The sequence below is a fragment of the Bradyrhizobium sp. HKCCYLRH1034 genome (genome assembly GCF_051168375.1).
Lineage (GTDB): Bacteria > Pseudomonadota > Alphaproteobacteria > Rhizobiales > Xanthobacteraceae > Bradyrhizobium.
Window position 1 is genome coordinate 390,677 of record NZ_JBNPUW010000004.1, and the last position, 56,740, is coordinate 447,416.

The window sequence follows — 56,740 nt, forward strand, 5'->3', positions numbered from 1 at the left end:
GGCGGGAGCACCGGTCGATTCGGCTGGGCGCGTCTGCCGGGCGGCCGCGTGGCCAAGCGGGTCGTCATCACGCTGGCATCGCTCATGCTGCTCGTCGGGCTCGGCTTCGCCGGCCTGTGGCTGCGGCTCGGTGCGGGCCCGATCAGCCTCGATCTGGCGACGCCGTGGCTCGCGGCGGCGATCGAGGACAATATCGGCCACGGCAACACCGTCGAGGTCGGCGGCACCCAGATCGAGCGTGCCGGCCGGATCAGGATCGCGGTCCGGATCCGCGACATCATCGTGCGCGATCAGGATCACGCCATCGTCGCCAGCGCGCCCAAGGCCGAGGTGCGGCTGTCCGGCGCCGCGCTGCTGATGGGCCAGCTGCGTGCCGAGAGCCTCAAGCTGGTCGACGCCGAGCTCGCGATTCGCATCACCCCGGACGGCACCGTCACGGTGTCGACGGGGGAGACCACCAAGCCGCTGGCAACGGGCGTCGCCTCCAAGCGCGATGCCGGCCTGCCGCCGACATTCCCGCGACCGGGACAGGCCGCGCCACCGCCCAACGCACCGGGACCGCAGGCCGGCTCGCAGCCAGCACCGCCGGCCATGTCGACTGTGCCCGCGACCGCTGCGCCGAACGGCCTGCTTGCCGGCCTGGACTGGCTCGACAGCCTCAGCCTCACCGGGCTCGATGGCCAGAACCTGAACGAGATCGGGTTGAAGAACGGCGTGCTGATCGTCGACGACCAGCAGCGCGGCAACAAATGGACGTTCGAGAACATCAGCCTCAGCCTGCGCCGGCCGTCCGGCGGCGGGGTGGCGCTGAGCCTCGGCGAAGAGGGCGCCAAGCCGTGGCAGCTGCGCATCCTGGTCGGGCCCCAGGCCAACGGCGTGCGCACGGTGGACATCAAGGCCGACAAGGTCTCCACCAGCAACATCCTGCTGGCGATGCGGCTCAAGGATCTCACCTACATGGCGGACCTGCCCATGACCGGCGAGATCAAGGGCGAGCTCGCGCGCGACGGGCTGCCGACCTATCTGCGCGGCAAGATCAACATCGGCGCCGGCAAGATCATCGACACCGATACGCCCGACTATCCGATGGCGATCGACTCCGCCGAGATCAGCATGGAATGGGACGCCGGGCGCCGCGTGCTGATCGCGCCGTTGAAGGTGATCTCGGGCGCCAACCGCATCACGCTCAACGCCAATCTCGAGCCTCCGAACGACACCGCAAACGACTGGCGGCTGGGTCTCAACGGCGGCACCATTCTGCTCGGCGCCATCGAAAACGAGCCACCGCTGATCTTCAACCGCATCTCGATCAACTTCCGCTTCGACACCGAGGGCAAGCGCGTGCTGCTGACGCAGGCGGAGGTCTCCAATGGCGAGATCGGCGTCGCCGGCACCGGCAGCGTCGACTATGCCGGCGAGCCGCGGCTGAAGCTCGGCTTCGCGGCGACGCCGATGCCCGCGCTGGCGATGAAACGGATCTGGCCGGCGCTGATCGTGCCGGAGGTGCGGGCCTGGATCATCGAGCGCATCGAGCGCGGCTCGGTGCAGCGGATCGACGTCGCCGTCAATTCGCCGACGCGCAACCTGCCGCGCAAGGGGCCGCCGATTCCCGACGATGGTCTCGACGTCAACATCGTCGCCACCAATGTCACCGTGCATCCGGTCGACGGCCTGCCGTCGGTGCGCGATGCCGACGTGAAGGCGCATGTCACCGGCCGCACCGCGACGGTGACGATCGGGCAGGGCGTCGCGGATACGCCGGCCGGGCGCAAGCTCAACTTCTCCGACGTCGTGTTCGAAGTACCGGACATGGCGCCGAAGCCGTCGCCGTCGCGGGTACGCATGCGCGTCGAAGGGCAGGTCGCCGCTGCCGCCGAGATCCTCGCCTCCGACCGGCTCAACGATCTGTCGTCGATGCCGATCGATCCCAACCAGACCAAGGGAACGTTCCAGGCCAGCGTCAATCTCGCGATGCCGGTCAAGGGCGAACTGACCAAGGCCGACACCAGCTACGCCGTCACGGCCGATCTCAATGGCTTTGCCGCCGACAAACTGGTGATGAACCAGAAGCTCGAGGCCAACACGCTCAAGATCGTGGCCAACACCGCCGGCTATCAGGTGAAGGGCGACGTCAAGATCAACGGCCAGCCGGCCACGCTCGACTATCGCAAGCCGACGGAAGGCGACGCCGACATCAAGATGCAGGCGATCCTCGACGATGCCAGCCGGGCCCGGCTCGGCATGGATCTGGGCACCGCGATCACCGGCAACGTGCCGCTCAAGCTCAATGGCAAGATCGCCGGCTCCAGCGATCGCGACAGCCGCATCGGCGTCGAGGCCGATCTGACCCAGCTCAAGCTCGACAACCTGCTGCCGGGCTGGGTGAAGAATCCGGGCAAATCCGGCAAGGCCACCTTCAACGTTGTCGCCAAGCAGCAATCGACACGCTTCGAGGACATCAACATCGAAGGCGGCGGCGTCTCCATCAAGGGCTCGCTGGAAGTCGACCAGAACGGCGACCTGATGAACGCCAACTTCCCGACCTATTCGCCGTCGGAAGGCGACAAGACGCAGCTCAAGGCCGAGCGCGGCCAGGACGGCGTGCTGAAGCTGTCGATGCGCGGCGACGTGTTCGACGGCCGCGGCTTCCTGAAGTCGGCGATCTCGGGCACCAACAAGGATGCCGACAAGAACAAGGCACGCTCCAACCTCGACTTCGACGCCGAGGTCAAGCTCGGCGCCGTCGCCGGCTTCAACGGCGAGGCGCTGCGCAGCGTCGACCTCAAGTTCTCCAGGCGCGGCGGCGCCTTCAAGAGCTTCAATTTGACCGGCAAGGTCGGCCGCGACACGCCCGTCACCGCCGACATCCGCGTCGGCCGCGAGGCGCCGAGCGCCGATCCTCGCGCGCGTCGCCAGGGCCGCGAGGTGATCTATCTCGTAACCAACGATGCCGGCGCGCTGCTGCGCTTTGCCGACACCTATTCCAAGATGGCTGGCGGCGAGCTGGAACTGGCGATGGAGCCGCCGACGGCCGACTCCAGCCCCAAGGAAGGCCTGGCGATCGTTCGCAACTTCACCGTCAGGGGTGAGCAGGCGCTGGACCGCGCCGCCTCCGGCGCAGCACAGGGCGCCTCGCAAGGCATCGCCTTCACCATGCTGCGCGCGGAGTTCACGCGGCAGAACGGGCTGCTCTCGATCCGCGACGGCGTCGTCAAGGGACCGACGCTTGGCCTGACCATCGAGGGCAGCATCGACTACAACGTCAACCAGGTCCGGGCTTCGGGCACGATCGTGCCGCTGTACGGGCTGAACAACATGTTCAACCAGATCCCGATCGTCGGGCTGTTCCTCGGCGGCAGCAATGAAGGTCTGTTCGGCGTGACCTATGAAGTTGTGGGCACGCCAAGCCAGCCTGTGGTGCGCATCAACCCGATCTCGGCCATGCTGCCGGGCGTGACGCGCAAGATCATGGACTTCAACACCGGCAAGCAGCCATACCCGCCGGCGGAGCTGCCGCCGAACAATTGACGCTGCCGGCCGCCGGCGTTCGGCGACGTCAACGAACCGATCGATGCGGTTCAGGCCGCTCTGACGCCAGCAAGGAAGGTGTCGACCTCGCTGGAGAGCTGCTCGGCCTGCTTGGAGAGGTTGCCGGCCGCGATCAGCAGGTGGCCGGCGGCGCTCCAGGTCTCATTGGCCGCCGTCGAGACGCCGCCGATGTTGGCGGTGACCTCGCGGGTGGCCTGCGCGGTCTGGGTGACGTTGCGCGCGATCTCCGCGGTGGCCGGTCCCTGTTCCTCGATCGCCGATCCGATCGTGGCCGCGATCGCGGACACCTCCTCGATGGTCAGGGTGATGCCGTCGAGCGCGCCGACCGCTTCCCGCGTCGCGTTCTGGATCCGGGCGATGCGGTCGCCGATCTCCTGCGTGGCCTGTGCCGGTCTGGCTGGCCAGGCTCTTCACCTCCGCCGCGACCACGGCAAAGCCGCGCCCGGCTTCGCCGGCGCGCGCGGCCTCGATCGTGGCGTTGAGCGCCAGCAGGTTGGTCTGGCCCGCGATGCTCGAGATCAGCTCGGCGACGTGCTCGATCTGCTTGGCGCCATCGGCCAGGGCGCGGACGATCCCGTCGGTATGGCGCGCGCTTTCGACGGCGCGTCCTTGCCGAAACAACTATCATCAAGCAGCCTACTAATCATGAACGCGTGGTTGTTGTGCGCCGTCCACTATGTGGACGGGCGGCTGTCGGAGCGCGCAAGCACATCGTGCTTGGACCGCGGGCCAACTACGTGCGAAGGGCCGGAACGACCAGGAACGGGATCATGCCGATGACGACGCTCACGAGCGCGAGCAGAATGACGGCATCATAGCCGTGGGTGAGATCGTGGATGACGCCGCCGCTCCATGATCCCAGTGCCGATCCGAGCCCGCTGCCGATCGTGATCGTACCGTAGATGGTGCCAAGCCGCCTGCCGCGGAAGATCTTCATCGCGGTCGCCGACAGGAGCGGCCCGCGCGAGCCGATCATGCTGCCGAAGCAGACGACGAAGCCGGTGAGCAGGAAGATGTTCGGCGAGAATTGCAGCGCCCACAGCATCAGGATTCCTGCGATCGATACGGCGTAGGAGAACAGCACCGACGGCCGCCGGCCGATCAGCCCGTCGAGGGCCGAGACGCCGAGCATGCCGAACAGCAGCACCACGCCCGAGAAGCCCCAGGCGGTGGCGGCCTGCAGCGGCGCAAAGCCGGCATCGATCAGATAGGCGACGACCTGCGGCGCGATCGCATACATGCCAACGGCGGTGAAGAAGAAGGTCGAGAACAACGCCCAGAAGGCGTGATGGCGCAGCGCCCGCGACAAGGTCCAGGCATCGCCGGCGAGTTCGTCGGCGATGGGCCTGGTGATGTGGGGCGCGCCGGCGGCAAACAGCCGCCAGGGCAGCAGCGCCAGCGGCACCAGCAGGATGAAGGTGGCGGCGCCGAACGCCTGATATGTGCTGCGCCACCCGATCGCGTCGATCAGCAGTTGCGAGCCCGGCAGCAGGATCAGCACGCCGGCGCCGGTGGCGGAATAGATCACTGCCATCGCGGTCGGCAGCTTCTTGCCGAACCAGCGGCCCAGCAGGATCGAGTTGGGGACGTTGCCGATCAGCGCGATGCCGATGCCGACGCACAGGCCGATGCTGATCTGGAACTGCCACAGCGCCTGCGCGTGCGCCGCGGCCGTGAAGGCGGAACCAAGCAGCAGGAGGCCGAGCGCATACACGGCGCGTGGTCCGGAGTGATCGAACAGCCGCCCGATCAGCGGTGCGGCGAGGCCGCCGGCGAGCGCCGTCAGTGAATAGATCGAGACGACTTCGGAACGGTCCCAGCCGAAGCTGTCGGAGATCGGCTTGAGAAAGACGGTGAAGCTTTCTCCCAGCCCGCGGCCAATCACCGATAGCGCAAAGCAGAGACCCAGCACCACGAACGCCATGCGCACTCGTGGTGGAGCTGTCGGAATTTCCTCGGCTTGCGCAGGCTCTCGCGGCGCGCTGATCGTCATGCCCTGAGGGAGCGCCTTTCGGCCTTCCCTGACAAGCAGGCAAAAGCGAATGCGGCTATGCAGGCCTGACCAGCACGTGGCGCTTCTTGCCCAGCGACAGCTTGATCACGCCCTCGCTGGTCAGTGCAGCCGGCGTCAGCGCCATCTTCTCGTCGGTGACCGCAATGTCGTTGACGCGCAGGCCACCGCCCTTGATCTGCCGCCGCGCCTCGCCGTTGGAGCCGACGAGGCCGGCCTTGACGAAGGCGTTGAGCACGCCAAGGCCCGCGTCGAGCTCGGCCTGCGGCACCTCGACCGTCGGCAGGTTCTCGGCGATGGCGCCTTCCTCGAAGGTGCGGCGGGCGGTCTCGGCAGCGGTGCGTGCCGCCTCTTCGCCATGCAGCAAGGTGGTGGCCGCATCGGCCAGTGCCTTCTTGGCCTCGTTGATCTCGGCGCCCTGCAGTGCACCGAGCTTCTCGATCTCGGACAGCGGCAGCGTCGTGAACAGCTTGAGGAACTTGACGACGTCGGCGTCCTCGGTGTTGCGCCAGTACTGCCAGAAGTCATACGGGCTGCACTGGTCGGCGTTGAGCCAGATCGCGCCCTGCGCGGTCTTGCCCATCTTGGCGCCGGATGCGGTGGTCAAGAGCGGCGTGGTCAGCGCGAAGAGCTGCTCGGTGCCCATGCGGCGTCCGAGCTCGACGCCGTTGACGATGTTGCCCCACTGGTCGGAGCCGCCCATCTGCAACCGGCAGCCGGTGCGGCGCGCCAGCTCGACGAAGTCGTAGGCCTGGCAGACCATGTAGTTGAACTCGATGAAGCTCATCTCCTGCTCGCGCTCGAGCCGCAGCTTGACGGAGTCCATGGTCAGCATGCGGTTGACCGAGAAATGCCGGCCAATGTCGCGCAGCATCTCGATCCAGTTCAGCTTCGTCAGCCATTCGGCATTGTCGAGCATGATGGCATCGGTGGCGCCATTGCCGTAGCGCAGCACCTTGGCGAACACGCCGCGGATCGACGCCTTGTTGGACTCGATCTCCTCGACCGTGCGCATCGCGCGGGTCTCGTCCTTGCCGGAGGGATCGCCGACCATCGTCGTGCCGCCGCCCATCAGGGTGATCGGCTTGTTCCCGGTCTGCTGCAGCCAATACAGCATCATCATGGTCAGGAAGTTGCCGATGTGCAGCGAGCGTGCGGTGCAGTCGTAGCCGACATAGGCGGTCGCCTGGCCCTTGGCGGCGAGGGCATCCAGCCCCTCGAAATCCGAGCACTGATGAATGAACCCGCGGCTCTGCAGCACGTTCAGGAAATCAGACTTGAAGCCAGTCATTGTCGGCGACTCTGAGCATTTGTTTACGGTATTGACCGCTTGTCGCGGGGACGTGCGGGAGGCACATGCCACGGATACGGGCGTTGTGGCATTATAAGATGCGCCGGGCTTGTACAAGCATGTGCACGGCCTGGGCGGGACCTCAAATCGGCCGTACTTGGCAAGCAGGGCAGGGTTTTCAGGTTCGACTGCAATGATTCTGACCGCACTTGGCCTCATGAGTGGCACCTCGCTCGACGGGGTGGACGTGGCCCTGATCGAGACCGATGGGCGGCAGATCAAGAGCCTCGGTCCCTCGGGCTACCGGGCCTATAGCGCCGCGGAGCGCAGCCTGCTGCGCGAGGCGCTCGCCGATGCGGTGCAGATCGAGCGGCGCGATGCGCGCCCCGGACGGGTGCGCGACGCCGAGCGCGTCGTGACGGTGGCGCATGCCGAGGCGGTCGCCGCGTTCCTGGCGCAGCACCGGCTCAAGCCCGAGGACATCGACATCATCGGCTTCCACGGCCAGACCGTGCTGCACCGCCCCGAGCGCCGCCTGACCGTGCAGATCGGCGACGCGGCCGTGCTTGCCAAGTCCGTCCACATCCCGGTGATGCACGATTTCCGCGCCGCCGACGTCGATTTCGGCGGGCAGGGCGCGCCGTTCGTACCCGTCTATCACCGCGCCCTGGCGCAGTCGCTGTCGCGCGCGGGGCCGATCGCCGTGGTCAATATCGGCGGCGTCTCCAACATCACCTATATCGACGGCGACGACGTGCTGATCGCCTGCGACACCGGTCCCGGTAATGCGCTGCTCGACGATTTCATGCACCGGACCACGGGACAGGCATTCGATCAGGATGGCCGCGTGGCGGAGCAGGGCAACCCGGACGAGGCCTGGATCACCAGCGCGCTGGAAATGCCCTTCTTCGCGCTGCCGCCGCCGAAATCTCTCGACCGCAATGATTTTGCCGCGCTGAAGCTGGGCGATGTGAAGCCGGCGGACGGGGCCGCGACCCTGACGGCGTTCACGGCCGCAGCGATTGCCCGCATCGTCCCGCTGCTGCCGAAGCCGCCGGCGAGCTGGATCGTCTGCGGCGGCGGCGCCCGCAACCATACCATGATGCGGATGCTACGGGAGCGTGTCGCGCCGGCGAGCGTCGAATCGGCCGATGCGCTGGGCTGGTCGGCGGACGCCATCGAGGCCCAGGCGTTCGGCTTCCTGGCGGTCCGCGGCATGAAGGGCCTGCCGCTGAGCTATCCCACCACCACCGGCGTGCCGTTTCCGATGACCGGCGGAGTGATCGCGCGGCCATGATCCATGCATGTGCATGGACCTTGACAGTTACATGCACTTGCATCTAGTTTGATGCATCTGCATCAAACTGCCGAGGATGTCATGGCGCCTGCCCTGAAGCTGATCAGCCACAAGCTCTGCCCCTATGTGCAGCGCGCCGTCATCGCGCTCACCGAGAAGGGCGTCGCATTCGAGCGGATCGACATCGATCTCGCCAACAAGCCCGACTGGTTCCTGAAGATCTCGCCGCTCGGCAAGGTGCCGGTGCTGGTCGTGCCGACGGCGCAAGGCGAGGTGGCGCTGTTCGAGAGCAACGTGATCTGCGAGTACATCGAGGACACGCAAGCCGGCGCGAGGCTGCATCCCGAGGACGCGCTCGCGCGTGCGCAGCATCGCGCCTGGATGGAGTTCGGTTCAGCGATCCTCGGCGATCTCTGGGGCCTGGAGACGACGCAGGATGCCGCGGTGTTCGCGGCCAAGCGCGAGGCGCTGACGGCGAAGTTCGTCCGCGTCGAGGCCGCGCTGGGCGAGGGGCCGTATTTCGATGGCGTCCGCTTCAGCCTGGTCGACGCCGTGTTCGCGCCGATCTTCCGCTACTTCGATGTGTTCGATGGCTACGGTGATCTCGGCATCTTTGCGTCCACGCCGAAGGTTCGGGCGTGGCGCGATCGGCTCGCACAACGGCCGAGCGTGAGGACGGCGGTCAGCGCCGACTATCCGCAGCTGCTGCGCGCGTTCCTCGCGCGGCACGATGCGTATTTGTTGAAGCAGGCGGCGTAGGAACGTTGTTGTCGTACCGAGCGTTCACGCCGCTCACAGTGCCATCGCCCGGCTTGACCGGGCGATCCAGTATTCCGAGACGCTGATGATCAGCCGAGAAGCCGCGGCGTACTGGATCACCCGCTCTCTTTCGCGGGTGATGACGCAACCTCACCTCACATTGGCGAGGCGCATGTCGAGATAGGCGGTGATGGTTTCCATCAGCGGCTCGAGCTTGCCGTCGAAGAAGTGGTTGGCGCCGGGGATGACCTGCTGGTCGATCACGATGCCCTTCTGCGTCTTCAGCTTCTCGACCAGCGTGTTGACGTCCTTGGGCGGCACCACCGCATCGCGCTCGCCGTGCACGATCAGGCCCGAGGACGGGCAGGGCGCCAGGAACGAGAAGTCGTAGAGGTTGGCGGGCGGCGCGATCGAGATGAAGCCCTCGACCTCCGGGCGGCGCATCAGGAGCTGCATGCCGATCCAGGCGCCGAACGAGAAGCCGGCGACCCAGCAGGCGCGAGCTTCGGGGTTGATGGTCTGCGCCCAATCGAGCGCGGAGGCCGCATCGGACAGCTCGCCGGTGCCGTGATCGAACGAACCCTGGCTGCGGCCGACGCCGCGGAAATTGAAGCGCAGCACCGAAAAGCCGCGATGCGCGAAGGCATAGTAGCACTGGTACACGATCTGATGGTTCATCGTGCCGTGGAACTGCGGATGCGGATGCAGGATCATCGCGATCGGCGCGTTCTTCTGCTTCGCCGGATGGTAACGGCCTTCGAGGCGGCCGGCCGGACCGTTGAAGATGACTTCAGGCATCAGAGAATCCTTGGCAGAGCGTCGACCGACTTCGTCCATGCTTCATCTGGCGCCTCGCCGACGAGTTCAGCAGGAAAAGTGGTGATCGAGCGCCATCCGTTCGCTTGGACGGAGCAGCGCTGGCGTGACTGGAAGTTGGCCTTCTAGCATGGAGCGCGGGGCAAAAAGCAAGGATTTTCAACGCCCGGCAAGGCGGCTGCGGCAGGGATGCAGACCGGGCCGCCGATACAGCGGCGGGGCGAAGCGGTCGCGGAACGTGATCCGAATGCGCCTGCAATTCGATGAAAATACTGGCGTTTTCGTCTGCAGCCCGGCCGTTCAGCGCAGCGACGCCCTGTGCTCCAGTTGCGCAACGGCGCTGCGATAGCGGCGGCTGCCCTGCGCGGATTGTCCGTTGTCGAAGGTCAGGCCGAAATCGCCCGTTGGCAGGACCGAAAGCGCGGCGACCCGGGCCATGTTGACCAGCCGGCCGCGGTGGATGCGGACGAGCGCGAAGCGGGCGAGCTCGACCTCGGCGGCCGACAAGGTGCCGCGGATCAGATGTCGCCTGCCGTCGGCCATGGCATATTCGACGTAGTTGCCGGCCGCGGCGACCCACAGGATGTCGGCCGGCGAGATGCGGATGCGGCTCGCGCCGTCGCGCAGCCAGAGCGTGGCAGGGGCAGGCGGCTCGGATCGCCGTGTCGGCTCTCGGACAGCGCTCGCGCGATAGCCGTCGTACAGCCAGAGCGTGGCACCGATGAGGAGCGCCGTCATGACGTCCTTGCGGAACTCGTACACGATGGTGGCCAGCGAGAGCTGGAAGTCGTAGGCGCCGCCCGCGGTCCACATCAGCAGCTTGCGCAGCGTCACCATGCCAATCATGTGAAGCGCAGAGAAGGCGACCACGGCGGCAATTGCGAGCGCGATGTGACGTGCCATGGTAGCCGGACCCAGCCGGATGGAACGAACCGTAGCGACCAGCAGCGGCGCCAGCAGGATGAGGACGACAATGCTCGTCATCTCCCACAGCAACTGTTTTTCCAGATCATAGGCCGCGCCCCGCCTGACGGCATCGTGGGCGGCGGAAAGGGCGTTGACGACGCCGATGCCGAGCGAGAGCCCGGCCATGATCGCGTAGAAGATCCGATCATTCGGACGCAGCATCGAGCCGACAAGCTTGTTCATGGCACCGGACCCGCTATCTCAATCTCGCGCCCGACAATATCACGCGGGCCGTCGCGCATCATCATGGCGCGGGCGAGCGATGGTCGTTCGTGGCCCGAGTTGATAAGAAGAAGCCATGGCCGACAGGATCTATCTCGACTGGAATGCGACGACCCCGCTGCGACCGCAAGCGCGCGCGGCGATTCTCGCCGCCATGGATCTGGTCGGCAATCCCTCGTCGGTTCACGCCGAAGGCCGCAAGGCGCGGCGGCTGACCGAGGAGGCCCGCGAGGTGATCGCCCGGGGGCTCGGCACCGTCGCGCGCCGCGTGGTGTTCACCTCCGGCGGAACCGAGGCCAATGTGCTCGCCTTGAGCCCAGGCCTGCGTGCGCCGGCCGGCCCGGTCGAGCGGCTACTGGTGTCGGCGGTCGAGCATGCCTCGGTGCTGGCCGGCGGCCGGTTCGCGCCATCCGTCGTGCAGACGATCCCGGTCGACCCCTCCGGCGTGGTCGATCTCGGCCGCCTGGAAGCCCTGCTGGCCGGAGGGCCGCCGGCGCTGGTATCCGTCATGGCCGCCAACAACGAGACCGGGGTGCTTCAACCGGCTTCGAAAGTTGCTGAGATCGTGCACCAGGCGGGCGGCCTGCTGCAGGTCGACGCGGTCCAGGCATTCGGGAAAATACCCCTCGATATCAAAGGGATGGGCGCAGACCTTGTAACCATCTCTGCGCACAAGATCGGCGGACCCAAGGGCGTCGGCGCGCTGGTTCTGGGCGCTGGTGTGGAGGAGCCGATTCCGGTTCTCCGCGGTGGCGGCCAGGAGCGCGGTCGCCGGGCTGGAACCGAAAACGTCGCAGGAATTGCCGGATTTGGCGCCGCGGCCGGTGCTGCCCTGGCTGAGCTCGAGGTCGACCTGCCCCGGATCACGGCGCTGCGCGACCGGCTGGAAACGGGCCTTCGTCAAACCGCTGGCGTGACGGTATTTTCCTCCGAAGCGGCGCGGCTTCCGAACACGACGCTGTTCACGGCGCCGGGGCTCAAGGCCGAGACGGCCGTGATCGGGTTCGATCTCGAAGGAATCGCGGTGTCTTCCGGCTCGGCCTGCTCGTCCGGCAAGGTCCAGCCCTCCCATGTCCTGGAAGCGATGGGCGCCAGTTCCGCAGCAGCCCAGGGAGCGGTGCGCCTCAGTCTGGGCTGGTCCACGACGGAGGCGGACGTCGATCGCGGCCTGCAGGCTTGGCGAAAGCTGTCATTGACCCTACTTAAAGGTGGCGACGAAACCGTGCTTGAGTGATTCTAAGGGCGTGATTTCGTCGAGGAAACGTCGTAAGACGGTTCCAGAACGTGTCCACCGCGGTCCTTGAAACCGCGAGCGGAGGATTGAATGCCAGCCGTACAAGAGACGGTCGACCGCGTCAGGCGGATCGACGTCGACCAATATCGCTATGGGTTCGAGACCGTCATCGAATCCGAGAAGGCTCCGAAGGGGCTTTCCGAAGACACCGTCCGCTTCATCTCGGGCAAGAAGAACGAGCCCGCCTGGATGCTCGAATGGCGCCTTGAGGCCTATCGCCGGTGGCTGACCATGACCGAGCCGACCTGGGCGCGCGTCGACTATCCGAAGATCGATTTCCAGGATCTCTACTACTACTCGGCGCCGAAGCCGAAGAAGCAGCTCTCCTCGATCGACGAGATCGATCCGGAGATCCTGAAGACCTATGAGAAGCTCGGCATTCCCTTGCGCGAGGTCGCGATCCTCGAAGGCGTCGAGCCGGTGCCCGGCGCCGGCAGCCCCGAGACGCGCAAGATCGCGGTCGACGCCGTGTTCGATTCGGTGTCGGTGGCGACGACGTTCAAGGAGGAGCTGAGGAAGGCCGGCGTGATCTTCATGCCGATCTCGGAGGCGATCCGCGAGCATCCCGAGCTCGTACAGAAATATCTCGGCAGCGTGGTGCCGACGTCCGACAATTTCTACGCGACCTTGAATTCGGCGGTGTTCTCCGACGGCTCGTTCGTCTACGTGCCGCCGGGCGTGCGCTGCCCGATGGAGCTGTCGACCTACTTCCGCATCAACGAGCGCAACACCGGCCAGTTCGAGCGCACGCTGATCATCGCCGACAAGGGCGCCTACGTAAGCTACCTCGAAGGCTGCACGGCGCCGCAGCGCGACGAGAACCAGCTGCATGCCGCCGTGGTCGAGCTGATCGCGCATGACGACGCCGAGATCAAGTACTCGACGGTGCAGAACTGGTATCCGGGCAATTCGGAAGGCAAGGGCGGCATCTATAATTTCGTCACCAAGCGTGGCGACTGCCGCGGCGACAATTCCAAGATCTCCTGGACCCAGGTCGAGACGGGATCGGCGATCACCTGGAAATATCCGAGCTGCATCCTGCGCGGCGACAATTCGCGCGGTGAGTTCTATTCGATCGCGATCTCGAACGGCTATCAGCAGGTCGATAGCGGCACCAAGATGATCCATCTCGGCAAGAACACGACCAGCCGGATCATCTCCAAGGGCATCGCCGCAGGCCGCTCGCAGAACACCTATCGCGGTCTCGTCACGGCGCATCGCAAAGCCACCGGCGCGCGCAACTTCACCGCCTGCGATTCGTTGCTGATCGGCGACAAATGCGGCGCGCATACCGTGCCGTATATCGAGGCCAAGAATTCCTCGGCCACCTTCGAGCACGAGGCGACCACGTCCAAGATTTCCGAGGACGTGCTGTTCTACTGCATCCAGCGCGGTCTTTCGCAGGAGGAGGCGGTCGGGCTCGTCGTCAACGGCTTCGTCAAGGACGTGCTGCAGCAGCTCCCGATGGAGTTCGCGGTCGAGGCGCAGAAGCTGATCTCGATCAGCCTCGAAGGTTCGGTCGGCTGAGGCCACATTGCAGCGGGGCCGCGGCGCGGCCCGCTCGTGCTGACATCGATATCACACGCCCTCGGACCCGATGGAATCGGTGGCGCCAGGGCAAGCGTTGAGCGGAAACAGATCATGGCACTACTCGAAATCAACAACCTGCAGGTCCGCGTCGAGGAGCGCGAGATTCTCCACGGCCTGACGCTGTCGATCGACGCCGGCAAGGTGCACGCGATCATGGGGCCGAACGGCTCCGGCAAGTCGACGCTGTCCCACGTCATCGCCGGCAAGCCGGGCTATGAGGTGACCGGCGGCGAGATCCTGTTCAAGGGCGAGGATCTGCTCGCCATGGCGCCGGACGAGCGTGCCGCCAAGGGCGTGTTCCTCGCGTTCCAGTATCCGGTCGAGATCCCCGGCGTCGCCACCATGACCTTCCTGCGCACCGCGCTGAATGCGCAGCGCAAGGCGCGCGGCGAGGAGGAGTATTCGACGCCGGACTTCCTCAGGAAGGTGCGCGAGATCTCGAAATCGCTCAGCATTCCGCAGGACATGCTCAAGCGCGGCGTCAATGTCGGCTTTTCCGGCGGCGAGAAGAAGCGCAACGAGGTGCTGCAGATGGCCCTGTTTCAGCCGTCGCTCTGCATCCTCGACGAGATGGATTCCGGCCTCGACATCGACGCGCTGCGCATCGCCGCCGACGGCGTCAACGCGCTGCGCTCGCCTGAGCGCTCGATGATCGTGATCACCCACTATCAGCGGCTGCTGAACTACATCGTCCCCGACGTCGTTCATGTGATGTCGAAGGGCCGCGTCGTGAAGAGCGGCGGCAAGGAGCTCGCGCTCGAGCTGGAGGCGTCCGGTTACGCCCAGTTCGAAGACGCGGCCTGAGCCTCGCGTGAATGGATCTGTGATGAACGTAGCTTTGGTCAAGAACGACAGCGGTCCGGCGGCGAGCAGCTTGCTCTCTGCCGCTTGGGGCCGTCTGCCCGGCACCGGCAAGGTGGCCGATATCCGGCGCGAAGCCTTCTCGGCTTTCGAGCGCACCGGCCTGCCGCACCGTCGTATCGAGGAATGGAAGTACACCGATCTGCGTGCGCTGATGCGCGAGGTGCTGCCGCTGGCAGGCGCGCCGGACGCGGCGGCGCTGGCGCGGGCTAAGGCCGTGCTGGCTTCTGTTGCCGTCGACGGTGCTTGGAAGCTGGTGCTGGTCGACGGCGTGTTCGTGGCGGAGCTCTCGGATATTTCGGCCTCCGAGGATGGTGTCAAGGTTCACACGCTTCGCGAGGCGCTGCAGAGCGCCGGCAGCGAGCGGCTGCTGGAGACGACCGTCAACGATGCGATGGTCCTGTTGAACGGGGCGCTTGCGACCGACGGAGTCCTGATCTCCGTGGCGGACGGTGCAATGCTCTCGCATCCGCTGCAGATCATTCACATCGCGACAGCATCGCAAGCATCGCGTGCCAGTCGCTCACATCTTTCGGTAGGGAACGGCGCGCAGGCCACCTTGATCGAAAGCGCGATCGCCGCCGATGGTGCCTCAGGCTATCAGGCCAATGACGCCGTGGTCGTCTCCCTCGGTGATGACGCTGCGCTGTCCACCATTCGCCTGATGCGCGATGCCAGGGACGCCGTTAACATAACTTCAGCCAAGTACGAGGTCGGTGCGCGGTCGAAACTCAATCTCTTCAACATGACGACAGGCGGCGCCGTCAGTCGTCTGCAGGGCTTCATTACTCTCAAGGGCGAAGGCAGCGAGCTGATCATCAACGGCGTCAACCTGCTGCGTGACAAGCAGCATGGCGACCTGACGCTCGTCGTCGACCACGCGGTGCCGGGCTGCACCAGCCGCGAAAACTTCCGCGCGGTGCTCGACGATCGCGCTCATTCCGTGTTCCAGGGCCGCATCATCGTCCGCCCCCACGCGCAGAAGACCGACGGCAAGATGATGACCCGTGCGCTGCTGCTGTCCGACGAGGCCGAGGCCGACTCGAAACCGGAACTCGAGATATTCGCCGACGACGTCTCCTGCGGCCACGGCGCCACCGCCGGCGCGCTCGACGACAGCCTGTTGTTCTATTTGCAGGCCCGCGGCCTGCCGGAGAAGCAGGCCCAGGCGCTGCTGATCCAGGCCTTCGTCGGCGAGGCGATCGAAGCGATCGAGGACGATTCCTTACGCGAGCGCGTCATTGCTGCCGCCCAGGACTGGATGGAGGCGCGCGCATGAGCACGCATCCCGCCGTCTCCAACGGATCCTACGACGTCGCCCGCATCCGCGAGGATTTTCCTGCGTTGGCGCTGCAGGTCTACGGCAAGAAGCTCGTCTATCTCGACAACGCGGCGTCGGCGCAGAAGCCGCGCGCGGTGCTCGATCGCATGACGCAGGCCTACACCAGCGAATACGCCAACGTGCATCGTGGCCTGCACTATCTCGCCAACGCCGCGACCGAGGCCTATGAGGGCGGCCGCGAGCGGGTCACGCGCTTTCTCAATGCGCGGCGCAGCGAGGAGATCATCTTCACCCGCAACGCGACCGAGGCGATCAATCTCGTGGCGTCGTCGTGGGGCGGACCGAACATCGGCGAGGGCGACGAGATCGTGCTCTCGATCATGGAGCACCATTCCAACATCGTGCCCTGGCACTTCTTGCGCGAGCGCCAGGGCGCGGTGATCAAGTGGGCTCCGGTCGACGACGACGGCAATTTCCTGATCGACGAGTTCGAGAAGCTGCTCACGCCGAAAACCAAGCTGGTCGCTATCACCCAGATGTCGAACATGCTCGGCACGCTGGTCCCGGTGAAGGAGGTCGTGCGCATTGCGCATGCGCGCGGCATTCCGGTGCTGGTCGATGGCAGCCAGGCCGCCGTGCATCTCGCCATCGACGTCCAGGACATCGACTGCGACTTCTACGTCTTCACCGGCCACAAGCTGTACGGGCCGACCGGCATCGGCGTGCTCTACGCCAAGTACGACCACCTCGTTGCCATGCGCCCCTACAATGGCGGCGGCGAGATGATCCGCGAGGTTGCGCGCGACTGGGTCACTTATGGCGATCCGCCGCACAAGTTCGAGGCTGGCACCCCGATGATCGTCGAGGCGGTCGGGCTCGGCGCCGCGATCGATTACGTCAACTCGGTCGGCAAGGAGCGCATCGCCGCGCATGAGCACGACCTGCTCACCTATGCCCAGGATCGGCTGCGTGAGATCAACTCGCTGCGGCTGATCGGCACCGCCAAGGGCAAGGGCCCTGTGATCTCGTTCGAGATGAAGGGGGCGCATGCCCATGACATCGCGACCGTGATCGATCGGCAGGGCGTCGCGGTGCGTGCGGGCACGCACTGCGTGATGCCGCTTTTGGAGAGATTCAACGTCACGGCGACCTGCAGGGCCTCGTTTGGCATGTACAATACGAGGGAAGAGGTCGATCAGCTTGCACAGGCATTGATCAAGGCGCGGGAATTGTTTGCATGACCGACACGGCCGACGTCAGAACTCAGTCCGTCGAAACGCATTCGGCGCTGCCGCCGGAGGAGACCGAGCGGCTCTCCAGCGAGATCATCGCGGCGCTGAAGACGGTGTTCGATCCGGAGATCCCGGCCGACATCTACGAGCTCGGCCTGATCTACAAGGTCGACATCAAGGACGACCGCAGCGTCGACGTCATGATGACGCTGACGACGCCGAACTGTCCGGCGGCCGGCGAGCTGCCGACCATGGTGGAGAACGCGATCGCGAGCGTCCCGGGTGTCGGCGTCGTCAACGTCAGCATCGTCTGGGAGCCGCAATGGACGCCGGACCGGATGAGCGACGAGGCCCGGCTCGTCCTGAACATGTGGTGAGACGAGCGGGCACGAAGTTTGAATAGTAAGGGCGGATCACATACCCCGCCGGGATGACGCCATGACCAGCACGACGAATTCGACAGCGCCTGTTGCCAAGCCCAAGCCGCGGCCCCGCCCGCAGGTGATGCGGCTCACCGATGCGGCGGCCAAGCGCATCCGTGAGCTCACCGATCGCGCCGAGTCCGAGATCATCGGATTGCGTGTCGGTGTCAAGAATGGCGGCTGCGCCGGTCAGTCCTACACGGTCGAATATGCCCATGATATCCGGCCGACCGACGAGGTCGTCGAGGACAAGGGCGTCAAGATCCTGGTCGATCCCAAGGCCGTGCTGTTTCTGCTCGGCACCGAGATGGACTATCAGGCTGACAAGATGCAGGCCCAGTTCGTCTTCAACAATCCGAACCAGATCAGTGCCTGCGGCTGCGGCGAGTCGGTGCAGCTCAAGCCGGCCGAGGTCTGATCGTCCGCTTCCAGCCAGTGCGGCTCCGGAGCTGTCGCGTTCCGGACATTGACACGCGCCACCTTCCCGACCGAAAACTCCAGGCGAGCAAGTGGGGTGTTGGCGGGAGCTGGCGCGATGGACCGCGAATTCCTGATCGATCTGTTCGCCGGCTTCGGTCCGGTCACGATCCGGCGGATGTTCTCCGGCTTCGGCATCTCCGCCGACGGCATCAACTTCGCGCTCGCGCTGCGCAGCGGCCTTTATCTCCGTGCTGACGAAACCAGCTTTGCCAGATTCGAGGAGGCCGGATCCAAGCCGTTTTCCTACGAGACCCGCGCGCGGACCATGACGGTGCGGTCGTATTGGCAGGTGCCGGCACATCTGTTCGATGACACCGACGAGTTCGCGGTCTGGGCGAGAGATGCATTCGCAGCGGCCCAGAGGGCGGCCTTGAGCAAGCGGACCAGCAAGAAGCGGGCGGCGCGGGGCAACGGACTGGTCCCGACCCGGGGTGGGGCGAAGCCTGGACCAACCAAGCCGGCAGTGAAAAAGACCAAGCCGGCCAAGACGGGAAAGGTGGCCAAGAGCGTTGACAAGAGCGCAGACAAGGGTCCCGCCGGTCGCAAAACACGCAGCGCGACAGTGGCGCGGGGCCGGCAGACGTCGCGCGCAGCATCATCGCGAACACGCTGATGCTCCATATGCGTCGCTGGCGACCTTGCCGTCAGGCGACCTGACCTCGCGTCGTCGTCGCGTATTCGGGATCGTTCTCGCATACCACCTTGTTGCGGCCGTTGCGCTTGGCGGCATAGAGGCAGGCGTCCGCGCGCTCGATCAGGGCGTCGGTGTCATCGCCGGCCCGCAGCACGGATACGCCGACCGAGATGGTCACACGTCCGAGAATCTCTCCCGTCGATTTCTTCTTGAGCTCCTTTGCCGTGACGGCGCGGCGGATGTGATCGGCCACCGTCAGCGCGTGCTGTAGCGAGGTGTTGGGCAGCACGACGGCGAACTCCTCGCCGCCGTAGCGCGCTGCGATATCCTGGCCCTTGATGGCGTGCTTCAGGGTCATCCCGACCAGGCGCAGTACCTGGTCTCCGGTGAGATGTCCGTAGGAATCGTTGAAGGACTTGAAGTGGTCGATGTCGAACATCAACAGCGACAGCGGCTGCTCGGTCGCGAGCCCCGACTGCACCGTCGTCTCGATCATCCGGTCGAAATATTTGCGATTGCCGAGGCCGGTGAGGGGATCGGTCAGGCTCTCGGCCCGAATCACTTCCAGGCTGTGCTGCAGCCCGCTGATCTCGTCCTTGGACAGCGTCAGCCGCTCTTCGAGGATCCGGTTGGTTTCGCGCATCTGCTTGGTCGAATGGGCCAGCGCCTCGATGATGTCGACCAGTTGCTCGCGGCTGGTGGCCGACGCGAGTCGTTGATCGGCGCCCGCGAGGCTCGCATCGTAGCTCGCCGTCCTGCCGAGAGCATCGGTGAGCATGTTCACCAGGTCGTCGATCTCGCCGACGACGCGCGCGCCGACCTTGTCGATGCGATCCGACGTCTTGAGCTGCGCGAGGTAGGAGTCGTAGAGCTGATCGAGATCGGACTGCGACAGCTTGCCGTTGCGCGAAAGCGTCTCGTTGATGATCTCGTTCAGCGGTGCGTTGTAGCCCGTCGCGTAGACGTACCAGACCTCGTAATTGCGCGGATTGGCCGAATGGCGGAGCGTTCTGATCTGGCTGAGCGCGACTTCGGCGAAGCCTATCGTGCGTTCGTGTTCGTCAAGCGCATTGACCACCACAGGTCCCCCCCAATCGCCCGCGTCGCCGTCGTCGTCACAGCAATGAAATAAACAATGCCGGCCAAGCTAAAGGACGTTTGTGAACCAGGGGTAAATACGGCCGTAGAGTCCCGGATGCGCCGCGCCGTGGATACGGGAACGGCAGCTCATATGTTCAATGAGCTACATAGGATGCTGCTGGAAACTTGCTGACGCGGGCTGGAACTGTTCGGTCGACGCACGCCTCGCCGAGAGCTCAGCGCTGTCGACTTAAGTCAGGTCTACGAATGCAGCGGCTGATGTTCCGGGCGACCGCATGGGGGAGCAGCCCGGAATCTTGTGCCCGCGCTCAGGGAAGCGGTGCCCGCACCGGGCGAAGCAGGAAGGCGGGGAGATGTGAGTGATCGGCGGGCTCGTTGTCGTGGTCGCGCCGCGGCCGCCGCGCTTCATTGCGAGGCTGTTCGTTGCGAGGCTGTTCCTTGCGAGCGCTCGGCGCAGGCCGAGGAGAATTTGCCTGTGCGGCGCGCGGAGCTGCCGCGCGCGGCTCGCGCTCCCGCGGGGCTGGATCACGCTCGCGCGGGGCCGCATCGCGCTCCCGGGCCTTGCCGCGGCTGCCGCGACGCGCGGCGTCACGCGGACGTCGCTCACGCGTATCCTCGTCGCCCGAGGACTCCTGCACTTCGTAGTCACCCTCGATCGTCGGAATGCCCTGTCCGATCAGCTTCTCGATGGCGACCATCGACTTCTGGTCGGCCGGGGCCACGATCGAGATTGCCGTGCCGGTCCGTCCGGCGCGGCCGGTACGGCCAATGCGGTGAACGTAGTCGTCGGAATGATGCGGCACGTCGAAATTGAAGACGTGGCTGACTTCGGGAATGTCGAGGCCGCGTGCGGCGACGTCGGAGGCGACGAGCAAGGGCAGTTCGCCCTTGCGGAATTGATCGAGCGCAGCGGTGCGGGCCGACTGGTCCATGTCGCCGTGCAGGGCGCCAACACTGAAGCCGTGCTTCTGCAGCGACTTGTGAACGATGGCGACGTCGCGCTTGCGGTTGCAGAAGATGATCGCGTTGTTGAGATCCTTGGCGTTCCGCAACAGCCTGCGCAGCACCTCGCGCTTCTGATGCGCCTCGCGTCCGGACGGGACCTGCAACTGGGTCACGGTGACGGCGGTCGTGGCCGGCTTGGAGACCTCGACCTTCTGCGGGTTGTGCAGGAAGGTTTCGGTGATGCGCCGGATTTCCGGCGGCATGGTCGCGGTGAAGAACAGGGTCTGGCGGGTGAAGGGGACGAGCTTGCAGATGCGCTCGATGTCGGGGATGAAACCCATGTCGAGCATGCGGTCGGCTTCGTCGATGACCAGGAGTTCCACGCCCGTGAGCAGCAATCCGCCGCGTTCCGTATGATCGAGCAGTCGGCCTGGCGTGGCGATCAGCACGTCGACCCCGCGAGTCAGCTTGGCGTCCTGGTCGCCGAAGGAGACGCCACCGATCAACAGGGCGACGTTGAGCTTCTGTCCGGCGCCGTAGCGATCGAAGTTCTCTTTGACCTGGGCGGCCAGCTCACGGGTCGGCTCCAGGATCAGGGTGCGCGGCATTCGGGCGCGGGCGCGGCCCTTCTCGAGGATCGTGAGCATCGGCAGGACGAAAGCGGCGGTCTTGCCGGTGCCGGTCTGGGCGATGCCGAGCACGTCGCGGCGCGCCAGCACATGAGGAATCGCCTGTTCCTGAATGGGGGTCGGGGTGGTGTAACCAGTGGCCGCAACTGCAGCCAACACCTTGTCGGACAAGCCGAGATTGGAAAAAGACATCGAGCCTCTATGTCACGCGCCGATAGGCGACGGGGCCTCTATTCGACGCCGCCGTTAGGAATCGAGGGTAAAAGGCTGTGGTCGCGCTCAACCCCGAAACGGCATGCTCTAACGAAGCTGGGGGTTTTCTGACTAACGCCGACCCGCGGTCAATCTCTCAGGAATCGGATGCGATCCGGCCGCGCTGTTGCGGAAGATAGGGGCGAATTCTGCAAAGTCAATGGAAGAGGGGAGCGAAGTACCGAAAAAGCTTAATGTTTTTGCATTATTTGCAGGCAACCTGTCGTCGATCTGTCGTATTCGGGTGCTCCGAAGCTTCCTACGGCCGGTCGCGGAAAGCGCTCTGGTCGAATTGTCGACGGAATTGCGGCGTGTGTTCGGCAGGGGAGCAGCCGCGTGTGCCGCCGGGCATGAACCGGTGGCGCGGTGCCGTCGACTATCCGAGGGCGGCAGCCCACGCGATGAGGGCAGGGACGAACGATGAGATCGATGCGGACGTGGCTGGCGTGCGGGCTGGCGATGCTGGCAGTGGTTCTGGCGCCGGCCGCCGCGCGTGCCGAGAAGCGCGTTGCGCTCGTGATCGGCAACAACGACTACCGCTTCGTGCCGAAGCTGCAGAAGGCCGTCAACGACGCGCGGACGATGGGCGACACGCTGAAGCAGCTCGGCTTCAATGTCATGGTCGCGGAGAATCTCAATCGCCAGCAGTTCAGCCAGACACTGCTGGCGTTCGACAACGCCGTCGAGCCGGGCGACACTGCGTTCTTCTTCTATGCCGGTCACGGCTTCGAAATTGCTGGTCAGAACTTCCTGTTGCCGACCGACGTGCCCGCGGCCACCGAAGGCCAGGAAGAGCTGGTACGCGACGCCTCGATCCTCGCGGACCGCGTCATCGAGCGGCTGCAGAACAAGAAGGCGCGCACCTCGATCCTGGTGTTCGACGCCTGCCGCAACAATCCGTTCGAGCGCTCGGGCACGCGCGCGGTGGCGGGCGGGGGTGGCCTGGCGCCGATGACGCAGTTGCCGGAAGGCGTATTCTCAGTGTTCTCGGCCGGTCCGCGCCAGACCGCGCTAGACCGGCTCTCCAACGATGACGTCAATCCAAACTCGGTGTTCACGCGCACCTTCGCCAAGGAGCTGACGCAGCCCGGCGTCAATCTGGTGCAGGTGGCGCAACGCACCCGTCGGCTGGTCAGCGAGCTCGCCGAGACCGTGCGGCACAAGCAGATTCCGGTCTATTTCGACCAGATGGTCGACGATGTCTTTCTCAACGGCATGGCGAAGGGGCCGGCTGCAGCCGACAAGCCGGCCGAGCCGCAGCAGAAGCTGGCGGCACTGCCTCCCGTCTCGGCGCCGCGCATTCCGCCGGCGAACGAGAGCCTGAACGCACCGATTGCGATGTTCTCGCGCCACAATGGCGGCTGGACCGTCACGTTCTCGATCGCCGATCCGACGCTCGGCATTTCCTGGCGCATGGGTGAGGCAGGAGAGTTTCGCGAGACCGGCTTCATGGACGTGCTCGATCCGCGCACGCGCAAGCGCATGCCCAATCCCTCGATCCAGCTGCCGGCGGATGCGCCCGCGGGCACCATCCAGGTCCGCTATGTCGATGCATCCGGCGAGATGCAGGGACCGTTCCCGATCCGCTTCGAGCCGGAGGCCGCGCTGGTGCGTGACCAGCGCAAGATCCTCGACATGACCGCGACCAGCTGGCTGTCGTTCCGCGAGTTCAACGGTCTCCTGGTCTACTACACGCACCTGATGTCGTATCGCTGCGCCATCCGCGAGGTCCGCATCGGCATCGACACGGCGGTGCCGGACAAGGTCCTCAACATGCCCGGCTGCGACATGCGCGATCCCGTTGCGATTCCCTCCAACGCCACGCCCTATTTGAAGCTGCCGCCAGCGACGAAGTTCGTCTCGGTGGAGTTGACCTATCGCGACGGCAGCGTCTCCGAAATCAAGAGCTTTCGACGCTGAGACCTCGGCTAGGCCATGATCGAATAGCCACCATCGACGGGAATGGCTGTGCCGGTGACGAAGTCCGAGGCCGGCGAGCTCAGGAACGTCGCGATGCCGGCGAAGTCGTCGATGTCGCCCCACCGTGCCGCGGGCGTGCGCGCCAGCACGCGGTCGTGCAGGCCGTCGATCTGGCTGCGCGCCGCGCGCGTCAGGTCGGTGTCGATCCAGCCCGGCAAGATCGCGTTGACCTGGATGTTGTCGGGCGCCCAGGCGCAGGCACAGGCGCGCGTGTACTGCACGATGCCGCCCTTGCTGGCCGCATAGGCCGGCGCGAAGCTGGCGCCGAAGATCGACAGCATCGAGCCGATGTTGATGATCTTGCCGCCGCCGTTCGCCTTGAGGGCCGGGTAGGCGGCCTTCGAGCACAGGAACGCGCTGGTGAGATTGGTGTCGATCACCTGCTGCCACTCCTCCAGCTCGAGCACGTGCGGCGGCTTGCGGATGCTCATGCCGGCATTGTTGATGAGGATGTCGATGCGACCGAGCTCGCCGATCACGCGCGCGACCATGGCGGTGACGTCGTCCTTGTTGCTGACGTCGGCCGTGACGGCGATGGCACGGCCGCCGCGACCGGCGAGATCAGCCACCGCCGCCCGTGACTTGGTTTCGTTGCGGCCGACCACGGCAATGTCGGCGCCGGCATCGGCAAGCCCGCGCGCCATCCCCAAGCCGATTCCGCCGTTGCCTCCCGTCACGATCGCAACCTTGCCACTCAGGTCGAAACGGCCCGCCATGTCGTGTCTCCATGTCGTTGTTGTCAGACGTCAGCAGGTGCCCTGCCAGATCATCACCAGGCCGAGTGCACCCATGCCGACGCCATAGCCGGCCCATTGCAGCTGGTTGATCATGAAGCTCGTCCGCGGCCATGCCACCACCCCGGTGCCCTGACCGACCCAGAGCAGGCCGATGGCGAGCAGAAGCAGGCCGCCGATCATCAGGAATTTCCGCATGACCATGTCCTCCCTCGTCGACCGCGTCACAGCATCGGAAACGCTGCTGCCGTCTTTTTTGTGAAGTTTTGTGACGAGGAGGCTAGCGGCCGGCGCGGCAGATGACCAGCGGCTCCAGCCGCCAATATCCGAGCCAAAAACAAAAAGCCCCGGATCAACCGGGGCTTTTCGCAGAATTATTGAAAGACCGAGTGCGTTCGGCTCAGTACTTGACGACCGGGCCGGTCCAGTTGAAGCGGTAGACCAGCGAGGTGCTGATGGTCTGCACCCACGGCTTGAAGCTGACGGAGTCCGTGCTCAGAGCATTGGTGCCATCGAAGCGGACGGCAATATCCTTGCGGTCGTAATAGGCCGCGCGATATTCGGTCTTCATGAACCAGCCCGGCGCCGAGATGCCGAAGATGTTCAGGTTATTCTCGACGCCGCCGCCGACGAACCAGCCGTTCCGGTTGAACGAGTCGGTATGCAAGCCCGAGGCAGCACCGGTGAGGGTGGTCAGACCAGTGCCCGACCAATGCGATCCGGAGTAACCGGCATTGACGTACGACAGGACATTCGGAGCAACCAAATAGCCAATGCGAGCGCCCGCGGCCCAGGCATCCTGCATCTTGATGCGGCCAGTGAGGGCCGGCGCAATCTGATCCTGCACGGTGCCGCGCATGCTGCCGAACTGACCATCGGCGAACACGCCGAAGACCCAGGACGGATTGAACTGCCAGTCGTAGCCCGCGCCGACGGTGCCGAACCAGCCGTCGCCACCGACGCGCTGATCGATCGTCACCGGCACGCCGTTGAAGTTGGTGTGCGAGTCGGCATCCCAGATGCCGCCGCCGGCACCACCGAAGATGTAGAAGCCGGTCCAGCTCGGCGCCACCGGCATCATCGGAGCCTTCACGTAGGGGCGAGCTGCCAGATCAGCAGCCGAAGCGGCACCCGTGATCGCAACCAGCGCAGTGGCAGCAAGCAAAAGCTTTTTCATATTCAATTCCCCAAGATCGTCGTGTCGCAGGTGCCGGGTTGCGGCGGCGATTCCCTCGCCAGATGTGCCCGAACTATAGCCGATTGGTGCCCAAAAGCTGTTGCAGGTTGAGCACACCGGAGGGGAAAGTGCGCTGCGGGATGCTCGGGATTCTCGTAACCCTCTGATTGGAAAGGTCGATTGCAGGCTAGCGCGAGCCAATGGAACCTGCAATCGAGGCGTGAAATCGGGTCAAAAGCTAGACGTCGAGCAGCTCGTCGCTGGCGAATTCGGCCTTTTCCGAAATGAAGGCGAAGCGGGCCTCTGCCTTGGTCCCCATCAGCCGCTCGACCGAGTCGGCGGTGCCGTCGCGATCCTCGGCCAGCAGAACCACGCGCAGCAGGGTGCGCTTGGCCGGATCCATGGTGGTTTCCTTGAGCTGGGCCGGCATCATCTCGCCGAGACCTTTGAAGCGGCCGATCTCGACCTTGGCGTTGGCATTGAACTCGCGCTTCAGGAGCTCGTCCCGATGGGCATCGTCGCGCGCGTAGAACGTCTTGCTGCCATGGGTGAGCCGGTAGAGCGGCGGCACGGCGAGGTAGAGATGCCCCTCGTCGATCAGCGGCCGCATCTGCCGGTAGAAGAAGGTGATCAGCAGCGAGGCGATGTGGGCGCCGTCGACGTCGGCATCGGTCATGATGATGATGCGCTGGTAGCGCAGATCCTCCTCGCGATACGACGTGCCGGTGCCGGCGCCGATCGCCATCACGAGATCGGCGAGCTGGGCGTTGGCGGTCAGCTTGTCCTTGCCGGCGGAGGCGACGTTGAGGATCTTGCCGCGCAGCGGCAGCACCGCCTGCTTCTTGCGGTCGCGCGCCTGCTTGGCGCTGCCGCCGGCCGAATCGCCCTCGACGATGAACAGCTCGGAGCCTTCGGTGCCGGCGTCGGTGCAGTCGGCGAGCTTGCCGGGCAGGCGCAGCTTCTTGGTCGCGGTCTTGCGCGCCGTCTCCTTCTCCTGCCGGCGGCGGATGCGTTCCTCGGCGCGCTCGATGACGAAATCGAGCAGCCGGTTGGCCTGCACCGGATTGCCGGACAGCCAGTGGTCGAACGGGTCCTTGACGGCCTGCTCGACGATGCGCTGGGCCTCTGCCGTGGCGAGGCGGTCCTTGGTCTGGCCCTGGAATTCCGGCTCGCGCACGAACACCGAGAGCATGATGGCGGCGCCCGCCATGATGTCCTCGGAGGTGATGTTGGCGGATCGCTTGCCCTGGCCGACGCGCTCGGCGTGGTCCTTCAGGCCGCGCAGAAGCGCGCTGCGGATGCCGGATTCGTGCGTGCCGCCGTCCGGCGTCGGAATCGTGTTGCAGTAGGAGGACAGGAAGCCGTCGGCATCGGCGGTCCAGGCGACCGCCCATTCGCAGCCGCCATGGCCACCGGTGCGGCCCGACTTGCCGGCGAAGATATCCGGATGGACCAGCGTGTCGGCATGGATCGCTGCGGCCAGGTAGTCCTTCAGACCGCCGGGGAAATGGAACGTCGCCTCGGCCTGGACGTCCTCGATGCCCTTCAGCAGCGACGGATCGCACTTCCAGCGGATCTCGACGCCGCCGAACAGATAGGCTTTCGAGCGCGCCATCTTGAACAGGCGCTGCGGCTTGAACGTCGCCTTGGCGCCGAAGATGGTCGGGTCGGGTTGGAAACGCACCCGTGTGCCGCGCCGGTTGGCGACCTTGCCGACCTCCTCGAGCTTGCCCTTGGGATGTCCGCGTTCGAACACCATGCGGTAGAGCTTCTGGTTGCGAGCGACCTCGACCTCGAGCCGGGTCGACAGCGCGTTCACCACGGAGATGCCGACGCCGTGCAGGCCGCCCGAGGTCTCGTAGACCTTGGAGTCGAACTTGCCGCCCGCGTGCAGCGTGCACATGATGATTTCGAGCGCCGACTTCTTCGGAAACTTGGGATGGGGATCGATAGGAATGCCGCGGCCGTTGTCGGTCACGGTGAGGAAGCCTTCGGCGTCGAGCTCGACCTCGATGAAGGTGGCGTGGCCGGCCAGCGCCTCGTCCATCGAGTTGTCGATGACCTCGGCAAACAGGTGGTGCAGCGCCTTTTCGTCGGTGCCGCCGATATACATGCCGGGGCGGCGCCGCACCGGCTCCAGGCCCTCGAGGACCTCGATGTCACGGGCAGTGTAATCGCCCTCGGCACTCGCCGAGCGGGCGGCTGGCTTGGCCGGAGCCTTGCCCTTGGCGGCGAACGCCGCCAACGGGTCCGTGACGCCCTTGGCCTTGGCTTTTGCAGCTGATTTCAACGGCTTACCCATGGAATCTGATGTTGCGTGTGCGCAAGATGGAACGAATCGTTGGGCCTGACTATGCCATGGACCGGCATAAAACAATGACCCCGGGAAACAACGACGTTCACCGGCCTGCCACGTCTTGGCCGGTTCCGAACGCCGGATCGCCGCTGTTCACGCGGTTCAGCCGGTTGTTGTGACTTGAAGTGGGCGGGTTCGGTGGCGTACCAGTCTGCGCCATGGAACCGCGAAGGCCTTCAAGCACTTAAGCGCCGCGGAGCAGAAAGGCGTCGAGCAGATGGAAGATTTTGGCCGCGCGGTTGCCGACTTCGTGCGCGACCATCAGGCCTGGGCTGCTCCGATCGTCCTGCTGCTTGCCTTTGGCGAGTCCCTGGCCTTCGTCTCGCTCCTGATTCCCGCCTGGGGCGCCCTGGTCGCGATCGGCGCCCTGATCGGCGCCACCGGGATCAGCTTCTGGCCGATATGGCTGGCCGGGGGCATCGGCGCCGCGCTCGGCGACTGGGTCTCCTACTGGTTCGGCTACCGCTACAAGGACCGCGTCGCCCAGATGTGGCCGCTGTCGCGCTACCCGGAGCTGCTGCCGCGCGGCGAGGCCTTCGTGCGCGATTGGGGCGTGCCGAGCATCTTCATCGGCCGGTTCTTTGGCCCGTTGCGCGCATCGGTGCCGCTGGCGGCGGGCATTTTCGAGATGCCCTACATGGTGTTCCAGATCGCCAACTTCGTGTCGGCGCTGGTGTGGTCGGCGGTGCTGCTGCTGTTCGGCGACATCATCGGGCGCATCATGGAATGGCTGTGGCATGCGGTCTGACGCCAGCCCTGAACGCGCCGGCCGACTTGCGAGCTTGACGCAGGAACCCGGCAGCCTTATAGGCCTGCCCCCATGATCAACGCAGCGACCCACATGATCGCCGAAATGCGCCGTCGTACCTCCGCGGTACGGGCGATGATCTGCGTCTAGATCACAGCCCCTGCCGCCGGATCCGATCCCGCGGCAGACTTTCTCCTTGCAGCGCGATTGACCAGGCGGCTCCTTCGTCCAGCAGGAGTTTCCGATGTACACGCCACCGCCCTTCAAGCCCGATCGCGCCGCGAGCCTCGGCTTCGCTGACGCGCGCGGCTTCGGCATGGTCTGCGCGTGGGACGGCACAAAGCCGATCGCGTCACCGGTGCCGTTTCACCTGGGCGCCTTGAACGATGGTACGCCGCAGGCGTTCTTCCATGTCGCGCGCGGCAATCCGCTGGCAAGGATCGCCGACGGTACGACGCCCTGGCTGTTGGCCGTCAGCGGCGCCGATGCTTACGTCTCCGCCGATTGGTATGTGTCGCCCGACCAGGTGCCGACCTGGCTCTATCAGGCCGTGCATCTGACCGGTACGGCGCGGATCTTGTCGGAGGCCGAGCTCGCGCGGCAGACGGATGAGGTCAGTGCGAAGTTCGAGCAGCGGCTGCTGCCGAAGAAGCCCTGGACCTCGGACAAGATGACGGCGGGACGCCTCGAGGCGATGCGCAAGGCGATTGTGGGCATCGTCATGACGATCGATCAGGTCGAAGGCAGCTTCAAGCTCAACCAGCACAAATCCGAGGCCGACTACGCGACGATCGCGACGAGGCTCGGCGAGCAGCCCGACATTGGCTCGCAACAGATTTCCTCTCTCATGCGGCAGGCGCGGCCCCAGGCCTTTGCCGGCGAAACCCAGACCTAAGGAGCGTGTCATGACCGTGATCGACAGCAACGTGCCGAAAGCTCACGCCGCCTCCGGGACTGCGACACGCGCCGTGTTCGTCGACGGCGGCTCGGGAACGACCGGCCTGGGAATCGCCGAGCGTCTCCGGCACCAGCCGGACATCGTCGTGAAGACGATCGCCGAGGACAAGCGCAAGGATCCGGCGGCCAAGCGGGCGCTGATGGCCGAGGTCGATCTCGTCATCCTTTGCCTGCCGGACGATGCGGCCAAGGAGACGGTGGCGCTGATCGACGGCATGGGCAGCTCTGCGCCGAAGGTGCTGGACGCGTCGACCGCATACCGGGTCGCGCCGGACTGGGCCTATGGCTTTCCCGAGCTCGCCGCCGACCAGGCCGACAAGATCCGGAATGCGCGCAAGGTCTCCAATCCCGGCTGTTATCCCACCGGCGGCATCGCGCTGCTGCGGCCGCTGGTCGATGCCCGACTGATGCCGCAGGACTATCCGGTCACGGTGAACGCGGTGAGCGGCTATTCCGGCGGCGGCAAGACGATGATCGCGGCCTTTGAGAATGGCACCGCGCCGAACTTCGAGCTGTACGGTCTCGGCCTCGAGCACAAGCATCTGCCTGAGCTGCAGCTCTATTCGCGGCTGACCCGGCGGCCGATCTTCATTCCCTCCGTCGGCAACTACCGGCAGGGCATGCTGGTCTCCGTGCCGCTGCAACTCGACACACTGCCGGGCAAGCCGTCAGGCTCGGACCTGCAGGCGGCCCTGACGAAGCATTATGCCGGCAGCAAATACGTCTCGGTGATGCCGCTCGATGGCGCGGCGGCCAAGAGCGGCCGGCTCGAGCCGGAGGCGCTGAACGAGACGAACAAGCTCGAGCTCTACGTCTTCGCCAGCGACCAGCATCACCAGGCGGTGCTGGTGGCGCGGCTCGACAATCTCGGCAAGGGCGCCTCGGGCGCGGCCGTGCAGAACATGCGGCTGATGCTCGGACTGCCCGATCTCGGGAGCTGAGACCGATCTGGATCGTCCGGCCGCAGACGCGCCGGCACGATCGGCAACATCATGCGAGGTCGGCGCGCCGCCGGCATCGCGTGCAATGACGCACGCTGAGGAATGGGCAGACCCATGACCGCCACTGATCTGAACGCGCTGCCCGTCACCGCCAACGATGTGCGGGCCGCCGCCGAGACCATCGGTGGCGCCGTGCTCGCGACGGCCTGCAACCAGAGCCGGACGCTCGGCGAGATCTGCGGCTGCAACGTCTGGCTGAAATTCGAGAACCTGCAGTTCACGTCGTCGTTCAAGGAGCGCGGCGCGCTGAACCGGCTGAATGCGCTGTCCGCCGAGCAGCGCGAACGCGGCGTGATCGCGATGTCGGCCGGCAACCACGCGCAGGGCGTCGCGTATAACGCGCGGCGTCTCGGCATTCCCGCGACCATCGTGATGCCGGTGGGCACGCCGATGGTGAAGGTGGAGAACACCAAGCGGCACGGCGCCGAGGTCGTGATTTCCGGCGCCACCTTGGAGGAGGCGGGCGCGTTCGCCAGGGAGCACGGCGCGGCGCACGGCATGACCATGATCCATCCTTACGACGATCCACTGATCATCGCAGGGCAGGGCACGGTGGCGCTGGAGATGCTCGCGGTGGTCCCCGAGCTCGATACGCTCGTGGTGCCGATCGGCGGCGGCGGGCTGATCTCCGGCATGGCGGTCGCGGCGCGCGCAATCAAGCCGGGCTTGCGCATCGTCGGCGTTCAGGCCGAACTCTATCCGTCGATGTACAACGCCATCCGCAGCAGTCAGCTGCCGATGCGCGGCGACACGCTCGCCGAGGGCATCGCGGTGAAATCGCCGGGCCGGATCACGACCGAGATTATCCGCCATCTCGTCGACGATATCCTGCTGGTCAACGAGCCGCAGATCGAGCGTGCGCTCGCCACGCTGATCTCGATCGAGAAGACAGTGGTCGAAGGCGCCGGCGCCGTCGGTCTCGCCGCAGTGCTCGCGCATCCCGCGCAGTTTGCCGGCCGCAATGTCGGCCTGGTGCTGAGCGGCGGCAACATCGATACCCGACTGATCGCCTCGGTGCTCACCCGCGAGCTCGCTCGCGAGGGGCGGCTGACGCAGCTGTCGATCGACATCGTCGATCGTCCCGGACAACTCGCTGCCGTGTCGACGCTGCTCGCCGATGCCGGCGCCAACATCATCGAGGTGTCGCATCAGCGAACGTTCTCGGACCTGCCGGCCAAGGCGACCCTGCTGGAGCTGGTGATCGAGACGCGCGACCAGGCGCATCTCAACGACGTGATGGCGAAGCTTGTCGCCGCAAATTTCAAGGCGCGCTGCACCTGAGCGTCAGGCGATCTCCAGCATATCCTTCGCGGTGCGGCAGACGCCCGCTCCGCCTTTTCCAGGCGAAAGGCGCGTGCGGCTGCCCGCCGAGTCTTGCTCAGCCCAATTAGCAATCTCTCTGTCTACTCGTGAAGCTGTTCGCAAATGCGAACACGTTTGAGGTTTGCTCTGTCAGAATTTCAGTTGCGCACCTCAAAAAATGAGGACAGGATTACCGCAACAAAGAAGACGGTTGGGAGGATTGTGATGAGACTGCTCGCGAAGCTGGGACTCGCCGCTGCCGCATGCCTGCTCTGGACCACCGCCGCGAGCGCCGATACCACCGTGAAATGGCTGCATATCGAGGTCAATCCAGCCCAGGTGAAGATCTGGGAGGAGGTGGCCCGCGCCTATGAGGCGTCGCATCCGGGCGTCAAGATCGAGATGCAGTTCCTCGAGAACGAGGCCTACAAGGCCAAGCTGCCGACCATCCTGCAGTCCAAGGACCGGCCGAACATCATCTATAGCTGGGCTGGCGGTGTCCTGAAGGCGCAGATCGAGGCTGGCGTGCTCGAGGACATCACCGAGCAGGTGAAAGGCTACAGCGACAGCGTGACTCCGGCGGCGCTCGCGGCATTCACCGATGGCGGCCACGTCTACGGCCTTCCGATCTCGCTGTCGCAGGTCGGCTTCGTCTGCAACAAGGAGCTGATGGCCAAGGCCAAGGTCGATCCCACGGCGATCAAGAGCTGGGACGATCTGCTGAGCGCCGTGAAGACGTTGAAGGCGGCCGGCGTGACCCCGATCGTGGTCGGCGGCGCCGACAAATGGCCGCTGCATTTCTACTGGACGCATCTTGCGGTGCGGATCGGCGGCAAGCCGGCATTCGACGCGGCGCTGCGCGGCGAGAATGGCGGCTTTGCCGGCGACACCTTCGTCAAATCAGGCGAGCTGTTCAAGCAGCTCGTCGATCTCCAGCCATTCCAGAATGGCTTTCTTGGCTTCAAGAACCCGCAGGCCGTCGGATATTTCGGCGATGGCAAGGCGGCGATGACGCTCGCGATCAGCTCCGTCTACAATCTGCAGCGGGCGCTCGCCGCCGACAAGGTCGGCTTGAGCGAAGACAAGATCTGCTGGTTCGATTTTCCGGTCGTGCAAGGCGGCAAGGGCGCGCCGACGGATACGCTCGGCGGCATCACCGGCTGGTTGGTCACCAAGGGCTCGCCCAAGGAAGCCGTCGATTTCCTGAAGTACTTCATCTCCAAGGACGTCCAGACACGGTTGGCGGCGGGAAATTTCATCATCCCGGTGGTGCAGGGCGCGGACGCCGGCCTCAACAATTCCTTCATGAAGCTGATCGCGTCCAATCTGGCCAAATCGAACTATCACCAGAACTTCTATGACCAGAGCCTCGGCCCCTCCGTCGGTCGCGTCGTCAACGATGTCTCCGCGGAGATCGCCGGCGGCAGCATGAGTCCGCAGGAGGCGGCCAAGGCGATCGAGGCAGCGCGGAAGCAGGGCAACTGACGTGGCACGTCCGATCGCGAGTTCGCCGGCGATGGGTGTATCGCCGGCATCGCTCTCCACGCGCGCGGTGGGCGGCCCGAGCTGGGACGGCCGCTTCACCGTCCTGATCCTGTTCCTGCCGCCTGCGCTGCTGCTGTTCACGCTCTTCGTGGTGCTGCCGATCGGCGAGGCCGCCTGGTACTCGGGCTTCAACTGGAATGGGTTCGGCAGGCCGACCCATTGGATCGGCTTTGACAACTATCGTTTCGTGCTGGAGACGCGCGCGTTCTGGCTCGCGCTGCGCAACAACGGCCTGATCATTGCGGTCTCGCTGTGTGTCCAGTTGCCGCTGGCGCTGACTCTGGCCCTGATGCTCGCGGAGCGGTTCCGCGGCGCGGTGGCGCTGCGGATGCTGTTCTTCATGCCCTATATCCTCGCCGAGATCGCGACCGGGCTGATCTTCAGCTTCGTCTATGACGGCGATTATGGCCTGGTCGCGTCGATCTGGCGCAGCTTCGGCGCCGAGCCGCCGCATCTGCTGGCCTCGACCGACACGGCGATGCTGGCGGTGCTGATCGTGATCGTCTGGAAGTATTTCGGCTTCCACATGATGCTGTTCATCGCCGCGCTGCAGAGCATCGACAAGAGCCTGATCGAGGCCGCCCGGATCGACGGTGCGACGCGGTCGCAGAGCCTGCGCCACATCGTCATTCCCTTGCTCTACCCGACGATTCGGCTCTCGGTGTTCTTCGCCATCGTCGGCTCGCTGCAGCTGTTCGACCTGGTGATGCCGCTGACGCGCGGAGGGCCCGCCGACTCCTCGAATACAATGGTGAGCTTTCTCTACAACAACGGCATCTCCCGGATGCGGGTCGGCTATGGCAGCGCCATCGGCGTCATCCTGTTCGTGATCTGCGTGACCTTTGCCTTCACCTACAAGCGATGGTTCATGCGCGATGAATAAGGTGGAGACGACCCGGGCACCATTCGATCCCGCCGTGCTGTTCAAGACGGTTTTCCTCGCGATCGTCGCCATCTTCGTGCTGGTGCCGCTGCTTGCGACGCTGCTCGGTGGCTTCAAGTCGCTCGGGGAATTGCGCGTGAATCCGTTCGGCCTGCCGCAGCACTGGGCGTGGCAGAACTATGCCGATATCCTGTTCTCCGGGCGCTACTGGCAGCTCCTGCGCAATTCGCTGATCATCTCCACGCTGACGGTCGTTCTGACTCTCATCGTCGCGTCGATGGCGGCCTTCACCTTTGCCCATGTCCGATTCTACGGCAGCTCGATGCTGCTGAGCTATTTGACGCTCGGCCTGCTGTTTCCGGCGGCGACCGCGGTGTTGCCGCTGTTCATCAAGGTGCGCGATCTCGGGCTGCTCGACACCTATTTCGGCGTCGCGCTGCCGCAGGTCGCCTTCAGCCTCGCCATGAGTGTGCTGCTGCTGCGCCGCTTCTTCAAGGACATCCCCTACGAGCTGCTCGAGGCCGCGCTGGTCGACGGCTGCAGCTATATCAAATTCTTCCGCTACGTGACGTTGCCATTGTCGCGCCCGATCCTGGCGACGGTCGGCACCATTACCTTCGTCAACAGCTGGAACGCCTATCTGCTGCCGCTGGTGATGCTCAACACCGATGCGCTGTATCCATGGCCGCTCGGCATCATGGTCTATCAGGGCGAGTATTCGTCCGAGTGGCACCTGATCCTCGCCTTCATCACCCTGACCATCCTGCCAACGATCATCCTCTTCCTCCTGGCGCAGAAGCACATCGTTGCCGGCCTGACGTCGGGCGCGGTCAAGGGATGAACCGGACCTCACGGAGACCCCAATGAGAAAAGTCGGCATCGGCATCATCGGCTGCGGCAACATCAGCACCGCCTATCTGAAGGCCGCCCAGCGCTTCCCCGTTCTGGACATCAAGGCGCTCGCCGACATGCGCAGCGACGCAGCCGAGCGACAGGGCGCAGCCTTCGGCCTGCCGGCGATGCGGGTCGATCAATTGCTGAAACGCGATGACGTCGAGATCGTCATCAATCTCACCGTGCCGCTCGCCCATACCGACGTCAGTCTCGCCGTGCTGAATGCCGGCAAGCACGTTCATTCCGAGAAGCCGCTCGGAATCGACGTCGCGGAAGCCCGCAAGGTGATCGAGCTTGCCGCGCAGAAGAACCTGCGGGTCGGCTGCGCGCCCGACACGTTCCTCGGCGGCGCCCACCAGACCGCGCGCAAGCTGATCGACGACGGCGCGATCGGCACGCCTGTCGCGGGCAGCGCGTTCTTCGGCTGTCCCGGCCATGAGCGCTGGCATCCGGCGCCGGGCTTCTATTACCTGCGCGGCGGCGGGCCGATGCTCGACATGGGCCCGTACTACATCACCGATCTGGTGCAGTTGCTTGGCCCGGTCGCGAGCGTGATGGGCTCGACCGCGCGCCCAAGATCCGAACGCCTGGTCACCAGCCAGCCGATGAACGGCACGCTGATCCCGGTCGAGGTCGCGACCCACGTCGCGGGCACGCTCGAGTTCGAGAGCGGGGCGGTGGTCTCGGTCACCATGAGTTTCGACGTTCCGAAGCACCGGCACGCGCCCATCGAGATCTATGGCGCCGAGGGCAGCATGCTGGTGCCGGACCCGAACCGCTTCGGCGGCGAGGTCCAGATCGCCAAGACCGGCGGGGACTGGCAGACGATGCCGTTGACGCATGGTCACGTCGACGGCGAGTTCCGCTCCATCGGCGTGGCCGATATGGCGACCGCGATCCTGAACGACCGGCCGCATCGGGCCAGCGGTGCGCTCGCCTTCCACGTGCTGGAGGTCATGGAGGCGTTCCAGACCTCCGCAAGCGAAGGGCGGCGGGGCAGGATCGAGAGCCGTGTGGAGCGGCCGGCGATGTTGCCTGTTGGACGCGACACCGGACAGATCGACTGAGGACAGAGACATGCGCAAGGCAATGATTGTATGGGGCGGCTGGCCAGGACATGACCCCGATCTCTGTGCCTCGATGATCCGCGGCTGGCTCAAGGCGGAAGGCTTCGAGGTGCGGATCGAGACCACGACGGCCGCGTTCGCAGATCCTGCGATCCACGATCTGTCGCTGATCATCCCGATCTACACGATGTCCAAGATCGAGAAGGCGGAAGCGCTCAACCTCTGCGCGGCGGTGCGCCGCGGCGTCGGGCTCGCCGGCCATCATGGCGGCATGTGCGATGCCTTCCGCGATTCGGTCGACTACCAGTTCCTGTGCGGCGGGCAATGGGTCGCCCATCCCGGCAACATCATCGACTATCGGGTCGACTTGACCAGGCCGGACGATCCCATCATGAAGGGCCTGACAAGTTTCGAGCACCGTTCAGAGCAGTATTACATGCACGTCGATCCGGCCAACGAGGTGTTGGCGACCACGACCTTCACCGGAGAGCACGCCCCGTGGATCGAGGGGGTGGTGATGCCGGTGGTCTGGAAGAAGCGTTACGGCGCGGGCAGGGTGTTCTATTCCTCGCTCGGCCACCGTGCCTACGAGCTCGACGTGCCGGAGATCCGGACGTTGATGACCCGCGGCATGCTATGGGCGGCGCGCGAGTGACGGCTGACGCGAACCCGTTACCGGTCCGGGCCACGCTGGAGGACGTCGCGCGGACGGCGGGCGTGTCGCTCGCCACCGTCGACCGCGTCATCAACCGGCGCGAGGGCGTGCGTGCCAAGACCGTTGCCCGGGTGGAGGCCGCTGTTGCCAAGCTGGGTTATCGCGCCGACGTCGCAGCGGCACGGCTCGCGCGCGGCCAGAGCTTCCGCTTTGCCTTCGTGCTGCCGACCGGTGGCAACAGCTTCATGACCATCCTGACCGAGCAGGTCCAGCGCACGGCAGAGTGGCTGGCCGGTCAGCGCGGCTTCATCGATATCCTCCACGTCGACGTGTTCGATCCTGACGTGCTGGCCGGTGCGCTGGAGAACCTGTCGCCGGCCTATCAGGGCGTTGCGGTCATCGCGCTGGATCACCCCAGAGTGCGCGCCGCGATCGACGAACTCACCGCGCGCGGCGTCGCGGTGGTGACCCTGGTCTCGGACGCCCCGAGCTCGCGCCGCCTGCACTACGTCGGCATCGACAACCCTGCCGCGGGGCGGACGGCGGCCACGCTGATGGGGCGCTATCTCGGCGGTCGCGAGGGGACGGTTGCCGTGATCGCGGGATCATTGTCGCTGCGCGATCACGCCGAGCGGCAATTCGGCTTTCACCAGATCCTGTCCAGCGAGTACCCGAACCTGCTCGCGCTTCCGGCAATCGAAGGCCGCGATGAGAGCGAGCGCACGCGGGAGCTGACCGCCGCGCTGCTCGCGCGCCATCCGGATCTGCGCGGCATCTACTGTTGTGGCGCCGGCAACCGTGGCATCGCCGATGCCCTCGAGGCATCCGGCCGCGCCCGGGAGGTGGTCTGGATCACCCATGAGCTGACCCAGCACACCAGGCGGTTCCTGGTCCGCGGCACGTGCGACGCCATCATCAACCAGGATCCCGGCCACGAGGCGCGCTCGGCTGCGCGGGTCCTGCTCGCGCATTGCTCGGGCGAGCCGATCAGCCCCGATCAGGAGCGCATCCGCATCGACATCTTCCTGCGGGACAATCTTCCCTAGCCGACAGGCCTAGAGCCAGCCGAAGATCGCGAGCGCCAGGACGGCCTGGGCGATGAAGCCGACGACGAACGCAAGGGTGCGAAATACGGGCAGGCCGATCGCGTAGACGATGACGTGGGCGACGCGCGACCAGAAATAGACGGCGCAGGCGAGCACGGTCCATTTGGTCGAATAGTCGATCGCGTTGAGGATCAGCACCAGCGGCGCGAAGATCACGAGGTTCTCGACCGCGTTGTCGTGCGCGAACATCAGCCGGGTCGCCCACGGCGCGTGCGGCTTGTCGTTGCGGGAAGGGTTGGCCATCGCGCCCGTCAGGCCGCGGACCTGGCAGCGGTTCAGGATGTAGGGAACCCACAGCAGGCCGGTCAGAATGACCGTGAGCGTCAGCCAGAACAGTTCGCGCGTCATCGAGATCCCCTCAACTGATTCCCGTCCCGTCCCGGCGGGACGGAGCGTTTATAGTCAATCGCGGCGGATCGCGCTATGCGCGGACGCGGACATAGGAGCCCGGCGCATCCTCGAGCGGTGGATAGGCCTCGCTGCCGACGCCGCGCGCGGGAACCTCTTCCGGATCGAGCTGGCTCAGCCATTCGCGCCAGTCCGGCCACCACGAGCCCTTGTGCTCCTGCGCGCCCTTCATCCAGTCCTTCAGCGAGATGTCGTGGATCTGGTCATTGGTCCAGTACTGATACTTGCCGGAGGAGGGCGGATTGACGACGCCGGCGATGTGGCCCGAGCCCGAAAGCACGTACTTCACCGGACCGCCGAAAAATTGCGATCCGTACAGCACGGAGTCGGCCGGCGCGATGTGGTCCTCGCGGGTGGCGAGGTTGTAGACCGGCACCTTCACCTTGGAGAGATCCAGCAGCGTGTTGTCCAGCACCATCGTGCCCTGCGTCAGCCGGTTCTCCAGATAGCAGTTGCGCAGGTAGTAGGAATGGTTCGCCGCCGACATCCGCGTGGCGTCCGAGTTCCAGTGCAGCAGGTCGAATGCCTGCGGCGGCTGGCCCTTCAGGTAGTTGTTGACGACATAGGACCAGATCAGGTCGTTCGAGCGCAGCATGTTGAAGGCCATCGCCATCTTGCTGCCCTCGAGCACGCCCGAAGCCTGCATGTCGCGCTCCAGCGCCGAGATCTGGGTTTCGTCGACGAACACCAGCAGATCGCCGGCATGGGTGAAGTCGACCTGTGCGGCGAGGAAGGTCGCCGAGGTCACGCGCTGGCGGCGCTTGTCGGCGAGCCAGGCCAGCGTGGTCGCGAGCATGGTGCCGCCGACGCAATAGCCGAGCGTGTGCACCTTCATCTCACCCGTCACCTTCTCGATGACATCCATCGCGGTGAGCGGACCTTCCTTCATGTAGTCTTCCCAGGTCTTGGTCCCGAGCTTCTTGTCGGGATTGACCCAGGAGATCACGAACACCGTGAGGCCCTGATCGACGCACCATTTGATGAAGGATTTCTCGGGGCGCAGATCGAGGATGTAGAACTTGTTGATCCAGGGCGGCACGATCAGCAGCGGCGTGCGCAGCACGTTCTCCGTCGACGGCGCGTACTGGATCAACTGCATCATCTCGTTCTGGAAGATCACCTTGCCCGGCGTCGTCGCCATGTTGACGCCGACCTCGAGATTGGCCGGGTCGGATTGGCGGATCTTCAGCGAGCCCTTGCCGGCCTCGATGTCCTCCGCGAGCATCTGCATGCCACGCACAAGATTATCGCCGCTCGACGCTACCGTCTGCCGCAGCACCTCCGGATTGGTCAGGACGAAATTCGAGGGCGCCAGCGCATTGGTGATCTGGTTGACGTAGAACTCGGCCTTCTTGCGCGTGTGCGGATCGAGGCCCTCGGCATTGTGGACAAGGTCCTGCGCCCACTGCGTCGTCAGCAGATAGGCCTGCATCACGAAATCGAAGAACTGGTTCGACTTCCATTCCGGATCGGCGAAGCGCTTGTCGCGCGGGGAGGGCGAAATGGCCGGGGGGGCGTCTTCGCCGGCGAGACGGCGCGCGGCCGAGCCCCACAAATCGAGATAGCCCTTGGCGATCTTGGTCTGGATGTCGCTGGCGCGATCCTTGTCCGACAGCCAGTAGTCGGCGACGGCGGTGAAGGATTTGACGACTTCGGTCAATTCGGTCGGTGGCCGGTCCTGAACTTCGCCCGTCTCGCGCGGCTTCAGGTAGGCCGAGAGCGCCTTGCCGCTGCTTTCCATGGCTTTCGCGATGTTCATCGCGAACGCTTCCGCATCGAATGTTTTTTCTGGATTGCTGCTGTTCTGAACGTCGGTCATGGCTGGATCACACTATCGCGTCGGGACCGTTTCGTCACCGCGCGAGATCAATAATCCGCGAGTTTGCGGCAAATTCGATTTCTGATTGTTGCGTTGCGAAAAAATCTCTCGCTTCCGACATCATGATCACGTAGCTGGATGAAATTCCTGTTCAAGCCGGTCACGTTTCGAGTGACAATTGGTTGTGCTGCGGCAAAATGCGCCGCGCTGCGGTCGGGCCGGGGACCGTCGACTGGAAGTTGGGGGCTGAGGGACGTGCGCGTGGGGACGCAGGGGCGAGGCTGGAGTTCGGGACGGCGCGCCCTTGTTGCGGGGCTCGTTGTGTTCGGCGCGCTCACGCTTGCCGGGTGCTCCAGTCCAATCGCGGACATGCCTTCGCTCGACGCGGATGCGGTCGCCCGACCCAGGGAGCCGGGCGGGTATCTGCCCGTCAACGACGTGCCGCGCGACCGCGATGCGCCGATCATCTCGCCGCAGGAGCGCGACAAGATCGAAAAGGAGCTGCTCGCGGCGCGCGACCGCCAGGCCTCGGCGGGCACCAGCACCAGGCCCAAATGATCGGCCAGGGACAGGGGCTGGGCGATCGGCCGCCCGGAGCGGCGTAATTGTCTGGCGCGGCGCGGCGGCCATGATAAAACAACCGGAATCAACACCTCCGCGTGTCGTTGCCAGCCAAGCCGCGAGCCCGTGCTAAGCTCCTGATCCAGCACCGGTTTCAAGGGATGGCGTGCGCCGCCGCAGCGCCAGCTCTGCTGGCGAATCCGCCCCCGGTTGCCGGAGCCGAGAGACCCATGGAAGATTTCTATCGCATCCGCCGTCTGCCGCCTTACGTGTTCGAGCAGGTCAACCGGGCCAAGGCGGCCGCGCGGAACGCCGGGGCCGACATCATCGATCTCGGCATGGGCAATCCGGATCTGCCGGCGCCGCCGCACGTGCTGGAGAAGCTCAGAGAGACCCTGGGCAAGCCGCGGACCGACCGCTATTCGGCCTCGCGCGGCATCGTCGGACTGCGCCGGGCGCAGGCAGCCTATTACGATCGCCGTTTCGGGGTGAAGCTCAATCCCGACACCCAGATCGTGGCGACGCTCGGCTCCAAGGAAGGCTTTGCCAACGTCGCGCAGGCGATCACCGCGCCGGGCGACGTCATTCTCTGCCCGAATCCGAGCTATCCGATCCATGCCTTCGGCTTCCTGATGGCGGGCGGCGTGATCCGGTCGGTGCCGTCCGAGCCGACGCCGCAGTTCTTCGAGGCGGCCGAGCGCGCGATCATTCATTCCATCCCGAAGCCGCTTGCGCTGATCGTCTGCTATCCGAGCAACCCGACCGCCTATGTCGCGAGCCTCGACTTCTATCGCGACCTCGTCGCATTCGCGAAGAAGCACGAGATCCTGATCCTGTCGGACCTCGCTTATGCCGAGGTGTATTTCGACGACAAGAACCCGCCGCCGTCGGTGCTGCAGGTGCCTGGCGCGATGGATGTCGCGGTCGAGTTCACCTCGATGTCGAAGACCTATTCGATGGCCGGCTGGCGCATGGGCTTTGCCGTCGGCAACGAGCGCATCATCGCGGCGCTGGCGCGCGTGAAATCCTATCTCGACTACGGCGCGTTCACGCCGGTGCAGGTCGCGGCCACGGCTGCCCTGAACGGTCCCGACGACTGCATTCGCGAGATGCGCGACGTCTACCGCAAGCGCCGCGACACGCTGGTCGAGGCGTTCGGCCGGGCCGGCTGGGAGATTCCGTCGCCGGAGGCGTCGATGTTCGCCTGGGCGCCTTTGCCAGAGAAGTTCAAGAGCCTCGGCAGCATGCAGTTCGCGACGCTCATGGTCGAGAAGTCCGGCGTCGCGGTGTCGCCGGGCGTCGGCTTCGGCGAGCATGGCGAAGGCTATGTCCGCATCGCGATGGTCGAGAACGAGCAGCGCATCCGGCAGGCCGCGCGCGGCGTCCGCCGCTTCCTTGAAAGCGGGATCGAAACGTTGCACAACGTCGTTCCCATCGCCAACCGGCGCTGAGCCCTCCCGTACTTTCTTTTCGACAGGTTCTTTGATTCCATGGTCGCACCCCTGAGAGTGGGCATCGCGGGCCTCGGCACCGTGGGTGTCGAGGTCGTTCGTCTCATCGAGCGTGAGGGACGCGTGCTCACCGAACGCACAGGGCGCCCGGTGAAGGTCGTCGCCGTGACGGCGCGGTCGAAGGCCAAGAAGCGCGGCATCGATCTGTCCGGGATCAAATGGGCCAAGGATCCGATCGCGCTGGCGAGTGATCCCGAAATCGACTGCCTGGTCGAGCTGATGGGCGGCGCCGGCGATCCCGCGCTGTCGGCGATCGACACCGCTCTCAAGGCCGGCAAGTCGGTGGTGACGGCCAACAAGGCGCTGATCGCCAAGCACGGCCTGAAGCTCGCCAAGGCGGCCGAGAAGCATGGCGGTGCGCTGAACTTCGAAGCCGCCGTCGGCGCGGCCATTCCGGTGGTCAAGACCCTGCGCGAAGGACTCACCGGCACCGGCATCAGCCGCGTCTATGGCATCCTCAACGGCACCTGCAACTACATCCTGACTCGGATGGAGCAGGAGGGGCTGTCGTTCGACGAATGTCTGAAGGACGCCCAGCGTCTCGGCTATGCCGAGGCCGATCCGTCGTTCGACATCCATGGCCACGACACCGCGCAGAAGCTCGCGATCCTGGCGAGCCTCGCCTTCGGCACCCAGGTGGCGCAGAACTCGGTCTATGTCGAAGGCATCTCCTCGATCGCGCCGGAGGACCTGCGCGCGGCGGCGGAGCTCGGCTACCGCGTCAAGCTGCTTGGCGTTGCCGTGCGCACCGCCAAGGGCATCGAGCAGCGGGTGCACCCGACGATGGTGCCGAAATCCTCCTCGATCGCCCAGGTGATGGGCGTCACCAACGCGGTCACGATCGACGGCGACGGTATCCCGCCGATCACGCTGGTCGGTCCGGGAGCAGGGGGCGCCGCGACGGCGTCCGCTGTCGTTGCCGACATTGCCGACGTTGCGCGCGGCATCCGCGCCGCGCCGTTCGGGCGTCCGGTCGACAGGCTGCAGGCGACCGAGAAGGCACCCATGGAGCGGCACGAGGGTGGCTATTACATCCGCCTGATGGCGCGTGACCACGCGGGCACGGCCGCGACCATCGCCACCCGGCTCGCCGAGCAGAAGATCTCGATCGAATCGATCGTGCAGCGCCATCCCAATGGCAGCGAGCCGGCGAAGACGGCCGGCAAGTCTGCGCCGGTGCCGGTCATCCTGATCACCTATGCGACACACGAGGACGCCGTGCATCGCGCGCTCCAGGCGGTGCAGCGCGACAAGGTCATCAGCGGCAAGCCGCAGGTGATCCGGATCGAGAAGAACTAGCGCATGATGCCAGGGAACCACTTGTCCCTGCTCAAACAAACGCGTGGCGTTTGGTATAGGTTCATGCTCAAACCGGAGAATAGACAGGCGGAGAGCGGCCGTTCGTGCCGACCGCCTGACCCGGATGCCGCCCAGGGGGGGCGGCGTGCGAGCGGTAGATTTTGATGGCGGATGTCCGCCTTGACGTCTTGAGGAGTTGATCGATGTCGACGCAGATTTCTGTCCCGCAACAATTGCTGCTCGAGCGCATCCTGACGCTGGAGCTGGTGCGCGTGACCGAACGGGCGGCGGTGTCGGCGGCGCGGTTGCGCGGCCACGGCCAGGAAAAGCCGGCCGACCAGGCGGCCGTGGATGCGATGCGCCGCGAGCTCAACAAGCTGCCGATCGAGGGCACGGTCGTGATCGGCGAGGGCGAGCGTGACGAGGCGCCCATGCTCTATATCGGCGAGAAGGTCGGCCTCAATGCCGGGCCCAAGGTCGACATCGCGGTCGACCCGCTCGAGGGGACGACCTTGTGCGCCAAGAACATGCCGGGCGCGATCGCGACCATGGCGATGGCCGATGGCGGCACGCTGCTGCATGCCCCCGACGTCTACATGCAGAAGATCGCGGTCGGCCCCGGCTACGCCAAGGGCGTCGTCGACATCGACGCAACGCCGGCCGACAACGTGCGCCGGCTCGCCAAGGCCAAGGGCGTCGAGCCCGGCGCGATCACGGTGCTGGTGCTCGACCGTCCGCGCCACGCCGACATCATTCAGGGCGTCCGCTCGACCGGCGCTGCGGTGCGCCTGATCACTGACGGCGACGTCGCCGGCGTGATCCACTGTGCCGATCCCGACAACACCGGCGTTGACATGTATCTCGGCACCGGCGGCGCGCCGGAAGGCGTGCTGGCCGCGGTGGCGCTGCGCTGCATTGGCGGCCAGATGCAGTGCCGCCTGATCCTCGACACCGAGGAGAAGCGCGAGCGCGCCCACAAGATGGGCGTCGGCGATCCCAAGATGATCTACGGCATCGAGGACATGGCCCGCGGCGACTGTCTGTTCGCGGCCACCGGCGTCACCACCGGCTCGCTGCTCTCCGGCGTCAAGTTCCGCAAGGACGGCGTGATCGAGACCGAGACCGTCGTGATGCGCTCGGTCACCGGCACGGTGCGCTACATCCGCGCGGAGCATCGCCAGTTGGCGAAGTTCCACCTCGACTGATCCAGCACAGTCGTTCCGGGGCACGCGGAGCGTGACCCCGGAATCTCGAGATCGTGGCGCGAAATTCCGGGTCTGCGCGCTGTGCGCGGATCCCGGAATGACGAAATTGGAGAGCGGCTCAGCATGCCCGACCTGTCCATGGTCAAGGCGCTGGTGTTCGATGTGTTCGGCACCGTCGTCGACTGGCGCACCAGCCTGATCAACGACTTCACCGCGTGGTCGAAGACCCGCGGCATCCAGGGCGACTGGACCGCGCTGGTCGATGGCTGGCGCGGGCTCTATGTCGGCTCGATGGACGAGGTCCGCAGGCATCCGGAGCGCGGCTACGTCATCCTCGACGTGCTGCACCGGCGCTCGCTGGAGACGCTCGTCGCCCAGCTCGGCATCACCGGCTTGACCGAAGCCGATCTCGATCATCTCACCCGTGGCTGGCACCGGCTGCATCCGTGGGCCGACAGCGTCGCCGGGCTGACCCGGCTGAAGTCCAAATACATCATCGCGCCGCTCTCCAACGGCAACGTCGCACTGCTCACCAACATGGCGAAGTTCGCGGGTCTGCCGTGGGACCTCGTTCTCTCCGCCGAGCTGTTCCAGCACTACAAGCCCGACCCCGAGACCTATCTCGGCGCCGCGCGTCTGCTCGGTCTTGCGCCCGGCGAGGTGATGATGGTCGCCGCGCACAACAATGATCTCGAGGCGGCGCAACGCTACGGACTGAAGACCGCCTTCGTCGCCCGCCCCACCGAATACGGCCCGCTGCAGAGCCGCGACTTCGACGCCACCGGCGCCTGGGACATCGTCGCCGATGATTTCAACGGCATCGCCGACCGGCTCGGCTGCTGATCCTCCTGCCTCACGCACCCGACACGATCACGCCGTACCAGCCGAGACCCTTGTAGGTCTCGTAGCCGGGCGTAGCGTGGAACGCGACCATGCGCCCGGAGATGTCCTGATAGAAGCCGCTGCGTTTGCCATCGAGCTTCAGCGACACCCGCTCGCTGAGAATGCCCTGGCCGTCCGAGGACGCGATGACGCGCAGATTCGAATCCACCAGCAGCACGCGGGCCTTGTCGCTTTCGCTGACACGGACGCCCTGGACGATCGCGCGCGCCTGAGCCTCCCAGTCGAAATGAATGGCGAGCACGCCGAGCGGCTTGCCATGCGCCTTGCCGTCCTCGCGCACCGAGGCGCAATAGGTCGCGACCTGGGCGTTGCCGAGCAGCGGCTGGCACTCGACGTCGCCGGCGACGTAGTCGTCGCCCGAGCGCAAGCCCCGCGCCTCGCGAAACCATTTGGTGTCGGCCACGCTCTGGCCGACGACGTTGAAGCGGTCGGCGCGGCCGTTGGCGATCACCTTGCCGCTCGGATCGCACAGCCACAGATCGAGATAGACGGTGTAGGCGGAGAGAATCACCGCGAGCCGTTCGGAGACGTGCGTGACGCGGGCGGTATCGGGCGCGGCGGCGCAATCGACCACGGCGGAGTCGGTCGCCCACCAGCGGACGTCGCAGGTCCGCTCATAGAGATTGCGGTCGATCAGTTCGATCGCGTTCAGCGCCAGATCGACCATGCGCTCGCCGCGGGCGCGTTCGGTCATGCGCTCGATCGAGCTCTTCAGATTGCCGGTGCGCGTCGTGAGCTGGCCCTCCAGCTCGCGCGCGATGGTCTCGACGAGTTGGCCGACGGCGCGCACCTCCTGGGCCACCACGGCGAAGCCTGCGCCTTGCGCGCCCACCCGCGAGCTCTCGATCAGCGCGTTCAGCGCCAGCATCTTCATCTGGTTGGTGATCTGTTGGATCGATTTGGTCTTCTCGCAGGCGATCTGATTGACCTCGCCGGTGAGCCGCGCGATCAGCGCCGAGACGTCGGTCTCGTCATCCTTGGGAGTCGTTTGTGCCGGAGCGGCGGAGGGCTGCGTCTTCAACTCGGGCGCGGTCAGCATCGGCAATGAACTCCATGTTGCCGCGCCTCCTGGTCGGCACGAAGAGGGCGGACAAATCGGACGTAATAATTGATTGAAATGTTACGGAGTTCGCCTAATGGCTGTTTAATGCACTCCATCGAACGCAGCTCTAATTTTAGGCAACCAGCCGTATATGGCGGCATTTCCCTGATTTCCTGTGAGTTCCGCCAAGTTCTGGGACGATTCTGGTGGGTTTCATGGATGGAACCTGCTGAGGCAGGCCAGTTGCTGTAGATTCGACTGCGTCCATTTCGAATCGCTGCGCTGCAAGCGAGGCCCCGCGCATCATGGCACCATCCGCCCTTGCACTGCCCCTGAGCGCCCCGCAGGCGTTCCTGGGCGTGCGGCTGTCGCTGACCAACAAATTGTGGCGCGACCGGCTGGATGCGCGCGGCGCGGCGCGCGCGCTTGCGATGGTGCAGCGCTATCAGTTGCCCGAGATGCTGGCGCGCGTGCTCGCCGGGCGTGACGTCGAGATCGATGCGGTCAACGACTTCCTCGATCCGACCATCCGCAAGCTGATGCCGGATCCGTTCACGGTGACGCAGATGGAGGCGGCGGCGCAGCGCATTGCCGACGCCGCGGTCAAGGGCGAGAAGGTCGCGATCTTCGGCGACTACGATGTCGACGGCGCGACCTCGGCGGCGCTGCTCGCCTGGCATCTGCGCCATTGCGGGCTCGATCCGCTGATCCACATTCCCGACCGCATCTTCGAAGGCTACGGCCCGAACGTCGACGCCATCCGGGCGCTCGCCGGCAAGGGCGCGACGCTGCTCGTGACGGTCGACTGCGGCACCACCAGCCTCGAGCCGCTGGCGGAGGCGCGGCGGCTCGGCATGTCCGTGGTGGTGATCGATCACCATCAATGCGGCGAGGAGCTGCCGGAGGTCGAGGCGCTGGTCAATCCGAACCGGCCGGATGATCTTTCCGGCCTCGGCTATCTCGCCGCGGTCGGGCTGACGCTGGTCACGCTGGTTGCGGTCAATCGCGAGCTGCGCGGCCGCGGCTTCTGGAGCAGCACGCGCCCGGAGCCGGATCTGCTCAGCATGCTGCATCACGTCGCGCTCGGCACCGTCGCCGACGTCGCGCCGCTGATCGCGCTCAACCGCGCCTTCGTCGCCAAGGGCCTGATCGCGATGCGCCGGCGCGACCATGTCGGGCACACCGCGCTGATGGATGTCGCCCGGCTCAACGGTCCGCCCGAAGCCTGGCATCTCGGCTTCATGCTGGGACCGCGCATCAATGCCGGCGGGCGCATCGGCCGCGCCGATCTCGGCGTGCGCCTGCTCCTGGAAAGCGATATCTCCGAAGCCGCGCGCATCGCCGCCGAGCTCGATCGGCTCAACAGCGAGCGCCGGATCATCGAGCAGCAGGCCGAAGCGCAGGCCGAAGCGGAGGCGCTGGCCTCGCTCGGGCTGGAGGACAAGGGCGCCGTCATCGTGACCGCATCCGAAGGCTGGCATCCCGGCGTGGTCGGGCTGGTCGCATCCAGGCTCAAGGAAAAGTTTGCCCGGCCGGCGTTTGCGATCGCGCTCGAGCCGGGCGGCATCGGCACCGGGTCGGGCCGCTCGATTCCGGGCGTCGATCTTGGCAAGGCCGTCCGCCACGCCGTGGAGCAGGGCATCCTGATGAAGGGCGGCGGGCACGCGATGGCCGCCGGCGTCACCTTGCGCAAGGAGCGGTTGGCCGAGTTTCGCGCCTTTCTCGAAAGCGCGCTCGCCGCCGACGTCGCCGACGCACGTCACGTCAACGAGATCCTGATCGACGGCGCCATCAGCGCGCGCGCCGCGACACCCGAGCTGGTCGCGACGCTCAATCGCGCCGGTCCCTTCGGCAGCGGCAATCCCGAGCCCATCGTGGCGCTGCCGTCGCATCAGCTGGTTTACGCCGACGAGGTCGGGCAGGCGCATCTCAAGCTGCGCTTCAAATCCGGCGACGGCGCCGCCGTGAATGCGATCGCATTCCGCAGCGTGGGCCAGAAGCTCGGCAACGCCCTGGTTCAGCATCGCGGCCAGATCCTGCACGTCGCCGGCACCCTCACCGTCGACCGCTACCAGGGTGTCGAGCGCGTGCAACTGCGCGTGCTCGATGTCGCCGTGCCGGACCATGGGCCGGCGATGATCAGGTAGAGCAACATCGACGAGTCGTCCCGGACAAGCTGCGTGCGTCGTCGAAGCGCCGATCCTGACCCATATGCCGCAGCCGTTGTTGTGAGAACGAGATGCCCACCTCGATCGTGCCTCGAACTGCTCCCGGTAGGTATGGGTCCCGGCGCGGAGGCCGGGACGACATCGGAGTATGACGGCCGTCGCGCTTCCCATAATGCGCGCATGATTTCACATCCCGCCGCGCCATCGCGCCCGAGTGATGCATCGTCAAGGACCCTCCCGATGAAAGAGGGCGCAGGGAATGCCGGGTGAAGGCCTCACCCATGGCCCGCCTGCAAACAAAAAGCAGGCGGCAGTCACCACAGGCAAAGCCGTTTCAACCGGCATTCCCTGCGCGGAGGTCTTAACGCTTGTACGCGATCTCCCCGGTGTCCGGCTTGTTAGCCACCGTCGCCCCCGGGATCATCATCTCCCAAGAGCTTGGCGCCAGCATCGGGGCGCCAGGACCACGCGATTTCACGTCCGCAACCTGCCGTTCGTCCGCGTACATCGAGCACGCTGCAACACGATCGCGGCCACCGCATCCCGCCCTCCACGTTCATGACGATCGCGAAACGTCCCTCTCATGAGGACGGGATGCGGATGTTATTTCCGATTTTCGGAACAAAAGCAAGCGGAAAGTTTGAGGGCGGGGCTGGCTGCGGCGGCCATCTGGCTGATGCTGCGGGTGAAAATAAAAAAATTGCAACGGGGCATGTTGCGTCATCGAGCGGTGGAGATCCGCGGCCATGCAGACAGAGACATCGATGGCCGGTGACCTCTGTACCGTCCGTCGGTCTTGCTCTAGCATTCTCGACATCGGTTTTGTCGAGACGGGAATGAACGTGCCAATGCGACGTCCGCTTGCCGTGCTGGCAATCCTTGCGATGGGTTGGTCCTGGGCTCAGGCCGAGCCGGGACTGCATTGGCGGACGGCAAGCCCGGACGAGACGCCCTGGTCTGCACCGATCGCACGCGAGGTGCAGGAGTTTGCGGTCGAACAGAAGCCGACAGCGATCATGGTCGTGAGGGACGACGACATTGTTGCCTCGTTCGGCGATCTCGGTGCGAAGGTCAATGTCCGGTCCGTGCGCAAGAGTCTGCTCAGCGCGTTGTATGGCATCGCCGTCGAAGCCGGCCGGATCAACCTCGACAGCACGCTTGCCGCGCTCGAGATCGACGACGTTCCGCCGGGGCTTTCGCCGGCCGAGCAGACCGCGACGGTGCGTCAGCTACTGATGGCGCGCTCCGGGGTCTATCATCTCGCGTCCTATGAGACGGGGCAGATGAAGCAGAGGCGGCCGGCGCGCGAGAGCCATCCGCCGGGCAGTTTCTGGTACTACAACAACTGGGATTTCAACGCGCTCGGCACGATCTATCGGCAGTCCGTCGACGACGTGTTCGCAAGCTTCGACAGACGGATCGGCCGGCCGATCGGGATGGAGGATTTCTCCGCCGCAGACGGCGTGTACGTGAAGGAAGCCTCCTCGTCGCATCCGGCCTATGTGTTTCGGATGAGCGCGCGAGACCTGGCGAGGTTTGGCCTGCTGTTCCTGAACGGCGGACGCTGGAATGGGGCTCAACTGATCCCGCCGACATGGGTGACGGAATCGACCAGCCGTCTCTCGGACACCGAGCAGCCCGGACGGGGTTACGGCTATCTCTGGTGGACCTTCAGCAGCGTCCGATCCGGCATCAGCGGCTATTTTGCCTCCGGCTACGGCGGACAGCAGATCGTGGTCGTTCCCTCGAAGCACCTGGTGGTCGTCGAGCTGGTCGATCTGGCCGTGAATCGGACAGGCGTCCGAACGCAGCGCTTCCTCGATCTCGTCGGCAAGATCAGCGCGTCGGTTCCTTGAGCAGGACGTCGATGGCCCTGGCGATCAACCTCCGATGCGATTGATTGCGTCGTGTTTCCGCCGGTGCGGATCGTGGCCGAACGCAAGCTGCCGCTGGCGACCGCGTAGGCGTTCGGTTCCCAGGGGAAAGGATGACGTCAATCGCGTCGGATGCTAGCGCCAGGACGGCTTCGGCAGATGATCGGGACTGAATTTTGCCGTCGGCCGGGGCGCGGGCGGAGATGGGGCGTCGTCGGACGCCGAGAACAGCAGCAACGCCTCGAACGGCACGTCGGGTGCTTCCGCGGCATAACCGGTGCACGTGACGGGCGTGCCTCTGCAGCATCCTTCGAGGCTGAGCGTCAGCTCGTCCGGGCCGAACAACGACGGCTGTCCCGGGGCATGGCGCTTCGTCTTGATGATGGCGGTGAAACGATCGCCATGGGCCTCGTAGCTTCCGGCATAGCTCAGCACGGTGTCGCCGCCGCACACCTTGCCGCCCACCAGCTCGACGATCCCGGTTCCCTGGCCTTTGGGGGTCCTGAACCAGGCCGAATAAGTGCCTTCCTTGATCATCTGCCGCAGATCCCATCGTTGGGTGGGCGCATCGTTGTGCGACCCAAATTAAGGGAAGGTGAAAACGATCGCCAGAACAGGCCGGGAACCCGGAATTTGTTCGTATACGAATGGTGGGGGGCGCAGCAGCGCATATCTCTGTGGCCTCTGCACGCCGCGCCTCGCGTGGCCGCGCCCTGTCGCGCATCGCGAGTCGCGTCATTCGCCTCAAGAAAATCATTCGAATGGACGTCGGCCCGCGTATAAGGAATGAGACCAAGGCCTACTCAAGGACCATCTGATGCCGTCCGAACCCCGCTCGCCGCGTCTGGCCGTCCTGATCGACGCCGACAATGCCTCCGCCAAGATCGTCGACGGGCTGTTCGAGGAGATCGCCAAGATCGGCGAGGCGAGCGTGCGCCGGATCTATGGCGACTTCTCCAGCCCGCGCTCGAGGCCGTGGGCCGATACGCTGGCGCGCCACGCGATCGTGCCGCAGCAGCAGTTCGCCTACACGACCGGCAAGAACGCCTCCGACATCACGCTGGTGATCGATGCGATGGACCTGTTGCATAGCGGACGCTTCGACGGCTTCTGCCTGGTGTCGTCCGACAGCGACTTCACCCGGCTGGCGGCGCGCATCCGCGAGCAGGGCATCGACGTGTTCGGCTTCGGCGAGCAGAAGACGCCGGAGAGCTTTCGGCAGGCCTGCCGCAGGTTCATCTACACGGAGAATTTGCGCAGCGACGCGGCGAGCAGCAAGGACGCGGACAGCGCTGCGGCGCCGAAGTCGCTGCTGCCGATCAGCGCGGCGACGCCGATGATCAAGAAGGTCATCACGCAGATGGAGAGCGAGGACGGCTGGGTCGCGCTCGGCGAGGTCGGCAAGCAGCTCTCCAACCTGGTCTCCGACTTCGATCCGCGCACCTATGGCTGCCGCAAGCTCAGCGACCTCGTGCGCAAGACGGGCGGCTTCGAGATCGAGGAACAGTCCAAGGGCGGCGGCTCGGTGCGCATCCGCGTGAAGGCGGCGAGCGCGTCGCAGCCCAAGGCGCGGGCGTCGAGGTCCGGCCACCGCGAGGCGACGGCCAAATCGTGATCCAGTCGGTGGCAGCGTGTCGTGGTCGGAGAGAACTTGCGAGCGGCCACGAACTCAAGAGTACATTCGGCGGTGCACGGCCGCGAACATCACTCCTATGCGCGTATCGCCAGGTCGGAACATGAATCCGACGACAACGATAAGCAGCAACATTGAGCCTACAACGATCAGGGCGACGCCATAAGACTCCGCGCCGGAGTCGGCCTGATGTTTGGAATTTGACGCTGCGGGTATGGAGGCGGGGAGGCTCTGGGGTAGAGACACTGGACCAACTTGCGCGACATCGATCCACCGCGCTGACCAGTTGGATCTGGTCATCGTCGTCTCGGGCGGGTCGTCTGATTCAGTGCTCGGCTCAAACGGCCGGGCGGCGGCCAACATTTCCGATCGCGCGTCGCGCCAATGCGGCGGCTGCTCCTTCTGCAGCTTGCGCTCGGCAGTTTGGCGTTCAACTCTCGCTATGTGGCGGCGCCTCGTCATTGGTGTGGCGTCCCAACAGTGGTTTGAGCCATGCCAGTAAATATGCACCGAACCGAAGTGATGACGCGCCTCGCTCTTGTTCATACACGAAGGAGACGCTTGCGATGGAGACGTCATGGTTGCCATGACGATGAGGATCAACGCGACACGCATGGCGTCGCTCCGTTGTTAGTTGATGTACACACGCATACTGATAAACATGCCGTCAGATGCTCGAAATCAGATCAAAAGAATGGGTAAATTGTGTCCAGTTGGACAATACGACTGTCCTATGAAGTTTGAGTTCCCATGGTGTAGTTCACGGAACCTACAAACAATCCCCGCAATTCGTATTCGCCGCCCAGAGCTAGGGCACCGAAGTCTAGCCGGCGTGTGGGCGGCCAAGGTGTGACCGTGGCCGCAATCGAGGAGGCCCTCAGCCCTCCGTCATCGCGAACAATGACCAGTGGTCGTCGTACTCCGCGCCGTCGCTACGGCCGGGCCTCCGTCGTGAGCTTGTCGTGCATGTCGCGATGGACCTCTTGCTTCGCCTCGGGCGGACAGAACGAGATGAAGGGAAGATTGGCGTCTCCCGCCGGTGCGCCGTCCACGGCATCGGCCAGGTGATGCTCGTGCTTCTCCAGATGGACGCAGGTCCGGTAAAGGCCCAGATACAAGGCCTGGAACGAATCCACGCCGGAGATGGCCATTTCGAACGGGTTGCCCAAGCCGCGAATTTCAATGTCACAGTACCAGGATCTCGGTCCGGCCCGTCTGGGCGCGGACAGTCTGGCGACGACGGCGGTGTCCGTCGTCACATCGCGCAGCACACGCTCGGCGACGACCTCGGTCAATTTCGTCTCGGGTACATTTTCCGGCGGCACCGACGGGATCGGACCAGGCAGGGCGTCGAGCAGCTCGCGGTCGCGCTCGGTGATGAAGCGCAAAGCCTCGGTCCGCGTTTGCGGAAAGCAGCAGTCTGCGATCAGCGGGACGTCGACGTCACCGGGGTCTCCATTGAGGAAGGCGAGGCTCCCCTCGTCCTCCGTAAGCAGCCTGCAGAGGAGTTTCAGCCCCAGACACAGCGACTGAAACGAGTCGACACCGCTGATCCACTTGTCGACGGGGCTCTCCAGCCCCTCGATGGCAATCCTGCAGCGCCACTCGAAGTCGTCGACCCGTTCGGGCGCGAACACCCGCGCGGCGACATCGTTGCCTGTCGCCACATTCCGGTAGGTGCGCTCGGCCACGATCATCGTCATTGCTCACTCCGGTCGATAGGTTCCTGATCCCGATGAATTCGTGCGGCGAGCGGTAAGCACGTATGCGCGATCCGACCCGCGCGGACGGCCGTCAGCCGCCTTGCCGCAGCTTCGCCAGCACCTTGAGCCCGCCATAGCCGTCGGCCGGCTGGAGGCCGGCCTTGGCCTGGAAGTCGCGGATCGCTTTCATGGTGTCGTTGCCGACGCGGCCGTCGGTGCCGCCGGTGTCGAAGCCGGCTGCGGTCAGGCGCTTCTGCATCTCCTGCACCTCGGCCAAGGTCAGCGCGCGCTCGGAGCCGGGGAAGGGCTGCAGGAACGGCGGTGCCCCCAGGATGCGGTCGCCGAGATGGCAGATCGCGAGCGCGTAGCTCATGGCCGGATTGTAGGATTTCACCGAGTAGAAGTTCGGGCCGAGCAGGAAGGCGGGGCCGCCTGCGACCGGGATCCAGAGCTGCGCTGACGCATTGGGCTGCGGGAACGGCTGGCCGTCGGCGCGGGTGACGCCGGCCGCCTGCCACGCCGCATAGCTGCGACTGCCAGACATGTTGCCGGGCGCGCGCACCTCGTAGCCCCAGTGCTCGCCGCGGTGATATTTGCCGCGGTTGACGAGATAGCGCGCGGTCGAGCCGAGCGCGTCGTCGGGCCGGCCGAACGGGTTGATCTTGCCGTCGCCATCATAGTCGAAGCCGACATTGAGCCAGACCTCGGGCATCCATTGCGTGTGACCCATGGCGCCGGCCCAGGAGCCGCGCATCTCCTCCGACGTGCTCCAGCCGCGGTCGACGATCTTCAGCGCATTGGTGAGCTCGGTCTCCCAATAGGCCTTGCGCCGCGGCTCGTTCCAGGCGAGCGCGGCGAGCGCCGGAAACACCGGGCGCATGTGGTTCTGCTGCACCAGGGGATCGCCGAACGCGGACTCGACGCCCCACAGCGCGAGAAGCGTGCCGCGCTCGACGCCGAAATCCTTCTCGATGCGCGCGAACAGCGCCTCGTTCTTCTGCAGCGCGATCTTGCCGTTGATGACGCGCCAGTCGGAGACGCGACGGTTGATGTATTGCCAGAGCTGCTCCTTGAACTCCGGCTGGTTGCGCATCTCCTTGAACACGGTCATGTCGGGCTCGAGCCGTGCCATGACGCGGGTCCAGGTGGCCTGCGAGATGCCCTTGGCAAGCGCGCGGGCGCGAAAGCCGTCGCGCCAGGTCTCGAATTCGGCTGGGGCAGCCGCCGCTGGCAGCGCGGGGACGAGCAGCGCGGCAGCGCCAAAGCCGGAGCGGAGCAAGGCGCGGCGGGTCATGGAATCGGGCTGGGTCATGGCGCCAGTCTACCCGGTCAGGGCGGGGCGCGGCAAAGCCTTGGGAGCGGCGGGAACCCGCTAGGCGCCGTGGAGGTCGGCGGCGACGTGCGCCAGCCAGCGGCGGATGGTCGCGAGCTCGCTCCGTTTCAAGCCGCGGGCCAGCCTGCGCTCGATGATGGTGGCCTGCCGGCGCGCCTTGGCCAGCAGCGCCAGCCCGCGGCGCGTCAGGCTCCATCGCAGCATCCGACCGTGGACGGGATGCGGCGTCCGCTCGATGGCGCCGTCGCGTTCGAGATTGCCGATGATCACGTTGACGGTCTGCGGCGTCAGCAGCGCGACGCGGGCGAGGTCGGCGCCGGACTGCCCGGGATAGGCCTTCAGCATCGTCAGCACCACGAATTGCGGATGCGTCAGCCCGGTCGCGATGAGCGCGCGGTCGAGCGACAACCGCGCCGCGGCCTGCGCCTGGCGCAGCAGATAGGCAAGGTAGCCGTCCTCGCCGCGCTTGCCCTCGCCGGGCGATGGCGGGCGGGCCGCCGTCCTGGGTCGAGTCTGGGTTTGACTCCTGGGCCGACGCGCGGGGCCGGCCTTTCGCGGCGCTCGCGCGGTCGTCAATTCCGGTGCCTTGCGCATATCATCAGAGCCCTGATAAGTTGTCAGACATCTGATAACACGAGAAACAGGCCCATGTCACATGCGCGAAGCGAGTACACCGCATTCCGGAGCCAGGCGCCGGAGCTTTACGATGCCATCCTTGCGATGAGTCAGCAGGCGGCGAAGGCCGGCCTCGACAAGCAGTTGCTCGAACTCGTCAAGATCAGGGCGTCGCAGATCAACGGCTGCGCATTCTGCGTGCAGCATCATGTGCTGCTGGCCGAGAAGCTCGGCGTGTCCGCCGACAAGATCAATCTCGTCGTGGTGTGGCGCGAGGCGCCGCAATTCTCGGCCCGCGAGCGCGCGGCGCTGGCGTTCACCGAGGCGCTGACCACGCTGCAGGGCGGCGTCAGCGACGAGGTCTATGCTCAGGCCCGGGCCGAATTCTCGGAAACGGAGCTGGTGTTCCTGACGTCGGCGATCGGCGTGATCAATCTCTGGAATCGCTATGGCGTCGCCTTCCGCTGGACGCCGGCGGAGCGGCCGGTGCGGGCGGCCTCGTGAGTTGTCCGGAACCGCAGCACGGCCCGGCGGGTTATACGCGGGAGGCAGAGGAGGCGCGCATGACCGGGACGGACGAACCGCTCAAGCCGGAGGATTTTCCGCTGGAAGCCGACAAGGAGCGCGT

Annotated in this window: 50 protein-coding genes and 1 pseudogene (2 of these 51 cut by a window edge); 32 read left to right on the forward strand and 19 right to left on the reverse strand. The window is 65.4% G+C overall.

Annotated features, from left to right (window positions below; translation table 11 throughout):
* Positions 1-3,528, forward strand: the 3' portion of a protein-coding gene (locus tag ACQR0W_RS12095; RefSeq protein WP_316186940.1) for a YhdP family protein. The gene continues 165 nt to the left of window position 1, outside the view; 3,528 of the gene's 3,693 nt are visible here — the last part of the coding sequence; its start codon lies off the left edge, out of view; its stop codon occupies positions 3,526-3,528.
* 50 nt (positions 3,529-3,578) lie between these two features.
* On the opposite strand, the pseudogene ACQR0W_RS12100 reads toward ACQR0W_RS12095, so the two are convergent.
* The 3 genes and pseudogenes from ACQR0W_RS12100 to tyrS all read right to left on the reverse strand — a co-directional run.
* Positions 3,579-4,158 (reverse strand): annotated as a pseudogene (locus ACQR0W_RS12100) (methyl-accepting chemotaxis protein); the annotation flags it as partial.
* A 124-nt stretch (positions 4,159-4,282) separates the two neighbouring features.
* Positions 4,283-5,542, reverse strand: a complete 1,260-nt coding sequence (locus ACQR0W_RS12105; protein WP_316170472.1) for an MFS transporter — start codon at positions 5,540-5,542, stop codon at positions 4,283-4,285.
* A gap of 55 nt (positions 5,543-5,597) precedes the next feature.
* The gene (tyrS, locus tag ACQR0W_RS12110) at positions 5,598-6,851 is read right to left on the reverse strand and encodes a tyrosine--tRNA ligase (RefSeq protein WP_316170473.1); all 1,254 of its coding nucleotides are present in this window, start codon (positions 6,849-6,851) and stop codon (positions 5,598-5,600) included.
* Between the two features lie 193 nt (positions 6,852-7,044).
* Here tyrS and ACQR0W_RS12115 point away from each other — a divergent pair, with 193 nt between their 5' ends.
* Both ACQR0W_RS12115 and ACQR0W_RS12120 read left to right on the forward strand, forming a co-directional pair.
* Entirely contained in the window at positions 7,045-8,148 is a 1,104-nt protein-coding gene (locus tag ACQR0W_RS12115) for an anhydro-N-acetylmuramic acid kinase (protein WP_315712160.1), read from the forward strand.
* 81 nt (positions 8,149-8,229) lie between these two features.
* Positions 8,230-8,907: a glutathione S-transferase family protein gene (locus ACQR0W_RS12120; RefSeq protein WP_316170474.1), complete on the forward strand. Its 678-nt coding sequence runs from the start codon at positions 8,230-8,232 to the stop codon at positions 8,905-8,907.
* Positions 8,908-9,057: 150 nt separating this feature from the next.
* Here ACQR0W_RS12120 and ACQR0W_RS12125 read toward each other — a convergent pair whose 3' ends face one another.
* Together ACQR0W_RS12125 and ACQR0W_RS12130 are read right to left on the reverse strand one after the other, a co-directional pair.
* A complete protein-coding gene (locus ACQR0W_RS12125; RefSeq protein WP_008971476.1) occupies positions 9,058-9,705 on the reverse strand; it encodes an alpha/beta hydrolase in 648 nt (215 codons plus the stop codon).
* Positions 9,706-10,023: 318 nt separating this feature from the next.
* On the reverse strand, positions 10,024-10,815 hold the full coding sequence (locus ACQR0W_RS12130) for a LytTR family DNA-binding domain-containing protein (RefSeq protein ID WP_316170475.1): 792 nt from the start codon (positions 10,813-10,815) through the stop codon (positions 10,024-10,026).
* A 172-nt stretch (positions 10,816-10,987) separates the two neighbouring features.
* On the opposite strand from ACQR0W_RS12130, the gene ACQR0W_RS12135 reads away from it, so the two are divergent.
* From ACQR0W_RS12135 to ACQR0W_RS12170, 8 genes are all read left to right on the forward strand, one after another.
* On the forward strand, positions 10,988-12,145 hold the full coding sequence (locus tag ACQR0W_RS12135) for a cysteine desulfurase family protein (protein WP_316186941.1): 1,158 nt from the start codon (positions 10,988-10,990) through the stop codon (positions 12,143-12,145).
* 90 nt (positions 12,146-12,235) lie between these two features.
* Entirely contained in the window at positions 12,236-13,732 is a 1,497-nt protein-coding gene (gene sufB, locus ACQR0W_RS12140; RefSeq protein ID WP_315712155.1) for a Fe-S cluster assembly protein SufB, read from the forward strand.
* Positions 13,733-13,846: 114 nt separating this feature from the next.
* Entirely contained in the window at positions 13,847-14,599 is a 753-nt protein-coding gene (sufC, locus tag ACQR0W_RS12145; protein WP_315712154.1) for a Fe-S cluster assembly ATPase SufC, read from the forward strand.
* 22 nt (positions 14,600-14,621) lie between these two features.
* Positions 14,622-15,935, forward strand: a complete 1,314-nt coding sequence (sufD, locus tag ACQR0W_RS12150; RefSeq protein WP_316186942.1) for a Fe-S cluster assembly protein SufD — start codon at positions 14,622-14,624, stop codon at positions 15,933-15,935.
* On the forward strand, positions 15,932-17,179 hold the full coding sequence (locus ACQR0W_RS12155) for a cysteine desulfurase (protein WP_315712152.1): 1,248 nt from the start codon (positions 15,932-15,934) through the stop codon (positions 17,177-17,179). Before sufD ends, ACQR0W_RS12155 begins: the two co-directional genes overlap by 4 nt.
* Complete coding sequence (locus tag ACQR0W_RS12160) at positions 17,176-17,547, forward strand: SUF system Fe-S cluster assembly protein (protein WP_316186943.1); 372 nt, start codon at positions 17,176-17,178, stop codon at positions 17,545-17,547. The genes ACQR0W_RS12155 and ACQR0W_RS12160 overlap by 4 nt, the downstream gene beginning before the upstream one ends.
* A gap of 61 nt (positions 17,548-17,608) precedes the next feature.
* Entirely contained in the window at positions 17,609-18,010 is a 402-nt protein-coding gene (locus ACQR0W_RS12165) for a HesB/IscA family protein (RefSeq protein WP_315712149.1), read from the forward strand.
* A gap of 117 nt (positions 18,011-18,127) precedes the next feature.
* The gene (locus tag ACQR0W_RS12170; RefSeq protein WP_316186944.1) at positions 18,128-18,685 is read left to right on the forward strand and encodes a TfoX/Sxy family protein; all 558 of its coding nucleotides are present in this window, start codon (positions 18,128-18,130) and stop codon (positions 18,683-18,685) included.
* 31 nt (positions 18,686-18,716) lie between these two features.
* Here ACQR0W_RS12170 and ACQR0W_RS12175 read toward each other — a convergent pair whose 3' ends face one another.
* Positions 18,717-19,784, reverse strand: coding sequence for a GGDEF domain-containing protein (locus ACQR0W_RS12175; protein WP_315751668.1), 1,068 nt, complete (start codon positions 19,782-19,784; stop codon positions 18,717-18,719).
* Positions 19,785-20,115: 331 nt separating this feature from the next.
* Entirely contained in the window at positions 20,116-21,573 is a 1,458-nt protein-coding gene (locus ACQR0W_RS12180) for a DEAD/DEAH box helicase (protein WP_315712146.1), read from the reverse strand.
* A 480-nt stretch (positions 21,574-22,053) separates the two neighbouring features.
* On the opposite strand from ACQR0W_RS12180, the gene ACQR0W_RS12185 reads away from it, so the two are divergent.
* Positions 22,054-23,553: a caspase family protein gene (locus tag ACQR0W_RS12185; RefSeq protein ID WP_410051228.1), complete on the forward strand. Its 1,500-nt coding sequence runs from the start codon at positions 22,054-22,056 to the stop codon at positions 23,551-23,553.
* 8 nt (positions 23,554-23,561) lie between these two features.
* Here the strand turns inward: ACQR0W_RS12185 and ACQR0W_RS12190 are convergent, their stop codons facing one another.
* From ACQR0W_RS12190 to parE, 4 genes are all read right to left on the reverse strand, one after another.
* Complete coding sequence (locus ACQR0W_RS12190; protein ID WP_316186945.1) at positions 23,562-24,329, reverse strand: SDR family NAD(P)-dependent oxidoreductase; 768 nt, start codon at positions 24,327-24,329, stop codon at positions 23,562-23,564.
* Positions 24,330-24,359: 30 nt separating this feature from the next.
* Positions 24,360-24,545 carry a hypothetical protein gene (locus ACQR0W_RS12195; protein ID WP_315712631.1) on the reverse strand — a complete coding sequence of 62 codons (186 nt, stop codon included), beginning with the start codon at positions 24,543-24,545 and terminating at the stop codon, positions 24,360-24,362.
* Positions 24,546-24,747: 202 nt separating this feature from the next.
* Positions 24,748-25,524, reverse strand: a complete 777-nt coding sequence (locus ACQR0W_RS12200) for an outer membrane protein (RefSeq protein ID WP_315751666.1) — start codon at positions 25,522-25,524, stop codon at positions 24,748-24,750.
* Positions 25,525-25,762: 238 nt separating this feature from the next.
* On the reverse strand, positions 25,763-27,826 hold the full coding sequence (gene parE / locus ACQR0W_RS12205) for a DNA topoisomerase IV subunit B (protein WP_315712143.1): 2,064 nt from the start codon (positions 27,824-27,826) through the stop codon (positions 25,763-25,765).
* 271 nt (positions 27,827-28,097) lie between these two features.
* On the opposite strand from parE, the gene ACQR0W_RS12210 reads away from it, so the two are divergent.
* From ACQR0W_RS12210 to ACQR0W_RS12255, 10 genes are all read left to right on the forward strand, one after another.
* Positions 28,098-28,628 (forward strand): DedA family protein, encoded by a 531-nt coding sequence (locus ACQR0W_RS12210; RefSeq protein ID WP_315712141.1) that lies wholly within the window; start codon positions 28,098-28,100, stop codon positions 28,626-28,628.
* 244 nt (positions 28,629-28,872) lie between these two features.
* The gene (locus tag ACQR0W_RS12215; RefSeq protein ID WP_315712139.1) at positions 28,873-29,523 is read left to right on the forward strand and encodes an FMN-binding negative transcriptional regulator; all 651 of its coding nucleotides are present in this window, start codon (positions 28,873-28,875) and stop codon (positions 29,521-29,523) included.
* A 10-nt stretch (positions 29,524-29,533) separates the two neighbouring features.
* Positions 29,534-30,526 carry an N-acetyl-gamma-glutamyl-phosphate reductase gene (gene argC, locus ACQR0W_RS12220; RefSeq protein ID WP_315712138.1) on the forward strand — a complete coding sequence of 331 codons (993 nt, stop codon included), beginning with the start codon at positions 29,534-29,536 and terminating at the stop codon, positions 30,524-30,526.
* A gap of 114 nt (positions 30,527-30,640) precedes the next feature.
* Positions 30,641-31,867: a threonine ammonia-lyase gene (locus tag ACQR0W_RS12225; RefSeq protein WP_315712136.1), complete on the forward strand. Its 1,227-nt coding sequence runs from the start codon at positions 30,641-30,643 to the stop codon at positions 31,865-31,867.
* 246 nt (positions 31,868-32,113) lie between these two features.
* Complete coding sequence (locus ACQR0W_RS12230) at positions 32,114-33,373, forward strand: extracellular solute-binding protein (protein WP_316170479.1); 1,260 nt, start codon at positions 32,114-32,116, stop codon at positions 33,371-33,373.
* Between the two features lies 1 nt (position 33,374).
* The gene (locus ACQR0W_RS12235) at positions 33,375-34,316 is read left to right on the forward strand and encodes a carbohydrate ABC transporter permease (protein WP_315712132.1); all 942 of its coding nucleotides are present in this window, start codon (positions 33,375-33,377) and stop codon (positions 34,314-34,316) included.
* Complete coding sequence (locus ACQR0W_RS12240) at positions 34,309-35,157, forward strand: carbohydrate ABC transporter permease (RefSeq protein ID WP_315751660.1); 849 nt, start codon at positions 34,309-34,311, stop codon at positions 35,155-35,157. The genes ACQR0W_RS12235 and ACQR0W_RS12240 overlap by 8 nt, the downstream gene beginning before the upstream one ends.
* Positions 35,158-35,179: 22 nt before the next feature.
* The gene (locus ACQR0W_RS12245; protein ID WP_316170480.1) at positions 35,180-36,277 is read left to right on the forward strand and encodes a Gfo/Idh/MocA family protein; all 1,098 of its coding nucleotides are present in this window, start codon (positions 35,180-35,182) and stop codon (positions 36,275-36,277) included.
* Positions 36,278-36,287: 10 nt separating this feature from the next.
* Positions 36,288-36,932 carry a ThuA domain-containing protein gene (locus ACQR0W_RS12250; protein WP_316170481.1) on the forward strand — a complete coding sequence of 215 codons (645 nt, stop codon included), beginning with the start codon at positions 36,288-36,290 and terminating at the stop codon, positions 36,930-36,932.
* Complete coding sequence (locus ACQR0W_RS12255; RefSeq protein ID WP_315712126.1) at positions 36,929-37,978, forward strand: LacI family DNA-binding transcriptional regulator; 1,050 nt, start codon at positions 36,929-36,931, stop codon at positions 37,976-37,978. The genes ACQR0W_RS12250 and ACQR0W_RS12255 overlap by 4 nt, the downstream gene beginning before the upstream one ends.
* 9 nt (positions 37,979-37,987) lie before the next feature.
* Here the strand turns inward: ACQR0W_RS12255 and ACQR0W_RS12260 are convergent, their stop codons facing one another.
* Entirely contained in the window at positions 37,988-38,386 is a 399-nt protein-coding gene (locus tag ACQR0W_RS12260) for an MAPEG family protein (protein WP_315751659.1), read from the reverse strand.
* 73 nt (positions 38,387-38,459) lie between these two features.
* On the reverse strand, positions 38,460-40,265 hold the full coding sequence (locus ACQR0W_RS12265; RefSeq protein ID WP_315826887.1) for a PHA/PHB synthase family protein: 1,806 nt from the start codon (positions 40,263-40,265) through the stop codon (positions 38,460-38,462).
* Between the two features lie 369 nt (positions 40,266-40,634).
* Here ACQR0W_RS12265 and ACQR0W_RS12270 point away from each other — a divergent pair, with 369 nt between their 5' ends.
* The 5 genes from ACQR0W_RS12270 to ACQR0W_RS12290 all read left to right on the forward strand — a co-directional run bounded on the left by ACQR0W_RS12270 (position 40,635) and on the right by ACQR0W_RS12290 (position 45,684).
* Positions 40,635-40,823 (forward strand): hypothetical protein, encoded by a 189-nt coding sequence (locus ACQR0W_RS12270; RefSeq protein WP_316186946.1) that lies wholly within the window; start codon positions 40,635-40,637, stop codon positions 40,821-40,823.
* A 233-nt stretch (positions 40,824-41,056) separates the two neighbouring features.
* On the forward strand, positions 41,057-42,277 hold the full coding sequence (locus ACQR0W_RS12275) for an LL-diaminopimelate aminotransferase (RefSeq protein ID WP_315712121.1): 1,221 nt from the start codon (positions 41,057-41,059) through the stop codon (positions 42,275-42,277).
* A 39-nt stretch (positions 42,278-42,316) separates the two neighbouring features.
* Complete coding sequence (locus tag ACQR0W_RS12280) at positions 42,317-43,636, forward strand: homoserine dehydrogenase (protein WP_315712119.1); 1,320 nt, start codon at positions 42,317-42,319, stop codon at positions 43,634-43,636.
* A 203-nt stretch (positions 43,637-43,839) separates the two neighbouring features.
* Complete coding sequence (gene glpX, locus ACQR0W_RS12285; RefSeq protein ID WP_315712118.1) at positions 43,840-44,841, forward strand: class II fructose-bisphosphatase; 1,002 nt, start codon at positions 43,840-43,842, stop codon at positions 44,839-44,841.
* Positions 44,842-44,964: 123 nt separating this feature from the next.
* Positions 44,965-45,684 (forward strand): haloacid dehalogenase type II, encoded by a 720-nt coding sequence (locus tag ACQR0W_RS12290; RefSeq protein WP_316170483.1) that lies wholly within the window; start codon positions 44,965-44,967, stop codon positions 45,682-45,684.
* 10 nt (positions 45,685-45,694) lie between these two features.
* Here ACQR0W_RS12290 and ACQR0W_RS12295 read toward each other — a convergent pair whose 3' ends face one another.
* Positions 45,695-46,783, reverse strand: coding sequence for a methyl-accepting chemotaxis protein (locus ACQR0W_RS12295; RefSeq protein ID WP_316170484.1), 1,089 nt, complete (start codon positions 46,781-46,783; stop codon positions 45,695-45,697).
* A gap of 308 nt (positions 46,784-47,091) precedes the next feature.
* Between ACQR0W_RS12295 and recJ the strand changes: the two genes are divergently transcribed.
* Together recJ and ACQR0W_RS12305 are read left to right on the forward strand one after the other, a co-directional pair.
* Positions 47,092-48,933, forward strand: a complete 1,842-nt coding sequence (recJ, locus tag ACQR0W_RS12300; RefSeq protein WP_315826890.1) for a single-stranded-DNA-specific exonuclease RecJ — start codon at positions 47,092-47,094, stop codon at positions 48,931-48,933.
* Positions 48,934-49,802: 869 nt separating this feature from the next.
* Positions 49,803-50,810, forward strand: coding sequence for a serine hydrolase domain-containing protein (locus tag ACQR0W_RS12305; protein WP_315712112.1), 1,008 nt, complete (start codon positions 49,803-49,805; stop codon positions 50,808-50,810).
* 153 nt (positions 50,811-50,963) lie between these two features.
* Here the strand turns inward: ACQR0W_RS12305 and ACQR0W_RS12310 are convergent, their stop codons facing one another.
* Entirely contained in the window at positions 50,964-51,365 is a 402-nt protein-coding gene (locus ACQR0W_RS12310; RefSeq protein WP_315751655.1) for a hypothetical protein, read from the reverse strand.
* A 280-nt stretch (positions 51,366-51,645) separates the two neighbouring features.
* Here ACQR0W_RS12310 and ACQR0W_RS12315 point away from each other — a divergent pair, with 280 nt between their 5' ends.
* The gene (locus tag ACQR0W_RS12315; protein WP_315751654.1) at positions 51,646-52,443 is read left to right on the forward strand and encodes an NYN domain-containing protein; all 798 of its coding nucleotides are present in this window, start codon (positions 51,646-51,648) and stop codon (positions 52,441-52,443) included.
* A 54-nt stretch (positions 52,444-52,497) separates the two neighbouring features.
* Here the strand turns inward: ACQR0W_RS12315 and ACQR0W_RS12320 are convergent, their stop codons facing one another.
* From ACQR0W_RS12320 to ACQR0W_RS12335, 4 genes are all read right to left on the reverse strand, one after another.
* Positions 52,498-53,076, reverse strand: coding sequence for a hypothetical protein (locus tag ACQR0W_RS12320; protein WP_316170485.1), 579 nt, complete (start codon positions 53,074-53,076; stop codon positions 52,498-52,500).
* Between the two features lie 317 nt (positions 53,077-53,393).
* A complete protein-coding gene (locus ACQR0W_RS12325; protein WP_316170486.1) occupies positions 53,394-54,164 on the reverse strand; it encodes a DUF6968 family protein in 771 nt (256 codons plus the stop codon).
* Positions 54,165-54,255: 91 nt separating this feature from the next.
* Positions 54,256-55,476 carry a lytic murein transglycosylase gene (locus tag ACQR0W_RS12330; RefSeq protein WP_316170487.1) on the reverse strand — a complete coding sequence of 407 codons (1,221 nt, stop codon included), beginning with the start codon at positions 55,474-55,476 and terminating at the stop codon, positions 54,256-54,258.
* A gap of 60 nt (positions 55,477-55,536) precedes the next feature.
* Entirely contained in the window at positions 55,537-56,091 is a 555-nt protein-coding gene (locus ACQR0W_RS12335) for a MarR family winged helix-turn-helix transcriptional regulator (RefSeq protein ID WP_316170488.1), read from the reverse strand.
* A gap of 54 nt (positions 56,092-56,145) precedes the next feature.
* Here ACQR0W_RS12335 and ACQR0W_RS12340 point away from each other — a divergent pair, with 54 nt between their 5' ends.
* Entirely contained in the window at positions 56,146-56,616 is a 471-nt protein-coding gene (locus ACQR0W_RS12340; RefSeq protein WP_316170489.1) for a carboxymuconolactone decarboxylase family protein, read from the forward strand.
* A 59-nt stretch (positions 56,617-56,675) separates the two neighbouring features.
* On the forward strand, positions 56,676-56,740 hold the start of the coding sequence (locus ACQR0W_RS12345) for a hypothetical protein (protein ID WP_315712101.1). 118 nt of this gene lie beyond the right edge of the window; only the first 65 of its 183 coding nucleotides appear in the window; the start codon lies at positions 56,676-56,678; its stop codon lies off the right edge, out of view.

Bases quoted from the DNA above. Each gene is read 5' to 3' on its own strand.
- ACQR0W_RS12105 (WP_316170472.1), bottom strand. From the start codon at position 5,542: ATGACGATCAGCGCGCCGCGAGAGCCTGCGCAAGCCGAGGAAATTCCG.
- tyrS (WP_316170473.1), bottom strand. From the start codon at position 6,851: ATGACTGGCTTCAAGTCTGATTTCCTGAACGTGCTGCAGAGCCGCGGG.
- ACQR0W_RS12115 (WP_315712160.1), top strand. From the start codon at position 7,045: ATGATTCTGACCGCACTTGGCCTCATGAGTGGCACCTCGCTCGACGGG.
- ACQR0W_RS12120 (WP_316170474.1), top strand. From the start codon at position 8,230: ATGGCGCCTGCCCTGAAGCTGATCAGCCACAAGCTCTGCCCCTATGTG.
- ACQR0W_RS12125 (WP_008971476.1), bottom strand. From the start codon at position 9,705: ATGCCTGAAGTCATCTTCAACGGTCCGGCCGGCCGCCTCGAAGGCCGT.
- ACQR0W_RS12130 (WP_316170475.1), bottom strand. From the start codon at position 10,815: ATGGCCGGGCTCTCGCTCGGCATCGGCGTCGTCAACGCCCTTTCCGCC.
- ACQR0W_RS12135 (WP_316186941.1), top strand. From the start codon at position 10,988: ATGGCCGACAGGATCTATCTCGACTGGAATGCGACGACCCCGCTGCGA.
- sufB (WP_315712155.1), top strand. From the start codon at position 12,236: ATGCCAGCCGTACAAGAGACGGTCGACCGCGTCAGGCGGATCGACGTC.
- sufC (WP_315712154.1), top strand. From the start codon at position 13,847: ATGGCACTACTCGAAATCAACAACCTGCAGGTCCGCGTCGAGGAGCGC.
- sufD (WP_316186942.1), top strand. From the start codon at position 14,622: ATGAACGTAGCTTTGGTCAAGAACGACAGCGGTCCGGCGGCGAGCAGC.
- ACQR0W_RS12155 (WP_315712152.1), top strand. From the start codon at position 15,932: ATGAGCACGCATCCCGCCGTCTCCAACGGATCCTACGACGTCGCCCGC.
- ACQR0W_RS12160 (WP_316186943.1), top strand. From the start codon at position 17,176: ATGACCGACACGGCCGACGTCAGAACTCAGTCCGTCGAAACGCATTCG.
- ACQR0W_RS12165 (WP_315712149.1), top strand. From the start codon at position 17,609: ATGACCAGCACGACGAATTCGACAGCGCCTGTTGCCAAGCCCAAGCCG.
- ACQR0W_RS12170 (WP_316186944.1), top strand. From the start codon at position 18,128: ATGGACCGCGAATTCCTGATCGATCTGTTCGCCGGCTTCGGTCCGGTC.
- ACQR0W_RS12180 (WP_315712146.1), bottom strand. From the start codon at position 21,573: ATGTCTTTTTCCAATCTCGGCTTGTCCGACAAGGTGTTGGCTGCAGTT.
- ACQR0W_RS12185 (WP_410051228.1), top strand. From the start codon at position 22,054: ATGAGATCGATGCGGACGTGGCTGGCGTGCGGGCTGGCGATGCTGGCA.
- ACQR0W_RS12190 (WP_316186945.1), bottom strand. From the start codon at position 24,329: ATGGCGGGCCGTTTCGACCTGAGTGGCAAGGTTGCGATCGTGACGGGA.
- ACQR0W_RS12195 (WP_315712631.1), bottom strand. From the start codon at position 24,545: ATGCGGAAATTCCTGATGATCGGCGGCCTGCTTCTGCTCGCCATCGGC.
- ACQR0W_RS12200 (WP_315751666.1), bottom strand. From the start codon at position 25,524: ATGAAAAAGCTTTTGCTTGCTGCCACTGCGCTGGTTGCGATCACGGGT.
- parE (WP_315712143.1), bottom strand. From the start codon at position 27,826: ATGGGTAAGCCGTTGAAATCAGCTGCAAAAGCCAAGGCCAAGGGCGTC.
- ACQR0W_RS12210 (WP_315712141.1), top strand. From the start codon at position 28,098: ATGGAAGATTTTGGCCGCGCGGTTGCCGACTTCGTGCGCGACCATCAG.
- ACQR0W_RS12215 (WP_315712139.1), top strand. From the start codon at position 28,873: ATGTACACGCCACCGCCCTTCAAGCCCGATCGCGCCGCGAGCCTCGGC.
- argC (WP_315712138.1), top strand. From the start codon at position 29,534: ATGACCGTGATCGACAGCAACGTGCCGAAAGCTCACGCCGCCTCCGGG.
- ACQR0W_RS12225 (WP_315712136.1), top strand. From the start codon at position 30,641: ATGACCGCCACTGATCTGAACGCGCTGCCCGTCACCGCCAACGATGTG.
- ACQR0W_RS12230 (WP_316170479.1), top strand. From the start codon at position 32,114: ATGAGACTGCTCGCGAAGCTGGGACTCGCCGCTGCCGCATGCCTGCTC.
- ACQR0W_RS12240 (WP_315751660.1), top strand. From the start codon at position 34,309: ATGAATAAGGTGGAGACGACCCGGGCACCATTCGATCCCGCCGTGCTG.
- ACQR0W_RS12245 (WP_316170480.1), top strand. From the start codon at position 35,180: ATGAGAAAAGTCGGCATCGGCATCATCGGCTGCGGCAACATCAGCACC.
- ACQR0W_RS12250 (WP_316170481.1), top strand. From the start codon at position 36,288: ATGCGCAAGGCAATGATTGTATGGGGCGGCTGGCCAGGACATGACCCC.
- ACQR0W_RS12260 (WP_315751659.1), bottom strand. From the start codon at position 38,386: ATGACGCGCGAACTGTTCTGGCTGACGCTCACGGTCATTCTGACCGGC.
- ACQR0W_RS12265 (WP_315826887.1), bottom strand. From the start codon at position 40,265: ATGACCGACGTTCAGAACAGCAGCAATCCAGAAAAAACATTCGATGCG.
- ACQR0W_RS12270 (WP_316186946.1), top strand. From the start codon at position 40,635: ATGCCTTCGCTCGACGCGGATGCGGTCGCCCGACCCAGGGAGCCGGGC.
- ACQR0W_RS12275 (WP_315712121.1), top strand. From the start codon at position 41,057: ATGGAAGATTTCTATCGCATCCGCCGTCTGCCGCCTTACGTGTTCGAG.
- ACQR0W_RS12280 (WP_315712119.1), top strand. From the start codon at position 42,317: ATGGTCGCACCCCTGAGAGTGGGCATCGCGGGCCTCGGCACCGTGGGT.
- glpX (WP_315712118.1), top strand. From the start codon at position 43,840: ATGTCGACGCAGATTTCTGTCCCGCAACAATTGCTGCTCGAGCGCATC.
- ACQR0W_RS12290 (WP_316170483.1), top strand. From the start codon at position 44,965: ATGCCCGACCTGTCCATGGTCAAGGCGCTGGTGTTCGATGTGTTCGGC.
- ACQR0W_RS12295 (WP_316170484.1), bottom strand. From the start codon at position 46,783: ATGCTGACCGCGCCCGAGTTGAAGACGCAGCCCTCCGCCGCTCCGGCA.
- recJ (WP_315826890.1), top strand. From the start codon at position 47,092: ATGGCACCATCCGCCCTTGCACTGCCCCTGAGCGCCCCGCAGGCGTTC.
- ACQR0W_RS12305 (WP_315712112.1), top strand. From the start codon at position 49,803: ATGCGACGTCCGCTTGCCGTGCTGGCAATCCTTGCGATGGGTTGGTCC.
- ACQR0W_RS12310 (WP_315751655.1), bottom strand. From the start codon at position 51,365: ATGATCAAGGAAGGCACTTATTCGGCCTGGTTCAGGACCCCCAAAGGC.
- ACQR0W_RS12315 (WP_315751654.1), top strand. From the start codon at position 51,646: ATGCCGTCCGAACCCCGCTCGCCGCGTCTGGCCGTCCTGATCGACGCC.
- ACQR0W_RS12320 (WP_316170485.1), bottom strand. From the start codon at position 53,076: ATGCGTGTCGCGTTGATCCTCATCGTCATGGCAACCATGACGTCTCCA.
- ACQR0W_RS12325 (WP_316170486.1), bottom strand. From the start codon at position 54,164: ATGACGATGATCGTGGCCGAGCGCACCTACCGGAATGTGGCGACAGGC.
- ACQR0W_RS12330 (WP_316170487.1), bottom strand. From the start codon at position 55,476: ATGACCCAGCCCGATTCCATGACCCGCCGCGCCTTGCTCCGCTCCGGC.
- ACQR0W_RS12335 (WP_316170488.1), bottom strand. From the start codon at position 56,091: ATGCGCAAGGCACCGGAATTGACGACCGCGCGAGCGCCGCGAAAGGCC.
- ACQR0W_RS12340 (WP_316170489.1), top strand. From the start codon at position 56,146: ATGTCACATGCGCGAAGCGAGTACACCGCATTCCGGAGCCAGGCGCCG.